The 57,671-nt window shown below is 43.5% G+C and carries 59 protein-coding genes and 2 tRNA genes (1 of these 61 running past the window's edge); 27 read left to right on the top strand and 34 right to left on the bottom strand.

Annotation, left to right across the window (positions count from 1 at the left end):
• Positions 1-843: the 5' portion of a chemotaxis protein gene (locus L4D76_RS10350; protein WP_428440826.1), read on the bottom strand. Its footprint begins 81 nt before the window's first position; the window shows 843 of its 924 coding nt (coding positions 1-843); the start codon lies at positions 841-843; its stop codon lies off the left edge, out of view.
• 130 nt (positions 844-973) lie between these two features.
• On the opposite strand from L4D76_RS10350, the gene flgA reads away from it, so the two are divergent.
• From flgA to L4D76_RS10335, 3 genes are all read left to right on the top strand, one after another.
• The gene (gene flgA / locus L4D76_RS10345) at positions 974-1,681 is read left to right on the top strand and encodes a flagellar basal body P-ring formation chaperone FlgA (protein WP_428440825.1); all 708 of its coding nucleotides are present in this window, start codon (positions 974-976) and stop codon (positions 1,679-1,681) included.
• A gap of 74 nt (positions 1,682-1,755) precedes the next feature.
• Positions 1,756-2,076 carry a flagellar biosynthesis anti-sigma factor FlgM gene (gene flgM, locus L4D76_RS10340; RefSeq protein ID WP_428440824.1) on the top strand — a complete coding sequence of 107 codons (321 nt, stop codon included), beginning with the start codon at positions 1,756-1,758 and terminating at the stop codon, positions 2,074-2,076.
• 56 nt (positions 2,077-2,132) lie between these two features.
• On the top strand, positions 2,133-2,561 hold the full coding sequence (locus L4D76_RS10335) for a flagella synthesis protein FlgN (protein ID WP_428440823.1): 429 nt from the start codon (positions 2,133-2,135) through the stop codon (positions 2,559-2,561).
• Positions 2,562-2,695: 134 nt separating this feature from the next.
• Here L4D76_RS10335 and L4D76_RS10330 read toward each other — a convergent pair whose 3' ends face one another.
• Positions 2,696-3,121: an LPP20 family lipoprotein gene (locus L4D76_RS10330; protein ID WP_428440822.1), complete on the bottom strand. Its 426-nt coding sequence runs from the start codon at positions 3,119-3,121 to the stop codon at positions 2,696-2,698.
• An 8-nt stretch (positions 3,122-3,129) separates the two neighbouring features.
• Positions 3,130-3,765, bottom strand: a complete 636-nt coding sequence (locus tag L4D76_RS10325; RefSeq protein WP_428440821.1) for a FlgO family outer membrane protein — start codon at positions 3,763-3,765, stop codon at positions 3,130-3,132.
• A 266-nt stretch (positions 3,766-4,031) separates the two neighbouring features.
• Between L4D76_RS10325 and L4D76_RS10320 the strand changes: the two genes are divergently transcribed.
• On the top strand, positions 4,032-5,168 hold the full coding sequence (locus L4D76_RS10320; protein WP_428440820.1) for a flagellar assembly protein FlgT: 1,137 nt from the start codon (positions 4,032-4,034) through the stop codon (positions 5,166-5,168).
• Positions 5,169-5,476: 308 nt separating this feature from the next.
• The gene (locus L4D76_RS10315) at positions 5,477-7,072 is read left to right on the top strand and encodes a tyrosine-type recombinase/integrase (RefSeq protein WP_428440819.1); all 1,596 of its coding nucleotides are present in this window, start codon (positions 5,477-5,479) and stop codon (positions 7,070-7,072) included.
• A 38-nt stretch (positions 7,073-7,110) separates the two neighbouring features.
• Here L4D76_RS10315 and L4D76_RS10310 read toward each other — a convergent pair whose 3' ends face one another.
• From L4D76_RS10310 to L4D76_RS10300, 3 genes are all read right to left on the bottom strand, one after another.
• On the bottom strand, positions 7,111-8,043 hold the full coding sequence (locus L4D76_RS10310) for a reverse transcriptase family protein (protein WP_428440818.1): 933 nt from the start codon (positions 8,041-8,043) through the stop codon (positions 7,111-7,113).
• A 215-nt stretch (positions 8,044-8,258) separates the two neighbouring features.
• Positions 8,259-8,555 (bottom strand): hypothetical protein, encoded by a 297-nt coding sequence (locus tag L4D76_RS10305; RefSeq protein WP_428440817.1) that lies wholly within the window; start codon positions 8,553-8,555, stop codon positions 8,259-8,261.
• Positions 8,556-9,419, bottom strand: coding sequence for a phosphoribosyltransferase-like protein (locus tag L4D76_RS10300; protein ID WP_428440816.1), 864 nt, complete (start codon positions 9,417-9,419; stop codon positions 8,556-8,558).
• A 91-nt stretch (positions 9,420-9,510) separates the two neighbouring features.
• On the opposite strand from L4D76_RS10300, the gene L4D76_RS10295 reads away from it, so the two are divergent.
• The gene (locus tag L4D76_RS10295; RefSeq protein ID WP_428440815.1) at positions 9,511-9,918 is read left to right on the top strand and encodes a hypothetical protein; all 408 of its coding nucleotides are present in this window, start codon (positions 9,511-9,513) and stop codon (positions 9,916-9,918) included.
• Between the two features lie 121 nt (positions 9,919-10,039).
• On the opposite strand, the gene L4D76_RS10290 is transcribed toward L4D76_RS10295, so the two are convergent.
• The 3 genes from L4D76_RS10290 to L4D76_RS10280 all read right to left on the bottom strand — a co-directional run bounded on the left by L4D76_RS10290 (position 10,040) and on the right by L4D76_RS10280 (position 11,888).
• Positions 10,040-10,411 carry a hypothetical protein gene (locus L4D76_RS10290; RefSeq protein WP_428440814.1) on the bottom strand — a complete coding sequence of 124 codons (372 nt, stop codon included), beginning with the start codon at positions 10,409-10,411 and terminating at the stop codon, positions 10,040-10,042.
• 192 nt (positions 10,412-10,603) lie between these two features.
• Positions 10,604-10,861, bottom strand: coding sequence for a hypothetical protein (locus L4D76_RS10285; RefSeq protein ID WP_428440813.1), 258 nt, complete (start codon positions 10,859-10,861; stop codon positions 10,604-10,606).
• The gene (locus tag L4D76_RS10280) at positions 10,815-11,888 is read right to left on the bottom strand and encodes a plasmid recombination protein (protein ID WP_428440812.1); all 1,074 of its coding nucleotides are present in this window, start codon (positions 11,886-11,888) and stop codon (positions 10,815-10,817) included. Before L4D76_RS10280 ends, L4D76_RS10285 begins: the two co-directional genes overlap by 47 nt.
• A gap of 699 nt (positions 11,889-12,587) precedes the next feature.
• On the opposite strand from L4D76_RS10280, the gene L4D76_RS10275 reads away from it, so the two are divergent.
• Complete coding sequence (locus L4D76_RS10275) at positions 12,588-13,013, top strand: hypothetical protein (RefSeq protein WP_428440811.1); 426 nt, start codon at positions 12,588-12,590, stop codon at positions 13,011-13,013.
• A 159-nt stretch (positions 13,014-13,172) separates the two neighbouring features.
• On the opposite strand, the gene L4D76_RS10270 is transcribed toward L4D76_RS10275, so the two are convergent.
• Positions 13,173-13,248 (bottom strand) — tRNA-Arg (locus L4D76_RS10270).
• 506 nt (positions 13,249-13,754) lie between these two features.
• Positions 13,755-13,830: transfer RNA gene (locus L4D76_RS10265), tRNA-Ala, on the bottom strand.
• Positions 13,831-14,151: 321 nt separating this feature from the next.
• On the opposite strand from L4D76_RS10265, the gene L4D76_RS10260 reads away from it, so the two are divergent.
• On the top strand, positions 14,152-14,337 hold the full coding sequence (locus tag L4D76_RS10260) for a hypothetical protein (protein WP_428440810.1): 186 nt from the start codon (positions 14,152-14,154) through the stop codon (positions 14,335-14,337).
• 51 nt (positions 14,338-14,388) lie between these two features.
• Here the strand turns inward: L4D76_RS10260 and gltX are convergent, their stop codons facing one another.
• The 4 genes from gltX to L4D76_RS10240 form a co-directional block, all read right to left on the bottom strand.
• The gene (gltX, locus tag L4D76_RS10255; RefSeq protein ID WP_428440809.1) at positions 14,389-15,813 is read right to left on the bottom strand and encodes a glutamate--tRNA ligase; all 1,425 of its coding nucleotides are present in this window, start codon (positions 15,811-15,813) and stop codon (positions 14,389-14,391) included.
• 116 nt (positions 15,814-15,929) lie between these two features.
• Positions 15,930-16,373, bottom strand: coding sequence for a DUF2799 domain-containing protein (locus L4D76_RS10250; RefSeq protein WP_428440808.1), 444 nt, complete (start codon positions 16,371-16,373; stop codon positions 15,930-15,932).
• A gap of 166 nt (positions 16,374-16,539) precedes the next feature.
• Positions 16,540-16,728 (bottom strand): hypothetical protein, encoded by a 189-nt coding sequence (locus L4D76_RS10245; protein WP_428440807.1) that lies wholly within the window; start codon positions 16,726-16,728, stop codon positions 16,540-16,542.
• Between the two features lie 178 nt (positions 16,729-16,906).
• Positions 16,907-18,283: a multidrug transporter gene (locus L4D76_RS10240; RefSeq protein WP_428440806.1), complete on the bottom strand. Its 1,377-nt coding sequence runs from the start codon at positions 18,281-18,283 to the stop codon at positions 16,907-16,909.
• Positions 18,284-19,013: 730 nt separating this feature from the next.
• On the opposite strand from L4D76_RS10240, the gene L4D76_RS10235 reads away from it, so the two are divergent.
• Positions 19,014-19,715 (top strand): YccT family protein, encoded by a 702-nt coding sequence (locus L4D76_RS10235; RefSeq protein ID WP_428440805.1) that lies wholly within the window; start codon positions 19,014-19,016, stop codon positions 19,713-19,715.
• Positions 19,716-19,885: 170 nt separating this feature from the next.
• Here L4D76_RS10235 and L4D76_RS10230 read toward each other — a convergent pair whose 3' ends face one another.
• The 3 genes from L4D76_RS10230 to zipA form a co-directional block, all read right to left on the bottom strand.
• Positions 19,886-20,923: a porin gene (locus L4D76_RS10230; protein WP_428440804.1), complete on the bottom strand. Its 1,038-nt coding sequence runs from the start codon at positions 20,921-20,923 to the stop codon at positions 19,886-19,888.
• 539 nt (positions 20,924-21,462) lie between these two features.
• Positions 21,463-23,478: an NAD-dependent DNA ligase LigA gene (gene ligA / locus L4D76_RS10225; protein ID WP_428440803.1), complete on the bottom strand. Its 2,016-nt coding sequence runs from the start codon at positions 23,476-23,478 to the stop codon at positions 21,463-21,465.
• A 76-nt stretch (positions 23,479-23,554) separates the two neighbouring features.
• On the bottom strand, positions 23,555-24,628 hold the full coding sequence (gene zipA / locus L4D76_RS10220) for a cell division protein ZipA (RefSeq protein ID WP_428440802.1): 1,074 nt from the start codon (positions 24,626-24,628) through the stop codon (positions 23,555-23,557).
• Between the two features lie 364 nt (positions 24,629-24,992).
• Between zipA and cysZ the strand changes: the two genes are divergently transcribed.
• The 5 genes from cysZ (at position 24,993) to crr (ending at position 30,150) form a co-directional block, all read left to right on the top strand.
• On the top strand, positions 24,993-25,760 hold the full coding sequence (cysZ, locus tag L4D76_RS10215; RefSeq protein ID WP_428440801.1) for a sulfate transporter CysZ: 768 nt from the start codon (positions 24,993-24,995) through the stop codon (positions 25,758-25,760).
• A 515-nt stretch (positions 25,761-26,275) separates the two neighbouring features.
• Entirely contained in the window at positions 26,276-27,244 is a 969-nt protein-coding gene (gene cysK / locus L4D76_RS10210) for a cysteine synthase A (protein ID WP_428440800.1), read from the top strand.
• A 316-nt stretch (positions 27,245-27,560) separates the two neighbouring features.
• Positions 27,561-27,818 carry an HPr family phosphocarrier protein gene (locus L4D76_RS10205; protein ID WP_107281790.1) on the top strand — a complete coding sequence of 86 codons (258 nt, stop codon included), beginning with the start codon at positions 27,561-27,563 and terminating at the stop codon, positions 27,816-27,818.
• A gap of 54 nt (positions 27,819-27,872) precedes the next feature.
• Complete coding sequence (gene ptsI, locus L4D76_RS10200) at positions 27,873-29,600, top strand: phosphoenolpyruvate-protein phosphotransferase PtsI (protein ID WP_428440799.1); 1,728 nt, start codon at positions 27,873-27,875, stop codon at positions 29,598-29,600.
• A 40-nt stretch (positions 29,601-29,640) separates the two neighbouring features.
• Entirely contained in the window at positions 29,641-30,150 is a 510-nt protein-coding gene (gene crr / locus L4D76_RS10195) for a PTS glucose transporter subunit IIA (protein WP_107281792.1), read from the top strand.
• A gap of 382 nt (positions 30,151-30,532) precedes the next feature.
• On the opposite strand, the gene L4D76_RS10190 is transcribed toward crr, so the two are convergent.
• Positions 30,533-31,429 (bottom strand): Dyp-type peroxidase, encoded by an 897-nt coding sequence (locus L4D76_RS10190; RefSeq protein ID WP_428440798.1) that lies wholly within the window; start codon positions 31,427-31,429, stop codon positions 30,533-30,535.
• A gap of 176 nt (positions 31,430-31,605) precedes the next feature.
• Here L4D76_RS10190 and L4D76_RS10185 point away from each other — a divergent pair, with 176 nt between their 5' ends.
• Complete coding sequence (locus L4D76_RS10185) at positions 31,606-33,195, top strand: ABC transporter substrate-binding protein (protein ID WP_428440797.1); 1,590 nt, start codon at positions 31,606-31,608, stop codon at positions 33,193-33,195.
• Between the two features lie 59 nt (positions 33,196-33,254).
• Here the strand turns inward: L4D76_RS10185 and L4D76_RS10180 are convergent, their stop codons facing one another.
• Together L4D76_RS10180 and L4D76_RS10175 are read right to left on the bottom strand one after the other, a co-directional pair.
• Positions 33,255-33,659, bottom strand: coding sequence for a hypothetical protein (locus L4D76_RS10180; protein WP_428440796.1), 405 nt, complete (start codon positions 33,657-33,659; stop codon positions 33,255-33,257).
• 5 nt (positions 33,660-33,664) lie between these two features.
• Entirely contained in the window at positions 33,665-34,126 is a 462-nt protein-coding gene (locus L4D76_RS10175) for a DUF2919 domain-containing protein (RefSeq protein WP_428440795.1), read from the bottom strand.
• A 469-nt stretch (positions 34,127-34,595) separates the two neighbouring features.
• On the opposite strand from L4D76_RS10175, the gene L4D76_RS10170 reads away from it, so the two are divergent.
• Positions 34,596-34,937, top strand: coding sequence for a DUF2956 domain-containing protein (locus tag L4D76_RS10170; protein WP_428440794.1), 342 nt, complete (start codon positions 34,596-34,598; stop codon positions 34,935-34,937).
• A gap of 53 nt (positions 34,938-34,990) precedes the next feature.
• Positions 34,991-35,452, top strand: a complete 462-nt coding sequence (locus tag L4D76_RS10165; RefSeq protein WP_428440793.1) for a DUF1499 domain-containing protein — start codon at positions 34,991-34,993, stop codon at positions 35,450-35,452.
• Positions 35,453-35,571: 119 nt separating this feature from the next.
• On the opposite strand, the gene L4D76_RS10160 is transcribed toward L4D76_RS10165, so the two are convergent.
• The 6 genes from L4D76_RS10160 to napF form a co-directional block, all read right to left on the bottom strand.
• Entirely contained in the window at positions 35,572-35,706 is a 135-nt protein-coding gene (locus tag L4D76_RS10160) for a TIGR02808 family protein (RefSeq protein ID WP_428440792.1), read from the bottom strand.
• 21 nt (positions 35,707-35,727) lie between these two features.
• The gene (locus tag L4D76_RS10155) at positions 35,728-36,300 is read right to left on the bottom strand and encodes a NapC/NirT family cytochrome c (protein ID WP_428440791.1); all 573 of its coding nucleotides are present in this window, start codon (positions 36,298-36,300) and stop codon (positions 35,728-35,730) included.
• Between the two features lie 30 nt (positions 36,301-36,330).
• A complete protein-coding gene (locus L4D76_RS10150; protein WP_428440790.1) occupies positions 36,331-36,810 on the bottom strand; it encodes a nitrate reductase cytochrome c-type subunit in 480 nt (159 codons plus the stop codon).
• Between the two features lie 107 nt (positions 36,811-36,917).
• Complete coding sequence (gene napA / locus L4D76_RS10145) at positions 36,918-39,404, bottom strand: periplasmic nitrate reductase subunit alpha (protein ID WP_428440789.1); 2,487 nt, start codon at positions 39,402-39,404, stop codon at positions 36,918-36,920.
• The gene (locus L4D76_RS10140) at positions 39,401-39,673 is read right to left on the bottom strand and encodes a chaperone NapD (RefSeq protein WP_428440788.1); all 273 of its coding nucleotides are present in this window, start codon (positions 39,671-39,673) and stop codon (positions 39,401-39,403) included. Before L4D76_RS10140 ends, napA begins: the two co-directional genes overlap by 4 nt.
• 3 nt (positions 39,674-39,676) lie before the next feature.
• On the bottom strand, positions 39,677-40,168 hold the full coding sequence (gene napF / locus L4D76_RS10135) for a ferredoxin-type protein NapF (protein WP_428440787.1): 492 nt from the start codon (positions 40,166-40,168) through the stop codon (positions 39,677-39,679).
• 288 nt (positions 40,169-40,456) lie between these two features.
• On the opposite strand from napF, the gene narQ reads away from it, so the two are divergent.
• The 3 genes from narQ to L4D76_RS10120 are packed head-to-tail and all read left to right on the top strand — an operon-like array spanning position 40,457 to position 43,120.
• A complete protein-coding gene (gene narQ, locus L4D76_RS10130; protein ID WP_428440786.1) occupies positions 40,457-42,148 on the top strand; it encodes a nitrate/nitrite two-component system sensor histidine kinase NarQ in 1,692 nt (563 codons plus the stop codon).
• Positions 42,149-42,158: 10 nt separating this feature from the next.
• Positions 42,159-42,785: a response regulator gene (locus tag L4D76_RS10125; RefSeq protein ID WP_428440785.1), complete on the top strand. Its 627-nt coding sequence runs from the start codon at positions 42,159-42,161 to the stop codon at positions 42,783-42,785.
• The gene (locus tag L4D76_RS10120; RefSeq protein ID WP_428440784.1) at positions 42,785-43,120 is read left to right on the top strand and encodes a DUF4156 domain-containing protein; all 336 of its coding nucleotides are present in this window, start codon (positions 42,785-42,787) and stop codon (positions 43,118-43,120) included. The genes L4D76_RS10125 and L4D76_RS10120 overlap by 1 nt, the downstream gene beginning before the upstream one ends.
• A gap of 87 nt (positions 43,121-43,207) precedes the next feature.
• Here L4D76_RS10120 and L4D76_RS10115 read toward each other — a convergent pair whose 3' ends face one another.
• The gene (locus L4D76_RS10115) at positions 43,208-43,489 is read right to left on the bottom strand and encodes a winged helix-turn-helix domain-containing protein (RefSeq protein WP_107281808.1); all 282 of its coding nucleotides are present in this window, start codon (positions 43,487-43,489) and stop codon (positions 43,208-43,210) included.
• An 816-nt stretch (positions 43,490-44,305) separates the two neighbouring features.
• On the opposite strand from L4D76_RS10115, the gene L4D76_RS10110 reads away from it, so the two are divergent.
• The 6 genes from L4D76_RS10110 to L4D76_RS10085 all read left to right on the top strand — a co-directional run bounded on the left by L4D76_RS10110 (position 44,306) and on the right by L4D76_RS10085 (position 48,103).
• Entirely contained in the window at positions 44,306-44,596 is a 291-nt protein-coding gene (locus tag L4D76_RS10110) for a type II toxin-antitoxin system TacA family antitoxin (protein ID WP_428440783.1), read from the top strand.
• Positions 44,572-45,120 (top strand): GNAT family N-acetyltransferase, encoded by a 549-nt coding sequence (locus tag L4D76_RS10105; RefSeq protein ID WP_428440782.1) that lies wholly within the window; start codon positions 44,572-44,574, stop codon positions 45,118-45,120. Before L4D76_RS10110 ends, L4D76_RS10105 begins: the two co-directional genes overlap by 25 nt.
• A 594-nt stretch (positions 45,121-45,714) precedes the next feature.
• Positions 45,715-46,080 (top strand): ArsC family reductase, encoded by a 366-nt coding sequence (locus tag L4D76_RS10100; RefSeq protein ID WP_428440781.1) that lies wholly within the window; start codon positions 45,715-45,717, stop codon positions 46,078-46,080.
• Positions 46,081-46,094: 14 nt separating this feature from the next.
• Complete coding sequence (gene dapE, locus L4D76_RS10095) at positions 46,095-47,228, top strand: succinyl-diaminopimelate desuccinylase (RefSeq protein WP_428440780.1); 1,134 nt, start codon at positions 46,095-46,097, stop codon at positions 47,226-47,228.
• The gene (locus L4D76_RS10090; protein ID WP_428440779.1) at positions 47,225-47,920 is read left to right on the top strand and encodes a M15 family metallopeptidase; all 696 of its coding nucleotides are present in this window, start codon (positions 47,225-47,227) and stop codon (positions 47,918-47,920) included. Before dapE ends, L4D76_RS10090 begins: the two co-directional genes overlap by 4 nt.
• Positions 47,921-48,103 carry a DUF2897 family protein gene (locus tag L4D76_RS10085; RefSeq protein ID WP_107281811.1) on the top strand — a complete coding sequence of 61 codons (183 nt, stop codon included), beginning with the start codon at positions 47,921-47,923 and terminating at the stop codon, positions 48,101-48,103.
• A gap of 31 nt (positions 48,104-48,134) precedes the next feature.
• Here the strand turns inward: L4D76_RS10085 and L4D76_RS10080 are convergent, their stop codons facing one another.
• The 6 genes from L4D76_RS10080 to L4D76_RS10055 form a co-directional block, all read right to left on the bottom strand.
• Positions 48,135-49,391 carry a glutamate-5-semialdehyde dehydrogenase gene (locus tag L4D76_RS10080; RefSeq protein ID WP_428440778.1) on the bottom strand — a complete coding sequence of 419 codons (1,257 nt, stop codon included), beginning with the start codon at positions 49,389-49,391 and terminating at the stop codon, positions 48,135-48,137.
• A gap of 41 nt (positions 49,392-49,432) precedes the next feature.
• Positions 49,433-50,632, bottom strand: a complete 1,200-nt coding sequence (gene proB, locus L4D76_RS10075) for a glutamate 5-kinase (RefSeq protein ID WP_428440777.1) — start codon at positions 50,630-50,632, stop codon at positions 49,433-49,435.
• A 143-nt stretch (positions 50,633-50,775) separates the two neighbouring features.
• Positions 50,776-51,180 (bottom strand): sigma factor-binding protein Crl, encoded by a 405-nt coding sequence (gene crl / locus L4D76_RS10070; protein WP_428440776.1) that lies wholly within the window; start codon positions 51,178-51,180, stop codon positions 50,776-50,778.
• A 234-nt stretch (positions 51,181-51,414) separates the two neighbouring features.
• On the bottom strand, positions 51,415-52,674 hold the full coding sequence (gene frsA / locus L4D76_RS10065; protein WP_428440775.1) for an esterase FrsA: 1,260 nt from the start codon (positions 52,672-52,674) through the stop codon (positions 51,415-51,417).
• A gap of 334 nt (positions 52,675-53,008) precedes the next feature.
• Positions 53,009-53,467 carry a xanthine phosphoribosyltransferase gene (gene gpt / locus L4D76_RS10060; protein ID WP_107281815.1) on the bottom strand — a complete coding sequence of 153 codons (459 nt, stop codon included), beginning with the start codon at positions 53,465-53,467 and terminating at the stop codon, positions 53,009-53,011.
• A gap of 54 nt (positions 53,468-53,521) precedes the next feature.
• Positions 53,522-54,811, bottom strand: coding sequence for an NCS2 family permease (locus L4D76_RS10055; protein ID WP_428440774.1), 1,290 nt, complete (start codon positions 54,809-54,811; stop codon positions 53,522-53,524).
• 1,275 nt (positions 54,812-56,086) lie between these two features.
• On the opposite strand from L4D76_RS10055, the gene L4D76_RS10050 reads away from it, so the two are divergent.
• Positions 56,087-57,547, top strand: coding sequence for an aminoacyl-histidine dipeptidase (locus tag L4D76_RS10050; RefSeq protein ID WP_428440773.1), 1,461 nt, complete (start codon positions 56,087-56,089; stop codon positions 57,545-57,547).
• The last annotated feature ends 124 nt before the right edge of the window (positions 57,548-57,671 follow it).

The raw sequence follows: 57,671 nt of genomic DNA, 5'->3' as shown, positions 1-57,671 counted from the left end.
GACACGCTCAACCATTGCCTGGTTAAATACTCCACTCAAGGATGTGTGCAGGATAACATGTAAATCTTTTAAGTTGGCACTGTTACGTATTTCAGCCGTCAGTGTATAACCGTCCATTTCCGGCATCTCAATATCTGAAATCACCAGAGCAAGCTGATCATAGATACTGCCTTCCTTCGCCATCTCCCTCAGTTTGTCGATAGCTTCTCTACCATCTTTCACTAAGACACACTCACAGCCAATTGCTTCAATCGCTCGCTGCACCTGCTTACGGGCCACACTGGAATCATCGGCAACCAAGACACGGCGGACCTCGGGTAAATCATTGACTAACTCTTCAAGCACAGTACCGGTAATATCGGTATTTACTGGTGAGATTTCATCAAGAATTTTTTCTACATCCAGAATTTCAACCAGTTCGTCATCAATCTCGGTTACCGCTGTCAGGTAGTTTGCTTTACCAGCCCCTTTGGGTGGCGGTAAAATCGACTCCCAGTTCATGTTGACAATACGCTCAACAGAAGAGACTAAGAAGCCCTGAATAGAACGGTTGAACTCAGAAATAATAACAAAACAGTTATCAAGATCCTCAATCGGGCGACCACCTGTCGCCAGACTCATATCAATCACAGAGATCGTCTGACCACGAATGTGCGCAATCCCTTTCACCAATGGATGCAAATTTGGTATGGATGTCAATTTCGGGCACGGGAGTACCTCTTTCACCTTGAATACGTTTATTCCATAGCGCTGACGTCTGTTAAGCTTGAATGTCAGAAGTTCCAGACGATTTTGACCAACAAGTTGGGTGCGCTGATTCACCGAATCAAGTATCCCCGTCATAAGGTGACTCCATTTTATGTATTTTTTATATTTGGGAAAGTGAAGACAAGAAATCTCATCTGTAATCACATACTATGAGCATTAAGACTAACAATTGTAGCCCCATAGACTGTTAATAAAGAGTAAAATCGTGACCCAAAGAACACATTTAAAACTCTTCACACTGATCTTCGGCCTGTTACCGATTTTCTTTAGCGCTATTATTTTCGCAGCACCGCAAACTGTACTTGATACGGTACGAAGTGCTGCAAAAGAGCATGTCGCACAAATCATTCAAGTACCGGCAAAGGGACAGCTCAACATTAACGCTTCGCCATTAGACTCCCGGCTAAGACTATCACAATGCTCTGCCCCACTGGAAAGCTCTATTCCAGGTAAGCAATCGCTCTCTGGTAATGTCACGGTATTAATCCGTTGCTCTCCGGAAGGCTGGCAAGTTTATGTCCCTGTTAAAGTACAACTATTACTGCCACGGGTTGTTGCCGCCAAACCGCTTGCACGCGGTACTTTACTCACCGCCTCACATTTGAGCATTAAGCTGGTTGAAAGCCGCTTTCAGCGCGGGATCGTGTTTGAGCATCCATCTGAAATTATTGGTTCAACAGTAAAACGTACCGTTAACATGGGCGAAGCGGTGCAAGGAGGAGATATCTGTCTGGTTTGCCGAAACGACTCTGTGATGATTAAAGCAAGTGGTGGCGGGTTAAATATAGTGACCAAGGGTACCGCTTTAACGGATGGATCGCTGGGTGAACAAGTCAGGGTACAAAATAGCCAATCGAAACGTATCATTGATGGTATTATTACCGGCGTTGGTGAAGTAACCGTAAATTTTTAAAAAAATGCTAAAGTTATTATACCAGCCAGCCGATAGCATGGCTGTCTCTAGTTTATTGTTCAAAGGCTAAATTTATGGCAAGTATTGATCAACTACGCTCCGGTCAGCCAATGACAACGGCACGCAGTAATCAGAACAATGTGTCAAACTCATCATCAGGAGCTTCAGGGGCTAAACCTTCTGTGGCACCGCGAGGGCAGCATGACGCCGTGTCGTTAAGTTCGCAAGGTAAAGCGGTTGGGCAGATCCACCAGCAGCTTGCTGCTGAGCCAAGTTTCGACAGTGCAAAAGTCTCGGCAATTAAAGAAGCGATTGCTAGCGGTGCTTATGTTGTTGATGCTGACAAACTGGCATCTAACATGATGAAATTTGAAGATGAGCTGCGTGGGCTGTAAATCCGCCCATCGCTCTCTTTTTCATTTGTTTGCCGACTGTAATCAGCGAGAACGTAATGTCCCAGAGCATAGAGCAATTACTAGAACTTCAGTACGCGACTTTAATCTCGCTCTCACGTCTGCTCGAACAAGAGAAAGGTGCCATTGTTAACCGCCAGTCAGTTGAAATTGATCGTCTGGCCAAAGACAAACTCGCACTGATTAATCAGATCCAACAGCAAGATCACCTCATTGCCAGCCACACTCATCGTCAACAATTAGTTGATAATCCAGAGCTTGTACAAAAAGTCGATCAAATAAAAGTGATTGTGACACGCTGCAAAGAATGTAATACCGTCAATGGTGAGGCGCTGCAGCGCGCGCAACTCAGCTTCCACAAACTCAATAACTTATTTCAGCAAAGCCGTGGCAAGCAGCAGATGACCTACAACAGTGAAGGGGTTGCACAGAATATCCGCTCTTTAGGGACGAATATAAAAGCATAGGTGCTAGGTACTAGGTACTAGGTACTCGATACTAGGTACTAGGTAGCACAAGACATCACTTCTTAGTCAAAATAATGCCTTTTCTTTTCCTAGTTCCTCGAAGACTCGACTCTTTCTCTACTCTATTCTATAACTTAAAACATCGTCTCTTGATTAGACGGCACATGGAACACTTCGCCATGCTGCTGCATCTTCTCCATTTTACGCAAATCTAATTGCATTTCAGTCACATAGCTATCCCCTACCGGATAACTGCTAATGACCTCTGCGCCACGAATAATACCATCAACGGCACCATCCGTACTTTCAATGCCCAGCTGCTGATCATCCATTTCCGCACGTGCACTGATCCGCATGCCATAAACCTGTTCAGTCAGTTCACGGTAGGCATCGATTTTAGACGCACGCATCGCACGAATACGCTTTTCTTCATTAGTACGTCCTCGCTGCTCACTGATCGTTGCATATCCAACAGCGGTGATTTTTTCATCACTGCGCATTTCGGTTAAAGGCTGACAACCCGCTAACAGTAAAAAAATCACCATCATCCAGCAACGCATAACAACTCCTAAGGCTTCAGAACTACAGTATTACGATCAAATTGTGCGGTTTCAGAACGGATAATAACACCATTTTGGATTCGCATTTTATTCAAGGAGTCGAGATCACGTCCAATACGATCTGCTGGCAGAAAACCCTGTGCAGAAGCAATCACTACACGAGAACGCATACCTATAATACGGGCATTGACCAGAACACCAGCGCCCTGGCGCAACATGGTGCCGGTTAAGACATAGTCAACAGGCTGCTGAGCGGCAAGCTCTTTCCAGTTACGACTAATAGAAAAATCACCATCCGGCGTCACTTTTATCGCCCCTGTCGCTTTATAATCAACAACCGTGTATCCACGTTGCTGCATCTGAAACATAAAGCTTTCCGTCACCGAATTACCCAGCCAGTTTGTTTCCGTCATCTCTTGCAGATCAACAAATGAAGTCACGGCCAGCGGTGTTTTTGCTGTCAGGTACTGGTTCGAATTGATCAGCTGTTCGGTTAACCCTTCAACAAAGAAGTCCATCGTGTGGCGAGGGGTTTCCGTTAACAAAAAAGCACTCCCCGTATACGGTTCTTTACCATTGTAAATCGGAGAGTAGGTACATGATACCGTCATCAGTGACAGCAGCAAGGCTATCCATTTTTTCATTCTAACTGGCTCCGGATGAAAAAAGACTTGTAGCCTGTTATCGTTCGTTGAAAGAAAAACTTTATCCATAATTTCACTATTACCATAGAAAATGCTTTTAGGAACACTCTTTGCATACGCTCTTTGCACACTAGCAGTGTTGTCATGTTCAACAATTCACTTAAAATAGTCAGGCAAGCATGAACACTAACTTGATATAGGAAACGGCAAGTTTTATCTTCTGCTAATCGCTTTACAAGCAAATTCCATACCTAAGTTGAGACAATATGAAAAGAAACATAATAAGATGCTTAAGTAGCTTGTGTTTAATCGCATCGTTCTGCGTGAATGCTGCTTGGCTTGAGGTCACCGGTCAAGCCGCTATGCTTGAAAGTGAGAGTACGGCCCGAACCAACGCCCTTGAAGACGCCGTCTATCAGGCCATGTTGTATTCCGGCGCTGATATATCAAGCTTCTCTCATATCAAACCATATCTGGCGTCAGAGCGTGAAGAATATCAGTTCAGTGGTAATGAAGTTCGTCATGTCATGGTGTTAAAAACCCGGAAAAAAAGCGGCAATTTTTACATGACCGCGCGTATTGATATCTACCCATCGGCAAATACTTGCCACAAAATCCAATATAAAAAAGGACTGCTGCTCGGTCAGTTCGACATTGTTTCACCTCAACATGCCGCTATGGGGGGGATTTACCAGCTGGGTGACAACTTCACCGCAATGCTTAAACGTCAGATTGAAAGAAAATCGCAGAGCTTTGTTGTCTCTGGTATCACTCGAGTGCCGATTCGGCCTGAGCAGCCTGGCGCGATGACCATGCTCGCTGAAGACAATGATGCCCAGTACATTGTCAATGGCCAAATTACCGATCTCACCTCAACATTAGATCAGAAGCTAATAAGAAGTGATCAGGTAAACCGACAATTTGCGCTAACAGTACAAGTGATGGACGGCAAAACCGGAGAACAACTCTTTCAGAATAATTATCGGGAAGTTGCCGAGTGGCCTTTTTCACGAGTAAGCCAGGTTGATACCAAAAGTGCGCGATTCTGGCAATCCAGTTACGGCCAGGCTGTACAGCGAATTAGCCGTAACGTAATGCTAGATTTAGAATCATCGCTGTCTTGCCGTACCAGCTTACCGGAAGTGGTGAATGTTCATGGTAATACCGTACAAATAAATGTGGGCCGTATTCATGGGGTAACCCGAGGGGATCAGTTACAGCTTTGGCATAGCGCGGGCTTTATTGATCAAATGGGGATCCCGCGTAACCGTATGGTTCAGACAGAAATCACCTTGACCGTAGAACGTGTCTACGAGAAATCAACAGAGTTGTCAGTTAACCAGGCCGATCTGGCCAGCAGTATTCAACCTGGTGATTTACTGACCAAGCAAATACTCCGTTAGCAGTAATTACTTAAAATCAGAGAGAATTTAGGTATAATGGCCTTCAAGCACTTAGCTTGAAGGCTCCCTTAGCTCAGCTGGATAGAGCGTCCCCCTCCTAAGGGGCTGCTTTTTGATTAAATTACAATCGCAATATTTATCGCTAATTATAATTATTATCTAAAACCCCTTATAATCAACCAATTAAGGTCAATAATCACTACAGCCTACCTTGCATTATTCATTCACGTTAATAATGTAACACCCTTAAAAAATGCTATGGTAAATGCTATAGTGCTACACAAAGTGCTATAGGGAAAGTAGGATTGATGAGTCGTAACGGTGTAAATAAAGCGGATTTTGAGCTAAAAAGGTATGTGAAAGATAGCCATCTATTGCATCCTAAAAAACAGACTTCGTTCCACTTTAAAGATGGGCTTATCAAGAAGCTGCCATTAATCAAAGACGGCAGTAAAGATCTGTACGACCTCACCAACAACGTCAAAAAATTTAGTCTTGTACTTAGAGTCAGTAAGACTGCAAAAACTTTCTACATTAAGCCAGCACAGCGCACTATGATAAAACTTGGTCGTTGGCAAGAACCCAATGCTAACACTCATATCAAACCCGATGCTGGTTACATGACTGTTTCAGGTGCTCGTGCCGCTTTTAAGAAACAAGTAAAAGAATTACTAGCTGAAGAACAGTTAACACCTGAGACGTTAGGTATCAGGGAGTGGTCGATTGAAGATTACTTAGGTAAGCAATACACCAAAGACAGAACCAAATACAAAATCAAAAATGGCTCTATCCGCCCTATCTCGCCTAAATCACTCAATGCCATCAAACGTGATATCAAACCACTACTCAGTCAAAAACTAAAAGATGCTAATAAAAGTTGGTTAGAAACCTTGGCGGAACACTGGATGAAGGAAGTGGTGAACCCCACTAATGATGTTATAACTGTTAGATGCCTCGACACCAATCGCAAAGCCTACACACAAATTAATGCAATGTTGAATATTTGGGTGGGCGCTGGTTATATAAGAAAAAATCCGATTGATGGTGAAATTGCTCGCTTTAAAGATGAGCATGCCGACCAACGCGAAGTAATCACATTCGATAGCCTTGCTATCGAAAATACTTTGCGCTATCTATGGCAAGATGACGTACTTGGATCAAAGGCGGCAAAGCTTGTCCTTGCCACCATGATAGTGGCTGGCGTTCGTAACTCAGAAGCTTATCGAAACATTAAAGATAACTTTCGTATAACTGATCGTGTCATCTTCATTCCATCGCGGATTAGCGGCAAAACACGTAAAAGCCGAACGATTCCAATTGAATCTGATTACTACTGGCAGATGATAAGTGAATACCTTGTATCTGATGAATATTTCGAAAATGATCATAGCCATATGTTTCCATCTCGAAAAGGCTCAAAGACAGGCCATATAACCGAGGGAGCCACACGCAAACCTTGGCATGATCTTAAGGATTATTTTAAGCTCCCCGCAGAATCTCGCCCTTACGATTTTCGCCATACCTTTGCATCTAACATTGCTAAGACAGAGGGAATTGAAGTCACATCAAAGCTACTAGGTGACAACCCAGATACGGTAATGAGGTACTACATAAAGCACGATACTGAAAGTGTGCGCCCTGCCCTACGAAAGATGCAGAACAATAATAGCCACAGGCGAAATGAACAGAGCAACAACCAAGAGCATGATCCGATAGTGGCTGTATCTGAAAATGATATGCCAAATGAAGTGAAGCGGTACTTCAAGGCCTTTATAAATGGGTTAGAGATACCTGAGCAAGGAAAAATTTACCATAGCCAATGGAAGAAATTTGTTGATGCCGTTAGGAGGTTGAACAAATATAAGAAAATGGAAGATATTAATAATTGGTTATGGTTTCAATAGAATTGAAGCACCTAATAATTTCATTAAAAACACCATGCTTATGAAATATTAACAAACTCTTTATAATTTGAAATTAGCATATTCTTTTTATTTATCGCATAATTATTTTCTGGCTCAACTTGCAATAGATAATTTAGTTTCCCGAGCAATTTTTCATAAATCATAGGTTCAAAATTTGGCATTTCAATCAGGTTATCTTTATTTTTTTCCAGCTCAAATATTTCAGCTCTAAGGCTTCTTTTGAATGCTTTAGGTGCTTTCACCTCTCCACTCGAAATAGAAACACCTGTTATTATTTTTTTACTTCCTTTTTTCTTTAACTTTGTCTTTCTCTTATTGAGAGTGAATCCATAATCAAGTAATATTTCACAAACTATTTTACCTACAACGTTAGGGACATAATCACCTGAAAAAGCCAAATCATCTGCATACCTTGAGTATTTCAACCCAAAAGATAATGCTAACTTATTCAATCTATTATCAATATCGCTAAAGACTATATTACTTATAGATGGGCTTGTGCATGCTCCCTGAGGTAAAGAATCATTAAGAGTACATAAATAAGAGAGATAATTTGATTGTATTTCTGACAAACCTTGACGTGAAAAAGCCTTAAAAACATTCTGTCTAGAAATGTTAGGGAAGAAATCTTTTATATCTAAAGTTAGTAATTCATTGCACCCACAGTGACACTTTGCATGTTCAATATAGCTTCTATTTTTCACATAAGCAAATGCATTAACACTGACGCGAGCATCATCTAATATCAATGTTTTTATCTTACTCTGTAATAAATGAAGTGTTGGATACGGAGCATGTATATTTCTAAAACCGCCTTTTCGTTTAGGTATATTAAACGACCTATAAAAGCAATCTGTAGAATTTATAATACTACTTACGATAAGAATGTTTTTTTCAGTTGTTGGGATGGAAATAATTTCTAGTAATTCTGTAATGCTACTTTCTTTCATAAGTGTTGAATCCCAGCTCTACTTTCTATTACTTTCTGATTCACAGAATCTTTCACGTAGTGAAAGTTATGTGTACTTATACTCGAACAAAGCTCCACCGTTCGAGTATAAGTTGACGTACCTTTCAGGTTAAAGTTAACCTGAACGAAAAAGGCGAATACACCTTATATTGCTAGAGCTGGAACTCAACTAAAGCAATATAATTCAATTTACATTTATATGTCAAGCATTGTGTCAATTAAAACACTAGGTTTTGATGTTTTAGATAACCTATTAATAATAGACAACTTTTGGTTATCAATCTGCTCTGCAATCATGATACTTTCTTTTCGCTTAATTATTAGATCATTATCAAGAAGAAAAGTAACCGCATTATATATCGTTCCGATACTAAAACGATATTTAACATGAAAATCATACAGATCGTGATATTTCATATCTAATAAATCATTAAATATTAATTTAACTGCAATCTTGTGCTCATTGCTAGTAGAATGCTCACATTTATTCATCTACTTTACCCTAGTAAATACTGTGTCGTGCTTACTACCATTTTTTAAATTTGGCCACCAAAAAATGGGGAAAACATTGTTCGGACAACTTAAATTATCCCAATAATATAAAGACTCACTTTTACAATAACCTAATGAATATTTTGACAGCACTCTATTGTGATGATATTGTGACAGCTTACTTTCAATTTTCAGCATCAATTTTATTTTCTTGTATCTTTCGGTTATTGAATTATTTTCGGAAATCCCTTTCTTAAATTCATTTGCACAGAAGACGTTCACATCTATTTTACTTTTTATATTTTTAATGCCAAATTTCATAGCAGAAAAAGAAATGATATAAACATCAATGCTTGAAATATCCACATCGTCTTTCTCTACTGTATTAGCCAACCATTCATACTTTTTAACTATTTTATTACCACTGCCAATGAAATCATCAAACATTATAATTGATGTACAATTTGACAACTTACCTTCTAATTCGGAAATATGGCTAACGTAACAATTTTCCCACTGTTCTACAGGTATTATTTTTTGTTCTAATAATTGAAGACCAACCAACGAACCATCCAGTTTACCTACATCAGAGACTGAAACAATAATTGTATGAGTTGGATTTAGATTTTTTTCATGGACATAATTATTAATCTTGTCACATGACGATCTTTCTTTTTTCTTATCTAAAACAAAAAAATCATTCAGTAGCTCTTTAAGTAAAGACCTTTCATCAGCATCAACACAAAGCTCCCATAAGTTAAGCAGCTCTTCACGCAGTTCTTTCGCCCAATCATGAGTATCACTAATTTCATAAACATCACGAAATGCTTCTCTATCCAGCACTGGATTTGCAATAGAACTCATAGTGAAAACCTAACACTCTATGGTAGAATCAAAAAGTCATATTAAACTATCAACTTTTACGGTATTAATCAAATATATAGGCATGGTTTACATGGATCTTAATGTCATAGGTACATCAGTTCTTGCTGGCGGAATTGTAGGTCAAATTTTGACTCTTTTCGGTTCAAACTATCTAACAAACAAACGAGAATACAAAAAATGGCGTCTTGCTGAACGCCATAAAGCAAGTACCGAATTACTCGATATTGTTACCTCAAATCCACAAAATTTAGATGAATTATCTCAATGGACTCATAAAATACGTAATTCGTCTATGAAAGTTCACATTCTGTATAAAAATGGAACAGCACCAAAAAAACTGGATGATGCCTTAGAAGCTGTTTTCAAACGCGCACAAAGCAAAAAAGATGGAAGCGATGATGATACCTGGTCTTCTAGTTTTAGAACTGAAGTGTCAGAGCTAAGAAAGCAGCTATCAAACAGCATTAATCATGACTAATTACTAATTGTTGAAGTGCTTTCGCACTTCAACATGAGTCTCTTGCATTGCTAAGTTATTAAACGATTACATTTGAATGAAAGCACCAACTAAACCGCCATTGGCGAAATATCGATTCATGTTAAAACTCAAACTCTTGCTGCATCTCATCTGTTACCAATTTGCTTTCGAACTGTTTCTCAAAATCAGCTAAGTTCAATAATTCCATTTCATCTCTACCACCAGTTAAATATACATCCAAAATATCCCAACCACCCCGCTGCTTCTGACATTTCAGATGCTTTACTTTTTCCTTGCTTTTATTTTTTTCAGCAACAACAACCTGTAGACCATATTGATCTTTACGATATAGAACATCGTCAAGGCGTGATTGAAGATCATTCAGTTGATGGAGTGCACTCTCCATACTGAATTTATTGTTTAACTGTTGGATGCCTGTCTGAAGTAAATACTCATTAATTTCATTAAGATTTATTTTTTTATTATTTATCATTATAATATTCTTTAATTATATAAACTCCACTTCTCAAAAGAACAAGTGGTTAATTCAAATATATTAGTCCACTTGTAATTAAACTGTCAAATAGCAGTAATAGATATTCGTAAAAAAAGCCGCATTAAAATGCGACCTCTAGTTTATTATTAAATATAATAACCACCCAGAATTAAATTATCAATTATAATATTATCTTCGTTCTGGAATTAAATAACTATCATAGCCAATATTTTCATCAGACCCAATTGGGTACTTCTCATTTAGCAACTCTATAAACTGACGAAGATCAGTCATCACTTCAATCTCTTGCTCTTTTCCATTTGCTGAATGGATCGCTATATGGTTGGTAATCGACCAGATTAAGCGAATGTACTCACGTTCACGCGTTGGCGCGATCTGTTTAAGGCTGGTAAGTATATTGTTCACTTCTAGTATGTTTTTTTTCATGTTTATTATCTCTTTTTAATTTTAGTTGTTGGATAAATTGATCTTTTAATTCAATCTTGTAGCTCATTGCATCGAACTTATTTTGGTAAGCTTCATTGTCTTGTTTAAGTGCTTTTAGCTCTCGAAACAGCTTAGCAATGCCCTGCTGTTTCTCATCCAGCTCTATCACTGCATCGCTACTTTTCAGTTGTGATCGCTGCAATCGCTCTCTTAAGTATTTATTCTTCTTCTCATGCTTGTTACTAAAAAATGAAGTGCCGCTGATAGTAGTAAGTTCAGTTTCACGTAACTCAATATCCTGCCGCTCACCATCTAGAAGCAACTTATCTTTTAATAGTTGTCGCTGCTGTTTATTAAGCTCTCTACGCTGCTGTAGCAACACTTGAGCTTGCTTCTGTTGTGCTTTCCACACTTTTCTTGTTAGCCGTTGTACTCGCGGCCCTAGGCGCGTTAAACCAAGTTTTGTGCCAACCTCGTTATGATACGAATCTTGAAATTCACGCATCACTTGTTTGTAAGCATTGGATTTTTGGGAGTAACCGCCCTTACATTCATTTCTCGCCCTGATCCCGTCATGGATCTCTGCCATATTGAACACCCCATCTTTAACGTTAGGAACCGCATAAAAGTGCAAGTGAGGATGAGATTCATCGAGATGAAGAACGGCCGACATTAGATTTGCGCCATATTTTTTACGCAAGAAAGCAATTGATCGTTTTAGGAAATCACGGAAATTAACATCAGATTCAGCACCAAGGCTAATAACGCCAGCAAGCAGTAATGGCGCATCTTTTCGGATCTTACGCCCTTGTTTGTCCTTAGCTTTCTTTACGCGATCTAAAGCGATTTGAGGGAGCTTACGAGGATCTAAACCTAATAAAATTTGTGGAGGCTGAGGTTGATAAACATGAGGGCAATAACCATCCTCTCGCATTGCTTCATTAACAATGCTTTCCATAGCTGGTTTACCTTTTTTAGTAGAAACTTTTGCATAAGTTTCTACATGTATAAACTGGAATCCTGACATACTTCATCTATTCTCTTTTATTAACTATAACACTATGAATAATAAGAAAATAGCTGACAAATTAATTACTTTTTAGTATACAAGTAAACTTTTTAGATAAAGCATTGAAAATGCGCATAAGAAAAAGTTATCAGGGGTTTTAGGGGATGAAGTCCCCAACCGACGCTTATCATCGCTTGAGGTACGAGAGCAATATGATAAGCATAGTCGGTTACTATGCTTATTAAATTGGAAAGCAAATTAACGCATGATAATAAAACCTGACAAATGTTTATTATTATTTATATTAATTAAAACAAGCAATTAAGCACGAAAATAGCTTGACACAAAACTTAGAAATGGTTACTTTATTTAAATACCTTATATCCCATCTTACTTGATATCTAACTAAATCCTCTCTTCTAGTTACTTCAAAAAACTCAACACAGCAACAATAACAACCAGTCGATTAACTTCAGCGCGAAGCGCTGGGAGACATTTTAAAAAAAGTATTACTTAGTAAATAAGTAATAAGCTGCCTCTTTTAAATCCTGCTTGTTACGTAAGTAGGGTGATCAAAAATTTAATATTTAACCATTAAAGGTTAACTTCAAGTTTAAACGTCGATTTATACATATTATCCATTAGTCCTAATTGACTGTTTTTAATGTTCATGTTTTTATAGTTAGCAAGTCAATAATAAAAACAAGAGACAAATTCATGAACATTTATAACGAAACAGATATCTCAACTTACAATCAAGCAGCAAGTGAGCAGCTTCAACCTTTGTTACTGACGGCCAATCGGTGGCTTACCAAGCATAATCGTTATCCACGGCCTCATGAAAGCGGCTTAATAAAGCGAAAAAGAGCTTACTTCACCCGCGAGCAAACTGTACCAGTCTATAGCGAAGCAAAAGTTCATCCTCACCCAGATGTTAGTCCTGTACCCGACTTAAAAGACGGTAAACGCTTTTATTATGACGGCGAATGCCAAGTTAAATTTAGCAAGAAAGGTTGGAAGATTAAGGGCAGAAAACTAAAATACGGTGATGATACCGTTCCGTGTGAAATCAGAAACGGATTTGATCATGTAGCCAAGCAGGTTATTTTCGAAAAGTTTTATCTCTACAACGATACGCTCTAAGTATATACGAACTACATTGATTACTTTTTTTGCCTCCATTTATGGGGGCTTTTTTGTACTTAAAATTTAATTATATAGGGATGAATTTTAACCAAAAAGAAGAGTGGCTATTATCTTGAGATGAAAAAAACCAGCAGATAAAGCTGGCTTTCTTGAATGTGGTGTCCCCTACAGGATTCGAACCTGTGTCTAAAACTTAGGAGGTTCTTGTTCTATCCAGCTGAACTAAGGGGACATAGAGTCATAGTATCAGAGCCTTAGCATTTTAAAAACACTATCCTATTTAAATTTACCCACTTGCTCAATTTTACAGCATATGTATCTATCGGCATTAATAAAATCAACCACCCCAAAGTGCTATATAAAAATGCTACATTTTAATACACACAAGTAAACCCTTGAATTTTAATGTTAAAAATTATTTATAATGACAAATACACAGCCCCTCCTAAGGGGAAGGCCGCAGGTTCGACTCCTGCAGGGAGCGCCATTTTCAACCTAGTCTGATTTCCTCTATTCTCTTTCCAACTTTACTATCTTTCAGCATCAGTCTGTTTTCCTTCATCTATTGATAATACCACCCAGCACAAACTTGCCATGCGCAAAAAGATAAAATAAAAACTAAGCAGAAATCGAACCATAACGAACTGACAGGCATAAAAAAACCTCACCTGAGGCGAAGTTTTATCGATCTAGCAACTATCGCATTCTCATAATTAAGACAAAACGATAATAAAAATTTGGTGGAGCTAAGCGGGATCGAACCGCTGACCTCTTGCATGCCATGCAAGCGCTCTCCCAGCTGAGCTATAGCCCCAAAAGACAAGTCGATAATAAAAACATAATGAATTCATGTCAATACCTTCAATATCCTGACATTCACACTTTCCACAATTCTGTTAACTTGATCAAATTTATGCTGTTTTTGAAATTTTGAAAATTTTATAAGGTCTGTATTTAAGCATAAGGAAGCCGGTGCTTATTAAGATTTGAAAAATATGTTCCTGTTCTATGATCTCAAATGAATGAGCTATAAACGTTCATTTTTATGCGATAAATGCGGAATTTTGTAGGTTCAATTATGTTACCTATAAAATAATAAGGAATTGAAACTTCAACGGTACATGGGAGATTGCGTATGAAAAAGTTAATGATTTTTGTTACAGCAGCGTTACTGTCAGTCAGTTTTAACTCAATGGCATTTACTCTTGCGGGTACTCCACTTGTTCTAGACCAAGATGCTTTCAGATACTGCGCAGGTGCAACCAACATCAACGTTTGCATGGAACGCTATTTGTTAATCCATAAATCAAATAAGAAGTAACTTAAGTACAAGCAATAACGAGCGGAATGAAAAATCATTCCGCTCGTTCATTTATGCGTTTGCTTCGCGCTCGGCAATGAATGCCAAAGCCATGTTAATACGAGCAATCACGCGCTCTTTACCCACCATCATCATCACCGCATCAACAGACGGTGATTGACCCTGGCCAGTAACAGCAACACGCAGTGGCATACCCACTTTGCCCATACCGACTTCAAGCTCTTCGCAAGTTTCAGCAATCACTTTATGCAAGTTTTCCGTATTCCACTCAGCTAATGCTTCTACTTTCGCCAGTGCCAATGCCAGTGCATCTTTCGCTACTGGACGCAGGTGTTTTTTCGCCGCCCCGGCTTCAAACTCACTGAAGTCTTGGTAGAAGTAGCGAGACTGCTCTGCAAGTTCGATCAGCGTATTGCAACGCTCACCCACCAGCGCAATCACATCTGTGATAGCTGGGCCATTCGCGGTATCAATTCCCTTCTGATCTAAATGCCACTGCAGGTATTTGGCTACGTACTCAGGTTCAGCAGTCTTGATGTAGTGGTTGTTCAACCACAATAACTTATCGGTATTAAATGCAGATGCTGACTTACTGATTGAACCCAGGTTAAACAACTTAATCATCTCTTCCATAGAGAAGATTTCCTGATCGCCATGAGACCAACCCAGACGCACCAGGTAGTTCAATAGTGCTTGTGGCAGATAACCTTCATCACGATATTGCATAACGCTTACCGCACCGTGACGCTTAGATAATTTTGCGCCGTCATCACCTAAGATCATTGCACAATGTGCAAACTCAGGTACAGGTGCACCTAAGGCTTCATAAATGTTGATCTGACGAGGTGTGTTGTTAATGTGGTCTTCACCACGCACAACTTGGGTAATGCCCATATCCCAGTCATCAACAACGACACAGAAATTGTACGTCGGGCTACCGTCAGTACGGCGAATGATCAGATCATCGAGTTCGCTGTTAGCAATTTCGATATGGCCGCGAACTTTATCTTCAAAAATTACCGTCCCTTCTTTCGGGTTACGGAAACGGATAACAAACGGTGAGTCTTCTGTTGCGGCAGCATTCGCGGCAACAACCTTCGGGTGATTTGCATCATAACGCGGCTTAAGGCCGGCAGCCATTTGCTCTTCACGAAGTTCGTCAAGCAGCAGCTTCGGGCAGTAACACTTATAGGCTTTGTCTTCAGCCAGTAGCTGATCGATTAGCTGGTTATAACGATCAAAACGTTTAGTCTGATAGTAAGGACCTTCATCCCAATCCAGACCCAGCCATTCCATACCTTCAAGGATGGCATCGATCGCTTCTTGTGTAGAGCGCTCAAGATCAGTATCTTCGATTCGAAGAACAAATTCGCCATCCATATGTTTAGCAAATAACCAAGAATAAAGAGCTGTACGAGCACCACCTACGTGCAAAAAGCCTGTTGGGCTCGGTGCGAAGCGAGTTTTAACCGTCATTTAAAATTACCTTAGTAATGAAGGAGCATGCAGTGAGGGCCACTGCGATATGATTATTGCGGGGTATTTTAACACTGTGATGTAAATCTACAATAATCTATGCCCAAGAGACTTCATTAACCAGGCGGTCCTTTCGGGAACATCGCTTGCTCGAAGCCTCTTTCCCATTCATATTTAAAATGAGGTTCGTTACGTCGACCTTCACATTGTCCGTGATAACGGTGCCCTTTAGCGCCGAAAACAAATGCATTTTTGACATTGCAAAACTCATCCAGCCCCTTTGCGTAACCGTCAGAATATTGCTGATAATCAATTGGAAAAATGGAGTCTAGCTTCATTTCATTTGATAGATTCTGGCTGCTGAGAATAACATCGCCTTGAATTGCAGAAGATTGCCCTACCTTGAACCAATTAGTTATTGAACTAGCTTCATAGCTTGAAGCACACCCTATTAATGCACTGATAAAAAACAGAATACTAAATACTTTCACTCTTACCTCTCTATATACTATCTGAATAGAACCACTATTCACTAAAATGGCGCCATGACTAACAGCCAATGAATTCTCATTGAACTCTGCACCTGAGGTGGTTTGGGTAGTTAGATAATAAAGAAAGATACGTTTCTACCATTTGGGTAGCTTCAACATAAAAGAGCCATGTATAAAAATAGGATAAATAACCATTAGGAGGCAGATTGCCCCCAAATAGTTAATTCAAGCCATTTTAAAAAATGGTTTTACCGCCCTTCGATGCACAAACAGTTTGCGGAACCCAGCTTTCTGCGCTCTTGCCATTCTCATCGGTAACAACACAACGATAAATTGGCATCGCACTCGCACCACCTGACTGTGCGGCAAAAGCAGGAAAAGAAGACACCACGCACAAAGTTACAACTACTAATAAGTTTTTCATAAGCCATCTCTTTATGATCTTCATCACAAAAACTGTAGCTTAAATTTTATAAAAAGCCATTTGATGACTAGCGATTCTTAGTAATTGAGGTTTGGCATACAACTAAGACGATCTTTCGTACCTTTCAAGAAAAAGCTGAGCATTTTCATACTCAGCTTTTGTCGCTAACATTTGCTATTTATTTAATCGCAAATGGAATGGTTAACGTAACTTTCAAGTCAGTCTCGTCCTGGAAGCCATTAGAGTAACCAGCCCAGTTTCCAGCATTTGAGTCGTTAACATAGTATGTATAGTACATACCGAAGTTTGCACCTTTCAGCGCACCGCCTTGAATCGCGTAGTTCAAGAATGCACTGCCTGAGTATTCAACAAGCTCATCATAACCATCGGCTTTAGCACCAAATGCATAAACGCCATTCACACCAGCGCTGAAGCCTTGTGCGCCCATATCAGAGAAATCACGCGCAACAGAACCGAAGAAGCCTAGCTCACCATCGTGGTTGAAATCTGAACGGTTATTCCACCAGATATCATAAGCACCATTGGAACCGCCGTATGCCTCAGTCAAACGATAAGACAGATTACCCACATGACCGCGCGTATCCGTAGAATCTGCCGCAGTGTATGTCGCTTCAGCACGGACAGAGTACTGGCCGTAAGACTTAGCCGAAATGAATGCTAACTGGTAAGCCGTTGAGTCATATTGGTTATCATCATCAACAACATATAGTTGCGGAGAAAGATACCAACCATCAGCGGTTGTGTACTTCACTTTCACGTGAGCATTTGTACGATCGCCATCTGTTAATGCTGCATAAGCTGCATCCAACAGCAGTCCATTATCAAACGTATAACGACCACCTAAAGAGTACGCAGTGCCTGCATCTTCAGCACTTGAACCTGTTCCGGTACGGAACTCATAGCTATCTTTGAACCAAGGTGCACGATATTCGTCAGCAACAACCAGACCTAATGCCAGATTGCCAAGGTTTGCACCAATTTCACCACCGGTATAAGTACCAGCAGCAAAGGACCAGTTAACCCCCATGGCGCTCGGAACCGATGGCTGGAAATAACCTAATTTAGCCGTTACTGCATCACCAAACTTAAATTTGAATGCAGCAGTCTGGAATGCTCCGCCATTGTCGTTACAGTCTGATTCCCATGCACCAGAACAACCACTAGAAGTCGTTGGGCTCATATCATATGGATTATCAACACCCCAGAAGTTCATTTCATGGTCAGGAGAAGCGTTTTGCCACAAATCAAACGTTGAATAAACGTTAAGATCTAAACCAACAGTATCAGCCACATAGCCCGAATTAAAATCAACCGACATATACAGTGAACCGTGATCTAAATTCGGCGTTTTTGATGTGTCGTTGCCATTCGCATCGACATCACCACGGGTACGGTCACGCATCCAAACATTAATAGCACCATTGATGGTTGAGTCATCAAAAAAACCGGACGTCGCACTTTCACTTGCCAAAACTGGTGCCGATAAAACGGCAGATGCTACTGCTAATCCTAATAATGTTCTTTTCAATTTCATGGAAAACTCCTAATAAATAGCTGTTTTATGTGTACTTTCCTCAGTTGGCCGCCGAAGGTCAGCACACAAATTTATTGTTAAGTTGTTTTGAACACGAGCAAGACTACAAGCTTTTTTCGACCCGTGAAGATAGTACCCAAGAAACTATGACAACCTTCAAACCAGCAAAATCTAAAAAAATATAAACCCAACAAAACCAACAAGATAAGTCAAACACACAAGAAAACATAAACCGCAACACACATGCATTATTGTGCACTCAATCGCAATACCGAGCGTGAAACGGACAAAATTCAACCACTTAATGAGGTTTCCTGTGCTTACTAAATATTAATTTATCTTTCTTTTGACCAAAAAGGTGATCTTCCTCCCGTTTGGTTAACTGACAAGTGAACTTACTTTCGATTCTCAGCTTGTTTTTCATGGCAATAAATACTATCGAGAAAATATTGATTAATCACTTCCTCTGAAATCAAAAAGCCAAACAATACAGCCAGTGAATATTCTAAATATCTGATAAACAATTTAAAAAATCACAAATAGAATCAACTTGCCTGAAGCCATGCCCAATCTGGTAATTAATATCATGGTTGCGACTGAGCTCTGATTACTACTATAGAGAGGCTAAATAAGCTTTTTCACACCCGACCAACCAAGTAAAATCGTTGTGCGAAATAACTTTTAACGGGATAGCCGCTCACAGGTTCAGCGGCCCCTTCAAGGAGTCTTTATGAAGGTAAAACAACTTGCTCTAGCAACGATGTTGCTACCGTTTGCACCGACAGCAGCGGCGCAGGTAACAATGGAAATACCGAAGGGAATTCAACTTCTGGTGATTAATGGCCAAGATGCCGGTTATTCCATGTTTGGCTTTGATCATAAGCCAGAGATTGAGTTGCCAGATGGTACCAATCAGGTCGTTTTCCGTATTGCTAAAGTCGTCAGAGAATCGGGCAGTAAAACAACAAAATTTAAATCCGTTCCTATCGTTATCCGTTTTGATGGCGATAATACTCAGCTAACACTCGACGTTCCGAACATCCAGACACTAGATGAAGGACGCGACTTCAACAACGAGCTTTCGTTTACGATCAAGGAATCAGGGAATGATTATCCATTCGTATACGATACGCTGCATGTAGGGTTTAACCTTGCACCTGATTACACTCGTGAAGTTGAGAAGTATAATATGAGTGGATCTATTGCCAGTATCACCGCTGGCGTTTCAACCGCGAACGTAATAACCGCTTCAGTTGCTCAGCCACAGAAAGTTACATCTAAAGCCGTTGTTCAATCAACAGCCAATACCGCTGCGTCAACACAACTTACTGAATCCAATAAAGCTGAAATGATGCTGCAACACTGGTTCAACCAGGCTGACGATAAAACAAAGAAGAAGTTTTTAAGCTGGGCTGTCACCAATATCCATTAACTCTTTAATACCAACCGGGATAACAACAAAAAGGCTCATTCATTAATCATGAATGAGCCTTTTTTATGCATTGACACAGTTTTCACTCTTTATAGAAAGTAAAAAGCCGACTGATATACAGTCGGCTTTAACATCATATTACGTTATATTTCTGTTAGGCAAAATACCCGTTAGAAATTGTACGAAATACCCACACCTGCTCCAAACATACTTTCGCCACCGCGAGTGATCTGGTAAGGACGTACAAACACTGACGCATTTGGGTCAATAAAGTATGTCGCATCAAACGTGACGATATCTTCGGATGTTGGCGTTGATTTGACACCGCCTGTTTCCAGATCTTCCTGAGCGGCATAACCTAAGCTGAATTTCCAGTCTTCCATTGTATAATTGACAGCTACCGAGTAAGCATTCTGATCCTGGTCTGGCGCACCGTTATCATATTCGGCACCCGTGATTTTATAAGCTACGTGAGCACCAAATGCACCAAACTTTGCCTCGACACCAGCAATGATCAACTGAGTGTCAGAACGTACATTGTTCTCTTCATCTTCAGTGTCTACTTGGCGGTCAGTACCAAGTTCATAACCAAGACTGAATACCGCTGGGCCTGCTTTTACTTGTGCAGAAGCGCCATACCAATTATTTCCATCTTCAGTAACGTTACCTTTACCGGCCGCTAATGAGAAGTTTACCGCACCAAACTGGGCGGTATCAAAACGAACGCTGTCTGAAACACGATCGTAGTTTGTACCGCCTTCAACAGCACCCGTCCAGTCAAACACTTCACCAAGTTTGTTACCTGAGAATGGCCAGTCAACAATTTGATATGCTGGTGTTAACAGACGACCAACGCGAACTTTACCGGCATCAAATTCAAAACCGATAAAGGAATCACGGAAACCCATGCGAGAAATACCCGCATCATCACCATCGCCTACGTCACCGGCTTCCATCTGCCAGAACATCTTAGGACCTTTTTCCAGATCGAGGGTACCACGTAAACCGAAGCGTGATTCATTCAGAACATTTAAAGTACCTTCACCACTACCGTCATTACCTTCAGCCTCACCACCCCATACAGAGACAGCAGCCAGACCATACAAATCAATAGTTGATGTTGCTGGTGCTGCTTGAACCGCAACTGAAGCCATTGCAGCCGCTGCAACTGCCACACCTAAAACTGAACGCTTAAACATGTTTTCCATGGAATAACTCCTAAAAAATATTAGCTGTTTACTTGAGCCTTAAAGGTTGGCCGCCGAAGACATCAAGTAACTCTCCCGATATGTCAGCCGAAATCTAAATTCGGCTAAATCATATTTTTTTAGTTCTTTATGAACCCCTGTGAAACTTCAGGTACAAGACTACTTTCGCAGCGCAAAACATCAACTAGAACTTATTTTCTTCTTCAAAAAATATGACCCAGTGCAAAGTTTCTGCGCTACAGTGATCAAGATCAAATCCCGCCCAAAGATCTTGTAAATAAACCTAAAAATCACTATATAACAACGAGATACAAAATATGAAGAAACATAAAATGCGAGGTATCACTAAAAAATATCACGCCTTTTTCATAATTACATATTGAAGGTCGTCATATTTGTAAAAATATAATTGAACTATTTTAGACGCGCGAAATAACTGGAGGGGATAATTAAAACTGGAAATAAAGAGAGAGGGTATAAGTGGGTATGTTCATTTTTATGGCAAATTTGAACATACCCAGAGAAGGAGAGAAGGGAAATTAACGATTCATGAAATTAACAAGCGTTTGTTCGTCCCAAATTTCGATATCAAGCTCTTGTGCTTTGGCTAACTTCGAGCCGGCCGCTTCACCGGCAACCAGTAAATCAGTCTTCTTTGAGACACTGCCCGTGACTTTGGCACCTAGCCCCTGCAAAGCCGCCTTGGCATCAGATCGGGTCAGTTGCGATAGGGAACCGGTTAAGACCACAACTTTGCCATCGAGGGGCAGCTCAACGCCCGCATCCGGCTTTTCTATCGCAGGCCAATGGATACCGACGGCCTGTAAGTCAGCGATCACTTCCATATTATGGGGTTCACGGAAGAAGTTGAACAGATGCTCAGCAACAATATCACCGACGTCCGGAACCGTAACTAACTGCTCTTTCGTCGCCTTCGCAATGGCTTCTAAGGTTTCAAAATGGTTAGCCAGATTTGCAGCAGTGGCTTCCCCGACCTCGCGAATACCAAGTGAATACAAAAAACGCGACAGCGTGGTCAACTTTGATTGATTGAGGGAATCGATCAGTTTTTGGGCAGATTTAGGCCCCATACGTTCCAGCACGGTCACGATACCCGCCGACAGCTTAAACAGATCCGCCGGAGTCGATACCATTTCCCGATCTACCAGCTGCTCGATAACCTTTTCGCCGCAGCCATCGACATCCAGCGCCTTACGTGAAACGAAATGCTTAAGGGCTTCTTTACGTTGCGCCTGACAGAACAAGCCGCCAGAACAACGCGCCACCACTTCGCCTTCAACGCGTTCCACTTTCGACTGACACACCGGGCATTCTGTTGGGAATACAATTGCCTTGGCGTCTTCAGGACGACGTGACTCAACAACAGAAACAACCTGAGGGATCACGTCACCCGCCCGGCGGATAATCACGGTATCGCCAACCATCACGCCTAAGCGGGCTACTTCATCGGCATTATGCAGTGACGCGTTACTGACGGTAACACCACCGACAAAAACCGGCTCTAACTTCGCCACCGGGGTTATCGCCCCCGTTCGCCCGACCTGAAACTCAACATTGTTAAGTATCGTCATCTCTTCTTGGGCCGGAAATTTATAGGCAATCGCCCAGCGAGGTGCTCGCGCTACGAATCCAAGTTGCTCTTGTGTCTCAACATCATCAACTTTAATTACGACACCATCGATTTCGTAAGCCAGATCCTGGCGACGCTGGCCGATATCCTGATAGTAGGCAATCACATCGTTCAGGGTATCAAGCTGCCTGATCTCAGGGCACATCGGTATACCCCAGCCTTTCAGTTGTACCAGGCGATCATACTGGCTTGGTGCCAGCTCCAGACCTTCGACAACGCCGACAGAATAGGCATAGAAACTTAATGGGCGGGTCGCGGTGATTTTTGAGTCTAGCTGGCGCAGGCTGCCTGCTGCTGCATTTCGCGGATTGGCAAAGGGCTTATCACCTTTTTTTTGAGCTCGTGCGTTCAGCGCATCAAAGCCTTTTTTAGGCATGAAGACTTCACCGCGAACTTCCAGCCGAGCCGGCCAGCCTTCTCCTCGCAGTTTCAGCGGAATGGAACGGATGGTACGTACGTTGGTGGTAATGTTTTCACCTGTACTGCCGTCGCCCCGCGTTGCCGCCTGAACCAGAACACCATTCTCGTACATCAGGCTGACCGCCAAGCCATCGAGCTTAGGTTCACAGCAGTAACTTAATTTTCCTGCAGAGATCAGGCGATCCTGCATCCGTTTTTCGAAAGCCTGCAGCTCTTCGTCGTTAAACGCATTATCCAGCGATAACATAGGGAGTTCATGTTTTACTTGGGTAAACCCATCAAGTGGAGTACCGCCAACTCGCTGGCTAGGAGAGTCAACCGTCATCAGTTGCGGATGTTCAGCTTCTAACACCAGTAGCTGTTGCATCATGCGATCATATTCAGCATCAGGGATTTCTGGATTATCTTCTACATAATAACGGTGGCCATGATATGCGAGTTGTTCACGCAACGCGGCAAGTTGTTGCTGAATGTCGGTACTCATTACTTTTCCTACCTAAAAAAATAAGGCTCCTCTGCAGGAGCCTAATAGAAATGATATCTCTTAACCAAGGGGGGGGTTAGATCTGGCTGTACAATTTAGCTTTTTCGCGATATTCGTCGATTCGGTTCGGTGTGATCATGGTTCGCTCATGATCAAGCACATCGGCATTTAATTCATCGGCAATCTGCTGAACCGTTTGTAACATCAAATTGAAGTTCTGATCCGCGCGACCGTAACAAGGCAGCATCAAATAGAAAGAAACACCCGGCGTTTCAAAGTTGTCTGCGCCCCCTTCAGGGAAGTTGCCCGGATGGATCATATTGGCGGCAGAAAACAGTACCGGTTCAATGCCAGCCAGATCAGCGTGGCGGTGGTACACCGCGTTGTCGCCAAAAATCAGATTGTGCTGCTCGAGACAACCAAATAATTTTGCCCCCTGCAACATCTCCCCATTACGGGCATGAACACTCAACGCCAGATAACTCGGTTCCAGTACCGGCTCGGGTTCAATCATAGGGACAGGAGAAGGAGCTGGTTCTTCAGGTTCAATAACATCGGCAACCACTGGTGAATTATCAGCAACAACCGGTTTGGCTTCTTCAATATTACTTGGTTGAGCATTCGGTGTTTCAGAAAAGGCGGTATCAACAGTTGCCGTCTCAGCTTTAACGACCTGAACAGGTTCAGCCTGCCCTTGCGGTCCAACGGGCATGATTAGCGCAGATGGTTCAGTGACAGGCACCGTCTCTGGCTCTGATTGGTCTGTATTGATACTCGCCCGCGGTTCAATTTTTTCAGCGGTTGCTGACATTTTTGGCAAATCCGCCACATCATCGACAAAAGATGTGTCACTGGCTACATCAAGCAGCGGATCAGCTTGCAGCTTTTCGCCAAAATGTAATTCAGGCTCTGTGCGTTTATGGGCTTTTTTCTCTGCTTCTTCAGGTGCAGTATTGACCACCCGAACGGAACCGACGCCATCTTGATCAAAACCATCGGTATCAACATTGTTAGTCTCTCCTAACTTACCCAGCGGTTTCTCGCCAAATTTCGCGGGCTTTTCTTTTCTGCTGGTCCAAAGACCGTGTAAAAGAAGCGCAGAGATAGCCAGCGCACCAACAATAATAAGAACCAGACGCAATTCCTGCATTATGAATACTCTGAATTAACTCGTTATCCCTTACGGGGTAAATGATAGTAAAAGTGTCACAGGGCTTACAAAAGCACCTGAGCTGATTAAAAGCTAACGGGTTTAAAGCCTACTATTAACTTAATGTACCAAAACTCAATTAATAATGAGAAGATGAATATTGGTATTCGTGCAAGATAGTGCTGCTGAGCACAAAATTGCACAAAATTCAGACAAAATAACCGCCAAACTTCCCTCTTATTACCTACGACAGCAAGTTTGGGATTTGATTCTACACCGTTCTCCCCGTTAACATACACTCTGTATCCCATCAAGAGGAGAATAATTACCTCTCTGGATGAGAACTTTGTGTAAGGAGTATTCAATGTCGAAACCGCAAATCATCCATGCCCCGATCAGTGGCGCAGGGTACTTTTTTAAAGGCATGTCTTTAGCCATGCAACCGGGGACCCGACGATTTGTCATTCTGCCTCTATTAATCAACATACTGTTGTTTGGCAGTGCATTTGGTTTTGTATTAAGTCAACTTAGTGACTGGATTAACAGCTGGTTAGCGTCATTACCGTCATGGTTAGATTGGCTGTCGTATTTGCTGTGGCCACTGCTTGCGATAGCAACGCTGGTAATATTTTCATATCTCTTCAGTACCATCGCCAATTGGATTGCTGCGCCGTTTAATGGCTTACTGGCAGAACACCTAGAAGCCAAACTGACCAACAAACCGGCGCCTGATGCGGGATTAAAGGAGATCATGAAAGATCTACCGCGGATCATGGGTCGAGAATGGATTAAACTTAAATATTACCTGCCAAAAGCCATTGGTTTGCTCATCCTGCTTTGGATTCCGGCTATCGGCCAAACCGTTGGGCCGGTATTGTGGTTCTTATTCAGCGCATGGATGATGACCATTCAATATGTCGACTACCCATTTGATAATCATAAAATTCCGTTCGAATCAATGCGTGATGCCTTGAAACTCAAACGAGGAAAATCACTCAGCTTTGGCAGTTTAGTCATGCTGTTTACCATGACACCAATACTGAACTTATTTGTCATGCCAATCGCCGTTTGCGGCGCAACGGCAATGTGGGTCGATCATTACCGAGAGCAGATGATAGGCGCTAGATACTAGGTGCTAGATACTAGGTGCTAGATACTAGATACTCGATACTAGGTGCTAGGTGCTAGGTACTAAATACTAGGTACTAAATACTAGGTACTAGATACTAGGCGCTAGGTGCTAGATACTCGATACTCGATACTCGATACTAGCCACTAGCCACTAGGTACTAGGTACTAGGTACTAGGTACTAGATACTCGGCAAAAGGAGAGAATAAGCTCTCCTTTTTTTTATTTCAAATGCTATGAGCAGAATGCGCCTTGCGTACTCTAAATTAAACCTTCAAAAAAATAATCTGCTTATTATCAAGCAGCTGCTGCATATAAAGTCCAAGAGCCTTTCTCATCGGCCATAGACCATGGATCCGTTCTTTTCACGACTGCACTTCCCTCTGGAGCCTCGAGCCTAGAATTTAGGGTCTTCTTTTATAACAATAAGATATAACAATAAATTACTTTCCAAATACCGATGACGGTTTATGCTTACTTTATCTGAAATTAGAACGTGTCACGAAGGAACGAAAAGCATGAGCAAGATTTACGAAGATAACTCGCTAACGATTGGTAATACTCCGCTAGTACGTCTGAACCGCGTCAGTAAAGGTAATGTACTGGCTAAAGTTGAAGCCCGTAATCCAAGCTTCAGCGTTAAATGCCGGATCGGTGCAAATATGATTTGGGATGCCGAGAAAAAAGGCCTCTTAAAAGAAGGCATTGAACTGGTTGAGCCGACCAGTGGTAACACCGGTATTTCCCTGGCTTTCGTTGCTGCTGCACGCGGTTATAAGCTGACACTGACCATGCCTGAAAGCATGAGCCTTGAGCGCCGTAAACTGCTTAAAGCATTGGGCGCAAATTTGGTACTGACAGAAGCGCCAAAAGGCATGAAAGGCGCCATTGATAAAGCAGAAGAAATTGTAGCATCAGACCCAGCTAAATATCTGTTACTGCAGCAATTTAATAACCCTGCCAACCCTGAAATTCACGAAAAGACGACTGGGCCGGAAATTTGGGATGCGACAGATGGTGACGTTGATGTCTTCGTTTCTGGTGTCGGAACAGGCGGTACGCTGACAGGTGTTAGCCGTTTCATCAAACAGCAAAAAGGCAAAGCCATTACAACGGTTGCCGTAGAACCTTCTGAGTCACCGGTTATAACCCAGACCCTGAACGGCGAAGATGTGAAACCGGCACCTCACAAAATTCAGGGGATCGGTGCAGGCTTCATTCCTGGCAACCTTGATCTGAATCTGATTGATGAAGTTGAACGCGTCAGCTCTGAAGACTCTATTATAATGGCACGTCGCCTAATGGAAGAAGAAGGCATTCTGGCAGGTATCTCTTCCGGTGCCGCAGTGGTGGCTGCAAACCGCATTGCTGAACGCCCAGAATTTGCCGGTAAAAATATTGTCGTTGTGCTACCGAGTTCAAGTGAGCGTTACCTGTCCACGGCTCTGTTTACGGGTATCTTTACAGACAAAGAAACCCAACAGTGATCACACTTTTAAGTAATCGATAACCAATTTTTGCCTTATAAAGCCCCTGCGGGGGCTTTTTTGTTGCATTTTCCCTTTACGTTTAATATAAATTCGCAATGTTTTAATTTAAGCATCGAAATAAAGGGTTAAACTTTGACCTTGAAGATGCAGCCAAGACAAACAATCTCATGAAAATTTGACTTGGATTAAGCTAAAACGGCGAACTGTTGGGTAGTTTATACTAAGGATTAGCAAGCTAAGACTACACACGTTAAGCTTTCTTTCAGTTACGCAATTAAATCAAAAAATATTATATCGATAATCGGGGTGAAAAATGTATCAGAAACAAGTTGAGATTACTGCAGAAAACGGTCTACACACTCGTCCAGCGGCTCAGTTCGTAAAAGAAGCTAAAGGGTTCGACGCAGACATTACTGTTACTTCTAACGGTAAGAGCGCAAGTGCAAAAAGTCTGTTCAAACTACAAACACTAGGTTTAGTTAAAGGTACTCACGTAACTATCTCTGCTGAAGGTGCTCAGGCACAAGCTGCAGTAGACCACCTGGTTGCTCTAATGGACACGCTGCACTAATCCGCCGTCTGTTTATTACGTTCCCTAGTTTTTTAGTTAATTTAAGGTAAGGCTATGATTTCAGGTATCCTGGCATCTCCTGGTATTGCTTTTGGTAAAGCACTGCTACTGCAAGAAGACGAGATTGTTATTAACAAGACTCCAATCTCTGCAGACCAGATCGATAACGAAATTCAATGTTTCTTCGACGCTCGAAAAAAATCTTCTGAGCAACTAGAAGTAATCAAAGAAAAAGCACGTATCACCTTCGGTGAAGAGAAGGAAGCGATCTTTGAAGGTCACATCATGTTGCTGGAGGATGAAGAGCTTGAAGAAGAAATCATAGCCTCCATTAAAGACAACAAAGCGTCTGCAGCCCTTGCTATTCACTCTATTATCGAAGAGCAGGCAATAACGCTAGAATCTTTAGATGACGAATACCTGAAAGAGCGTGCAACGGATATCCGTGATATCGGTAGCCGTTTCGTTAAAAACGCATTAGGTATCAGCATCGTTAATCTAAGTGCAATTAACGAAGAAGTAATTCTGGTTGCAAACGACCTGACGCCTTCTGAGACGGCACAAATCAACCTGGATTACGTACTTGGCTTCATTACTGATATCGGTGGCCGTACTTCGCACACCTCTATCATGGCGCGTTCTCTGGAGCTACCTGCAATTGTAGGTACAAACGATATTACAACTCGTGTTCAAAATGGTGACATGCTGGTTGTTGATGCAATCAACAACCAAATCGTTATCAACCCGACACAAGCCGAGCTAACCAAATTCAAAGCGATCCGTGACGAGTACCAGGCTGAGAAAGACGAGCTTGCGAAGCTGAAGGATCTTCCTGCTATTACCCTTGATGGTAAGCAAGTAGAAGTTTGCGGTAATATCGGTACCGTTAAAGACTGTGACGGTATTAACCGTAACGGCGGTGAAGGTGTAGGCCTGTACCGTACCGAATTCCTGTTCATGGACCGTGATTCTCTTCCAACCGAAGATGAGCAGTACCAGGCTTATAAAGACGTTGCTGAAGCCATGCACGGCGAAACCGTAATTATCCGTACTATGGATATCGGTGGTGATAAAGATCTCCCATACCTAGATCTTCCTAAAGAGATGAATCCATTCCTGGGCTGGCGTGCCATTCGCATCAGCCTGGACCGTCGTGAGATCCTTCGTGATCAGCTACGCGGTATTCTACGTGCATCTGCACACGGTAAGATCCGCATCATGTTCCCGATGATTATCTCTGTTGAAGAGATCCGTGAACTGAAAGCGGCAATTGAAGAATACAAAGCTGAACTACGCACTGAAGGCCTTGCTTTCGACGAGCAAATCGAAATCGGCGTAATGGTGGAAACACCTGCTGCTGCGGCTATCGCCCACCACCTTGCAAAAGAAGTTGCCTTCTTTAGCATTGGTACAAACGACTTAACCCAGTATACTCTTGCAGTTGACCGCGGAAATGAGCTTATTTCTCATCTATATAACCCGCTATCACCTGCAGTACTGATTGTGATCAAGCAAGTTATCGATGCTTCTCACAAAGAAGGTAAGTGGACTGGCATGTGTGGCGAGCTAGCTGGTGACGAACGTGCTACCCTATTGCTATTAGGCATGGGTCTGGACGAGTTCAGCATGAGCGGGATTTCAATTCCACGCATTAAGAAAGTTATCCGTAACGCTAACTTTGCTGATGTTAAAGCTATGGCAGAGCAAGCACTTGCCCTACCAACGGCTGCTGAAATCGAAGCACACGTAGAAAAATTCATCGTAGAGAAGACCATCTGCTAATATAGCTGCAGATAGAATAACAACGCTTAGGAGCAACGATATGGGTCTGTTTGACAAATTGAAGAAGCTGGTTTCTGACGACAGCAACGAAGCTGGTGCCATCGAAATTATCGCACCACTTTCTGGCGAAATCGTAAATATCGAAGATGTGCCAGATGTTGTTTTTGCAGAGAAGATTGTTGGTGACGGCATCGCTATCAAGCCTGCTGGAAACAAAATGGTTGCACCCGTAAACGGTACAATCGGCAAGATCTTCGAAACAAACCACGCTTTCTCTATTGAGTCTGACGATGGTATTGAGCTTTTCGTTCACTTTGGTATCGATACTGTTGAACTGAAAGGTGAAGGCTTCACTCGCATTGCAGAGGAAGGCCAAACTGTTAAAGTCGGTGACACTGTTATCGAATTCGATCTTGCGCTACTAGAAGAGAAAGCAAAGTCAACTCTGACTCCTGTTGTTATCTCTAACATGGACGAGATCAAAGAACTGAACAAACTTTCTGGCGCTGTAACTGTGGGTGAAACTCCAGTTCTACGCATCAAGAAGTAAGATTGTCTCAGTCTTAACGAAACGCCGCCTTCGGGTGGCGTTTTTTGTTTATGGGAGCAAAAAATAGATACGAGTATCTAGTGTCGAGATATAAGAATCTATGGTCTTATGGTCCTATGGTCCTATGGTCCTATGGTCCTATGGTCCTATGGTCCTATGGTCCTATGGTCCTATGGTCCTATGGTCCTATGGTCCTGCAAGCAGATTTCAAAAACCTAAGTGAAGTGTCAAGTTCTTGCTCTTCCTTGAACCTGTTTTTCCTAGGCCCTTAAAGCGTCTTATCCTCGCCACTCTAAACTCGTACCTAGTTACTCGAAACAGTTTATCCATAGGTCCTTAGGGCCATAGAGCCGCTTTAAAACCGCTCTTCCCGTTTTTTATCTTATATACTTTCCAGCATCTCAACCGACGGTGCAAAGAAGTATGCGCCTGTGATTGCTTTGGTGAAACGCAGCATCTGATCCGATTGACCATCCGTCTCGCCGTACATGCTATTTAGCATCGCATTGAAATTATGCTGAGTATGACAATAGGCAATGAACAACAAGCCGTGATCGCCCGTTACCGTACCGTACGGTAAGCTGTGGCGTACAATCTTCAGGCCTTTACCTTCTTCTTTAAGGTCAACACGACCAACGTGAGAAGCTGCGGGAACATCTTCCAGTTCAACAGAGTCAGGTTTTGTTCGACCAATCACTTTTTCTTGCGCCTGAATATTCAGACGATTCCAAGCTGGCAGGTTATGCACGAATCGCTGAACCATCACGAAACTACCACCAGCAAACTCGCCATCTTTGATCAAAGCAACATCACTGCGGGCTTCTGTGGTTTTCGGATTTTCCGTTCCGTCAACAAAATCAATCATGTCACGAGAATCAAGGTACTTAAAACCATAAGTCTCGTCTAACACTTCAATATTTTCTGAAACTGGTTCGAGGAAGCAACGTAAGGTGTAGAAATTCAGATCATGACGGCTTGAGTTTATATGAAGCAGAATATCCCCTCCCGTTGCCGGCGCTGTAATATCACCACTACCAAGCGGATTAAAATCATCAAATTCTACAGGACAGCCTTTATCTAAAGACTGCCAAAAGGCTTTACCAAAGGCCAGACTCGCACGAAGGTTAGCATCAGGCTGCTGCTCGTTCAGTGTTGCCAATGTTTGATGCAGCGATTGACATTGAGCAATAACAGCGTCCTTGCCTCCAATAACCTTCATTACCACATAAAGGGCAAAAGGGCCTGCTTCTGGCAATATTGCGGGTTGTGCGATAGCCATATGATTCTCCTGAATATTCTTTAACTGAAACCTAGATAATTAATTATAACGTTTCCGGCATTATTAACCGACCAAATCATTGCCAGCTATCGCATTTAACAACAGAAAACCTTTACAACACTGCCTATGTTTATCAATATTAGCTCTGAAAAACAAACAGGGGTTAGTTGCATATTGTGGGTCGCACTTTTTGTTTTGCTCTATCCGTCATTCTGATAACCATAAGCTCTAGCGTTGCTGCGCTTGAGACAGTTACGCTGCAGCTTCGCTGGTTACATCAGGCGCAATCGGCGGGTTTTTACATGGCAAAAGCAAAAGGCCTTTATCAACAAGCCGGTCTTAATGTTGTTATCAAACCCGGTGGCAATAATCAGGTTCCATTAAAAGAGGTACTCGCTAAACGTGCCGACTTTGGTGTGGGTAACACTGAGGTACTCGTTGCCTACGGTCATGGGTTCCCTTTAGTCGCTCTCGCAACAGTATTTCAGCAATCCCCTTCTATTCTGATCACCACTGATAATAGTAACATCCAGACCCTCGATGATTTAGTGGGAAAAAAAGTGATGATGTTTTCTGGCACCGAAGACGCTGAACTCATTACGTTATTAGCTAAAAATAATATCGAGCGTACAGAATTAGAGCAAGTCACCACCTCTGCCAATATTGAAGATTTGATTAGTGGAAAGATCGATGCTTTCAACGGCTATCTGACCAATGAACCCTATTACCTGAAAGAGCGCGGTCTTAATGCTCTGATTTTTAACCCGGCAGATCACGGTATTAATTTCTATAGCGATATCATCTTCGCCCATCAGGATCTGGCACGAAACAACCCAGAGCTCGTCAACCGTTTCCGTCAGGCGAGCATTGAGGGTTGGTACTATGCCTTAAGCAACATTGAAGAAACCCTAGATGTTATCGAGCAGCGATACCAGACCAACAAAACGCGTGAACATCTTAGGTTTGAGCTCACGACTTCGGCACAAATGATCATGTCTGATTTAATCGAGATCGGACGTATGAATCCTAACCGCTGGCAGCAAATTGCCGATCAGCTCGCCGCATTAAATTTGATCCCAGCAACGACTATTGATGAGAGTTTTCTCTACCCCTTACGCTCAGAATTAACCTGGCAAGACATTAAAAGCTGGGTACAAATCGGCGCCATATTACTCGCCTTAACTTCCTTAGCTGCTTGTTATTTTTTATTTACAAACAATAACCTGAAAAAAGAAATCACTCGCAGAATTAAAGCTGAAGAAAAAGCGGAACGCATAGCTCGCAAAGATATGCTAACGGGCATTGCTAACCGCTATGCATTAATTGAAACTCTGCATCGAACCGTCAGCAACAGAAAAGATCGACAACCCAATCCTGCCCTGCTGTTTATTGATTTGGACAATTTCAAAGTCGTAAACGATACCTATGGCCATCAAACCGGTGATCGGGTGCTACAGCAGTTCTGCTACCGAATGAATGGCTTGTTGCCTGAAAATGCATTTTTTGCCCGGTTAGCGGGCGATGAATTTATTGTATTGCTGACAACAACAACTGAAAGCCAGGCTAATCAACTGGCGAAACAGGTCGCAGCCAGTGCAAGAAAGCCATTTATGATAGGGCCCTATCAAATTCAGATCGGTGCCAGTGTCGGCACAACGATTTACCGCTCAGGTGATACTCCCGATTACTTTTTATCGCGTGCTGATAGCAAAATGTACGGCCATAAAAAACGCTCCCGTCAGGAGCGTTATACCATTCAATCTTAAGCCAGCTTATACCAATGCCATTAATGATCTGACCATTCAAATTATTAATGAATTTGGTATCACACCGAAGTCACTTCAACCTGAAGTTTTATCTGTTCATGGGAATTGTCATCAACCGTTTCAAATAATGCAGGCGTATTCAAACCCGTTGAGAGTGTTGGTGAAATAATTGTACGCCACGCACCATCATCAAGACGCTCTTGTACCTTGAAAGCAATTACCACTTCTTCCGCTGATACTTCCAGCAACTCCGCACTACCAACCAGTTCTCGCGCACTGCTCCCCTCTTCTGATGTGCCGAAAAAAACCGTTTCTTCACCAGGTAACAGAGACAGTGACGTATTTACCGTCTGCTTGGTATCTAAACCAGTCAGCTCAAAGTTAATGTCTAATAACCAGTCAGCCATGGCCAAAGGGCTTAACAGTGCACTAAAGAGCACTAAACCTTTACTCCATTCATTCATTTGCTTTACCTCTCTATGGGCTTATCTGCAAATGTATTCCTGACTCGGGTGCTTCTCATCAGATACAAACTGAACCACAGAGTAAGCAACATCGTCGTTGCGCGAGTCCAGTTGAATGCACCATGTGTGAGCGACAGGTGATACAGTTGCAGTAAACAATCAGTTATATAGGCAGCAAGTAATAGTTTTTTTCCGTGCTGCCATAAAAAATTCATTACGTTGTGATTTTTATATCGCTGGCCGGATAACCACATCAACAGTAGTGCGGGTAGCCCTATCACCATACCGATATACAAGCTTTCTCGTAATGGATAGAAAATTGTCAGTATTTGCGATCCCTGATCGCGGCTGGCTCCAGCCGTTACAAAGACAATCCACGCTTTAGCACTGAATGCCAAAGCTAGCCACAACATCATCGAAGGCTTTAACAAGCCATGCTTGTCATAAGCATCAATTGGATAAAACAAAGTGTTTCCTCACACATTCTCTCTCTATGAGCAATGGTGGCAAATCAGACCAAATTCAACCAATTGAATATAATGTACATTGTATTTATTGTTTTCATAAGATAATTCATCTCGATGAAACAGTATCCTCGCAGTGGTTAATTCTGTGGTACACCGCACTTTTCAATTATTCATCTTGTAGCCAAGATCACGCTTTGCCTTCTAATAAACACATAAATTCTGTTTTTATTACGAAAATCACGATGTAATAACAACTTCAATTATTTTATAAAAAATGATTACATCCAATAAATATCAATAACTTAACCATTTATAGGTAGTAAGGCGAGCCGAGAAGTGTTTCGTAACAGATTGAAATATTCCTACATATGTCACAATTATATTCACTGAAACAGACTCACACCCAGATAAGGGACAAGGTATAATCACAAAAAACACCTCTATGATCAGGCCATTGAGCGGAGTTAAAATGACCATCCAGAAAAACCAAAATACCCCCTCGCCAGAAACGCAAGCTGAAGCAATGCGCATTGCAAAAGCGACACAAAAGCCAGGCCAAACCAAAGATCAGACTAAATTGGTTGCGGCAGGCATTCAAAAAGGCATCGATCTCTATAAGAAACAGCAAAAAACCAAAGCGCGTGAACGTGACAAGCTGCGTAAAAAACAGGTCAGTGGCAAACAAGAGCTACCAAAAGAAGAGGCTGCAGCCACTCCAGAACAAGTCGTCATTCACAAACAACATTGGTTGCCATGGGTGCTACTCTTGGCCTCATGGGCAGGATTTGCCGCTTTTCTGATGCAATCGTGACACAACCGTAGATCCACACGGTAATTAAGCTCACACAAAAAAACAGGACGGCAATGATGAAGCTTCAATTAGTAAAGCCACTATTTCTGCTAGCAAGCACCGTAATTTTGTTCGGTTGTTCAAATGCCGACACTGATAACGTGTCATTCCCTGATCGCTCAATGCAGCCATGCCAAGAGAAGCCAAATTGTGTCTCGACTGTTGATAAGAGAGAGGAATATCATTTAGCGGATTTTGTTCTGAACGAAGCCGGCCTCAACAACTGGCAGTTTATTACCCAGCAGGCACTTTCACTGCCTGGCGCCAGCTTAGGCTCTCAGAGCGATGATTATATTCGGGTAGAATGCCGTAGTCGCGTGTTTAAGTTTGTTGATGATTTTGAAGTACGCCGGCAAGACAAGCAGCTGATTGTACGTTCAGAGTCACGAGTGGGTTATTCAGATTTCGGCGTTAATCGTAAACGTGCAGAACTATTCCGCAGCAAGCTCTCTGAAGCCGGTTATATAAAACCTTAGCTCCCACCCAGATAATACTAATCAGGATAATTTTGGAGGCGCGCAGTAAAAAGCCACGTCTGACAGACATGGCTTTTTATTATTTTTTACTCAGCAGGCCCTAACTACAGTCGGGGGGATTAGGTATTCTTGTCTTTACCCAGCGCCAGTACCCCTATCGATATCGCAGCGACAGCAGCAAACCCAGTTAAAATGATAACAGGCATTGCGGCATAACCTAGTGTGTGCCAAATAATCGACTCTAATGTACTCATCGTATGCTCACCTTTTAGTTATTACCAACCTTCAACATCTTTCATATCAGGTAGTTTATGTGCAATACCTTTATGGCAATCTACACATGTCTTCTCACCCGATGCCAATGCCGTTGAGTGCTGTTTAACACTACGTGGGCCCTGTTCTGAAAAGTCCATATATTCAAAGTTATGACAGTTTCGACATTCTTGTGAGTCGTTATTTTTCATCCGGTGCCACTCACGGTTAGCAAGGTATGCCCGGCGCTCTTTGAATTTTTCTTCTGTACCGATAGTCCCCATCGCAAAAGCCACCAGCTCTTTTGATGCCTGCACTTTACGAACGATCTTATCTGTCCAGTTATGCGGTACGTGACAATCAGAGCAAATAGCCCGCACACCAGAGCGGTTCGAGAAGTGAACCGTCTCACGGATCTCTTTCACAATCGGCGCATGACAGCCTGAGCAAAACTCTTCTGTATTGGTTGCTTCCATTCCGGTGTTAAATGCACCCCAGAATAACAAGCCGCCCATAAATCCCATAAATAAGACGACACCAACGGCCACTTTACTTGGCGATGTCAGTCTTCTCCAAAATGCCTTTAAAATGTTCATATATAGCCTCTCTTTTTATTGCGGCTATAATTAGCGCAGAGCATCAACACGTTGGAAACTATTCTCAACCAATGGCTTTGCATCAGCCTGAGGAACGTGACACTGCTGACAGAAATAGCGACGTGGTGAAACATCTGACAATACCTGACCTTCACGGGTCTGGTAGTGAGTTACACTGATCTTCGTTGCGCCCATTTCTTTCGCATTTTTCCAACTGTGGCAAGCCAGACATTTATTGGCATTCAGTGACACTTCGTAATTACGAATGGTATGTGGGATCAGCGGTGGCTGATAGACATAATCACTGTCAATCGTACCTTGATCTCGTGGGTAGCGTTTAAAATCATCAGCCGGACGGGTGGTTTCCAGCTCACTTGCACCGCGCAATGATTCTACGCCACCAATACCACCTGGATTTGTAACAGCTTGGTTATTAAGCTCTTCTGCACTCTGAACGGTACCGGCTAATAACATGCCAACAGCCATAACCGCTAAAACTAGTCGTTTCATTGTATTCTCCGCCTTTGGGCTAAATTCGTTTCGAGAGCGTTAGCTATCCCGCCCATCCTAAGTAAATCACTAAGGGTTATGCTAGATAGCTAACTTCACACGATTAATTAAACTTTAGTGATCTTGATTGGGCACTTCTTGTAGTCTGTCTGTTTCGACAGCGGATCAGTGGCATCCAAAATCAGTTTGTTAACCAAGATGCGAGCATCAAAGAATGGTACAAAGACCAAACCGACAGGAGGACGGTTACGGCCTCGGGTTTCTACTCGACAACGAACTTCACCACGACGAGATGCCAATAACACTTCATCACCACGGCGCAGGCCACGGGCCTGAGCATCATCAGGGTGGATGAAACAAACCGCATCAGGCACTGCTTTGTACAGTTCTGGAACACGGGCAGTCATGGTACCGGTATGCCAGTGTTCTAATACACGGCCAGTACATAACCACATGTCATAATCTTTATCTGGCATTTCAGGCGCTGGCTCATACGGTGCAAAAATGATATTTGCTTTACCGTCTGGCTTACCATAGAAATTGAAGCCCGACCCTTTTGGTACATAAGGATCAGACCCTTCAGCGAAACGCCATTGTGTTTCTTTGCCATCAACAACCGGCCAGCGCAGACCGCGTACTTTATGATACGTATCATACGGTGCTAAATCGTGACCATGACCGCGACCAAATGCCGCGTACTCTTCAAACAGGCCTTTTTGCAGATAGAAGCCCTGCGCCTTTGCATCATCGTTAAGCTCTTGCGCTTCAGAAAGCGGGAACTTATCCACCTGACCATTACGGAACAGCACTTCATACATGCTCTTACCGCGGTATTCAGGCATTTTCGCTAACAGGTCATCACCCCACACTTCTTCAATCTTGAAGCGTTTAGAGAATTCCATTAGCTGCCAGAGATCTGATTTTGCATCACCCTGCGCTTCAACCTGCTGGTACCAGGCTTGAGTACGACGCTCGGCATTACCGTAAGCGCCTTCTTTTTCTACCCACATTGCAGTCGGAAGGATCAAGTCAGACGCTTGAGCGGTTACTGTTGGGTACGGATCAGAACAAACGATGAAGTTTTCCGGGTTACGGTAACCAGGCAAACGTTCTTCATTAATGTTCGGGCCAGCCTGCATGTTGTTATTACACATAACCCAGTAAGCGTTTAACTTACCGTCTTTTAGCATCCGATCCTGGACTACTGCGTGGTAACCCGGTTTTGGCGGAATTGTACCTTCAGGCAGTTTCCAGATTTTTTCTGCGATCGCACGGTGTTTAGGATTCGCGACCACCATGTCGGCCGGCAGGCGGTGAGAGAACGTACCCACTTCGCGGGCTGTACCACAGGCTGACGGCTGACCCGTCAACGAGAACGGGCTGTTACCCGGCTGCGAGATCTTACCGGTTAATAAGTGAATGTTGTAAACCAGGCTGTTCATCCACACACCGCGAGTATGTTGGTTCATACCCATGGTCCATAGCGACATCACTTTTACTTTCGGATCAGCGTACTGCTTCGCCATCTCCAGTAGTTTCTCTTGAGAAACCCCAGACATTTCAGATGCTTTTTCTAACGTATACTCTGCAACCGACGCTTTATACTCTTCAAAGCTCATCGGGTGCATTTTGCCGACGTTCGGGTTTTCAGCCTTCTGCTGCAGCGGATGCTCATCACGAAGACCGTAACCAATGTCTGTCGTCGCACGCTTGAAGTGAGTATGCTTATCAACAAAGTCCCAGTTCACGGCATCATTTTCGATGATGTAGTTAGCAATAAAGTTCGCAATTGCCAGATCCGTCTGCGGTTCGAAAATCATACCGTTATCAGCCAGTTCAAATGAACGGTGATAGTAGGTCGACAACACGTTTACTTTGACATGAGGATTACTTAAACGGCGATCAGTAATACGTGTCCATAGAACCGGGTGCATTTCAGCCATGTTTGAGCCCCAAAGCACAAACGCGTCAGCATGTTCGAAATCATCGTAGCAACCCATCGGCTCATCAATACCGAAGGTACGCATAAAGCCACCCACAGCAGAAGCCATACAGTGACGGGCATTCGGGTCGATATTGTTTGAACGGAAACCGGCCTTCATCATCTTTGATGCGGCATAACCTTCAAAGATTGTCCACTGACCAGAACCGAACATACCCACACTTGTCGGGCCTTTCTCTTTCAGTGCAGCTTTCCATTTCTCAGCCATAATATCGAAGGCTTGGTCCCAGGAAATAGGGGCAAAGTCGCCGTCTTTATCAAACTTGCCGTTTTTCATTCGCAGCATAGGCGTTTGCAGGCGGTCTTTTCCGTACATGATCTTAGAAAGGAAATAACCTTTGATACAGTTCAGGCCTTTGTTGACAGGCGATTCCGGATCACCCTGAGTGGCAACGACACGACCATTCTGCGTACCTACCAGTACCGAACAACCTGTACCACAAAAACGACACGGAGCCTTATCCCACTTAATTTTGGTTTGATCAGAACTAACAATTAAGTTAGTTGCTGACGCTGGCAAGGTAATACCAGCAACAGCTGCCGCTGATGCAGCCGCGTTTGCCTTAACAAACGCACGTCTTGTCATTTTCATGAATCATCCTCAGATTGCGGATCAAAGTGTTCAATTTGGTGGTACACTAAAAAAGTGATTAAAACATGCTCTAAGTTGTTGATTTTATCTATAGTATCAGTCACGTAACCCTGATTCGCAGTTTCCAGAACGACAATGATCTTTCCCGCTTCACTCTCACCGTGAATTTCGGTGTTTGGGAAATCAAGTATCTGAGTTTTCACTACTTCTAAATGATCAGGTTTTACATGTACAACCAGGCTAGAGATATGAACTTCCTGTTGTGCCATAAGCTATTTCTCTTCTAATTCGTTAGTCACCATCGTGATTGCTGATGTCGGACAAACCGATAAACAGGCACCACAGCCGGTGCAATCATCTGTATTCAGCTCTGGCTGGGCAACTCCGCCCGCTTGCAGCCTGAAACGTATTGCTTGTACTTCACACATATCACCGCAGCTGCGGCACTCAATCTTGTTATGTGCCAGACAACTCTGATTAATCTGAGCTTTCAGCTCCCAAGGATTGTCCGTCTGTGGATGGAATAATGACTCTGGACAAACCTCTGCGCAGCGGTAGCAAAAAGTACATTCACCATGGTTAAAGTCGATGGTTGGAAACCCTCCATCGCCTTTTACAATAATCTGGGATTCACACGCACTGATGCATTTATTGCAGCGGGTGCAGCTCTCAGTAAAAAACGCTTCATCAATAACCCATGGCAAGCGCTGCAATTCAGGAGTGCGACGACGCGTAAACATTTTACGACGTGAACGATCGAACATTTGCTAACACCTTTGGTAAACTAACGTGAAAATAAGCATTTTTACGGGCAGCACTCAATGCGGTAAGACAGTATAAAAGTTGTCATAACTCATCATCTTTTTACATGACTAGTTTAAATCCAGTAATAATTGCTTAAATACCCAGTAAGGGCTAAATATAGGTGAAATTGTCTTGGATCAATAAAATAAAATGACAACCTTCACACTATTCTACTAAGGGATACAGAAGCCAGCTTCGCTTACGCATGCCTACGATCACATAAGTCATGATTTAAATAAGGAATTACTGTGCAGAACAGGCCCCTTAAGCCAGTTACCACAACCATAGCCCGCGCCATGCTGGCTATCTTGTTATTATCAGTTGCCACCACCAGCTTTGCGCTTCTTACGCTTGCTTCCAGTTTGAATGACGCTGAAGCAATCAATGTTTCCGGCTCGCTGCGTATGCAGAGTTATCGCTTAGCCTATGATATTCAAACCGATTCACCGCAATTGTTAGATCACTTAGATCTCTTCGAAAAATCTCTGTTTTCGCCGTCAATGGCCGCACTGGAACACTGGACAGTACCCACCGACATTAAAAAGCACTATTACGGCTTAATTGGTCGCTGGGAAAATCTTCACCCTCTGCTCCATACCTCCGATCGCCAGCTGTTTTTGAATGACGTCGCTAGTTTCGTTGACCGCATTGATAGCTTTGTCTTTGAGCTGCAGGAATTTTCTGTCATAAAACTGCAGGTGTTGTCGGTAATGGGGGGGATTGGGTTAAGCCTGATCCTGCTCGTCGCCCTTTTCACGATTCATTTCACCCGACGTAAAATCGTTTCCCCTCTGAATCAATTAGTCGCAGCCAGCGAACAAGTCCAAAATGGCCACTTCGATATTAGACTGGATGTGAAAAGTGATAATGAACTAGGTATCCTGGCCGATAATTTTTGCAAGATGTCTTCTGAACTCGGTAAGTTATATCGGGGTTTAGAAAAGAACGTGAACGAGAAAACACGTCGCCTGCGTCACGCCAATGAATCACTCCAGGTACTCTATAACTGCTCACAAGAACTGTCAGTCAGCCGTTTAACCTCACAAAATTTCTCTGCCATGCTAGAAACACTGGTAGCAGTAGAAGGATTAACGGCTGCTAAACTAATTATAGAAGAAAATAGTGGCGGGCGATCTGAGCTAACTGTCGGTACTGAATCTACCCAACCATGGCATTTTCAGGACTTAGACATCGACGGACAAGTTCTTGGCCAGCTATGGTGGCAATATACCTTGCCTTGCCCTGACCAAACGTTGATCGATAATATCTCGCGTATTTTGGCCCGTGGGATCTATTACAACCAGGCTCAAAAGCAGAGCGAGCAATTGCTGTTAATGGAGGAGCGGGCGACCATCGCACGCGAGCTGCATGACTCATTGGCACAATCATTGTCTTATCTGAAAATCCAGATGACCTTGCTAAAACGCCAATTAGCCAACAATGACACCGATAACGCCAAACAGATACAGGCCGATATTGATAGCGGGTTGTCAGGCGCTTATACCCAATTAAGAGAATTGCTGAGCACCTTTCGCCTCACGATCAAAGAAGCCAATTTTGGTGAAGCCTTGGTAGAGATGCTCAAGCCATTGGAAGAGCAGACGGATGCCCTGTTGATCATTGATAACCACTTATCATCCCTCAGTCTGGATGCCCATCATCAGGTACATTTACTGCAAGTGATCCGTGAAGCAGTACTCAATGCGATAAAACATGCCCAAGCTGACGAAATTGTCGTCTCTTGTGAGCAAAAAGATGATCGAGTAGATATAAAAATTCGTGATGATGGATTAGGCTTCGATCCTAAAAACGAAAAACTAAACCATTATGGTTTAGCCATTATGACAGAGCGTGCATCGCGCCTTCATGGCGTGCTTAAAATAAATACAATGCCGGGCGCAGGCTGTGAAGTGAGCCTCACCTTTTCACTTCAGATTTAAGGACAACAAAATGACGTCTTGGAAAATAATGATTGTTGATGATCACCCGTTAATGCGACGAGGGATCGGCCAACTATTGAGTTTTGAACCCGAATTTGAATTGATTGGCGAAGCCAGCAATGGCGCTGATGCCATCGCTCTGGCCAATGAGAAAAACCCTGACTTGATCCTGCTCGATTTAAATATGAAAGGAATGTCAGGCTTAGATACCCTCAATGCGATGCGTGCAGAAGGGATCAGCGCCAGCATTGTTATCCTGACCGTCTCTGACAGCCGTGCAGATATTAAAGCGTTAGTGGCGGCGGGGGCTGATGGCTACCTGCTAAAAGATACCGAACCCGATGAACTCATCAGTCTGCTAAAACAAGCGTTATCTGGCGGCAAGGCCTACAACGATCTGGTTCGTGAACACTTAGAAGATAACACGGAACAAGATTCTCTGCTGAGTACACTTACAGACCGGGAAATGCAGATTTTACAAGAAGTTGCCAAAGGCTATCGTAATAAGCAAATTGCTGATACCTTATTTATTTCAGAAGCGACCGTAAAAGTACACATGAAGAGCCTGCTGAAAAAGCTACAGGTCAAATCACGTACCGCAGCGACAGTTCTTTATCTGGAAGCACAAGGGCAATAATGAAAAAGGATCTGATGATTGTGCTGGTATCTTTGTTCTTGTTTGGCTGTGAAACAACGCGGCTGAACAATGAAAGTAAAGAGATACAGGTTGTGTGGAATAACAGCGAAAAAATCAGCCACTGCACCCCAAAAGAAACCATCATCAGTTCTGAGGGGCATTGGTACACCTATTTATTCATTGGCAATCTGGAGTTAACCGAGGGGGCACTTAACGCACTGAAAAACCGTGCCAGCGCACTTGGTGCGAATACCATCGACTTATACGCGCCACGAACATTTGCTACATCCGTGACCTTGATGGGCAATGCTTATGTTTGTCCCTCATCTCCTTAAGTATCCTTGAGTAACCTCTCCGGCATTCATCGTTGCCAAATAAAAAAACCGCAACAAGTGCGGTTTTTTCATTTATACCAATAGATATTAGCTAGCCAGTGAAGTGATCAGATCACCCTCCCGGTCTTCAACCCATTGCAGATCGAAAGGCCCCCAGTCACTTAACTGATAGTAGCCATCATTGTGTCGCTTGCCATCCTGAATAAAGGTAAGTTCTATTCCTAAACCAGGTAACGCTTTTAATACATCCTGAATGGTACGACGTGGCCATCCCGTCTGTTCAATCAGCCTTGGGACATTTGGCCTTTCGATATGCTCGACAAGTAATGCCAGATAAAGACGACGAGCAAAAACTGGATTCAGTTCCATTGAGACCTCCATAATACTAATTTGAGTAATCATCGGGCCTGTTCCGGATTGACAGCCGAGCTCTATTTTCCTCATAGCAGATCTATGTATTCAGCATGCCAAAGTAACTTATCCACTTACTGCTATTGATGGAAATAACAATGAGATGAATAACAACATACAGATGACTATTCAAATTGGTATAAAAGAGGCTTCATTATTCAGGGTAATAAAAAAGAAATGTTGAGTTTGATCAAGATGGGAGACGGTTTAGTCGCCGATACAGAATAGAAAGCGGCCCAGATCTCATTTTTGTGATCTCGAATGTAAGAGATTCACCACTTTCACCCACTACACTTCTAGAAAGAGTGAATAATTCTGAGGACAAACTCATGATCCCAGCGTTCTGGTGCATAGTGATCGCCGTAATTCTTAATTATGGTTTCCTATCTGTTTATCATCACCCGGATACTCTACATCTTTTGTTACGCTTTTAAGTTAAGCCCGTGGCACTCCCTGATTTTCTTTAGAGGGATTAATTGAAATAATTTTGGCTCTCGAGTGACGGCCATGGTTGATTCTAGGGTTAGAGTGTAATTGGGTTCTTGATTAAGTGACAGCTTCTAATTTCCATTTTTTACATGGGATTACTGCCGTAATTTCACCGTACAATTATTGACACAGAAGGGGATAGGTACGATACTTCACATGTACGGCAAAACACCGTAATTACAAAATAATTATGAAGCATATTTATAAGGTGGCAACACCTTTATTTTTAGGTATAGAGTGAGCACGGAAGAAACAAACCTACGGAAAAGGGTTGGAGATAACAGAATGAGTGCATTAAAAAAAGAGCGTGTTGAGTTTAGAGCGAGCGAGGTTGCAAAAAATAAAATAGAAGAAGCTGCATTAATTTCAGGTACCACTGTATCGAAATTTGTACATGAGGCGGTATTATCTAAAGCGGAATCTGTTATTAGTGAGCATAAGCGATTAAGTGTTCATGCTGAACAGTGGGACTCTGTTATGAACGCCTTGGAAAATCCACCAGAAGCAACTCCGCTAATGCGTGAAATCATTGGTATGTCAATGGAGGAAACTTGGACGATAAACCTGAAAAAGTAAGGGTTGAACGTTTCAATCCAGAAAGTAATTATTGCTGGGACAATTTTGATTGCGGGGTCGAGGAGCTGAACTCCTTCCTTCACGAAAGAATGGAGAAGGAACTGAAGCGCAGAATTTCGATTCCGCATTTATGCGTTATAGATAAAGGCGCTGATGAACCGCTCAAGGTTATTGGCTATTTCACGTTATCGAGCAATAGCTTTGTAAAAAGTCATCTGTCTAACCGTGAGCGCAGGAAGTGCCACTACAGTTCAGTCCCTTGTATCCTATTAAGCAAGATAGCTGTGGATAAATCCGCCCAAGGTCAAGGGCTGGGTAAGTTCCTGTTAGGTAAGGCGATTCAAGCTGCTTATATATCCTCCCGTGACGTTGCTGTGTACGCGTTATTTTTGCAAGCAAGAGAAGGAAGAAAGCAGTTTTACCGTGACTGTGGAATGATTCAATCAGTATGTGATGAACAGTACTTCATATACCCATTGGATCAGTATGAGGCCGAAATTAAGGCCATGATGACCAAGCGGTAACAGATTAGACAACCACTATCCAAATAGGGAGAGTCATTCACTTTCTCTTTTTATTTCCTCTTGCATGCAAAACCTCTTCAGGCTCAGTCCTGCTTAATCTGTCATGGTTCTCTACAAGAAAATAAGCACCTTTGTGTATCTGGCCGTCCTGTAAAGACAATCCGTATTCCTCTGCGTACTTGCTTGCAGCTTCCATCTGGCGTCTACACCTATCACCTATCATAGGGTAGAGAATCGCAAGTAAGAATAAGCTAGTTTTTTCATGTGGTGTCTGTTCCATAAGTAAGGCCGTGGATATTACTCACGAGCCAATCCATGTCGAGCTTTTGACAACAAATCGAACTACTCAAGCCCTACTATTTGTGTAGTTAATCCATACCTCGTCGCCGTATACAGCATCGGTATAAAAAGCTCAGTAACCGCCTCATTAAATGCTTCCACGTTACCTAGATCACACTCTTGCGTCTGACCTTGGGATAAGTCAGTATTAGGAGAATAACTAGAAAGAGAAAGAAAGAGACAGCGTTTCAGCAGCCCGCTCATCGGAATTTTGCTCATAACCGACTGTCTTATCATTAGATTCAGAGGAATTACATGACAACGATTGTTTACGGCATTAAAAACTGCGACACCATCAAGAAAATGAAAAAGTGGCTGGATGCAGAAAATCAGGAATACACCTTTCACGACTACCGCGTTGATGGTTTAGATCTGGCCATGCTGGAGAAGTTTGAGTCTGAATTAGGCTGGGAAGCGATGGTCAACAAGCGCGGTACCACTTACCGCCAGCTGACTGACGAACAAAAAGCGAACCTCGATAAAGAAACGGCTATTACGCTAATGCTGGAATACCCGGCAATGATCAAGCGTCCACTGCTTGTTCACAACGATAGCTACTATTTAGGCTTTAAGCCTGCCCAGTACCAAGAAATTTTTCAGAAGTCACTTTCTACTCAGTAATAAAGGATACAAGGATGTCAGACAGCCCGGTAATCGCACTGGCGAAAGATCTTATCAGCCGCAAATCCGTTACACCGGAAGATGCAGGCTGTCAGGACGTGATGATTGCACGTCTTGAAAAACTCGGCTTCACGATTGAAACCATGGTATTTGAAGATACCACTAACTTGTGGGCTCGCCGTGGTACGAAAGCGCCACTGTTTGTTTTTGCCGGCCATACCGATGTGGTTCCAGCCGGATCATTAGAACAATGGCATACCCCACCGTTCGAACCGACGATCATCGATGGTTATCTGCACGGCCGGGGGGCCGCCGATATGAAAGGCTCATTAGCCTGCATAATCGTCGCTATTGAACGTTTTCTGGCAGAAAATCCCGATCATCCAGGCTCCGTTGCACTCCTGATCACCTCTGATGAAGAAGGGCCATTTATCAACGGTACGACCCGTGTCATTGATACCCTGGAAGCACGTAATGAAAAAATCGATATGTGTATTGTCGGTGAGCCTTCCAGTACTCATACGGTCGGCGATGTCGTCAAGAATGGCCGCCGGGGTTCACTCACCGGTGATTTGACTATAAAAGGCATTCAAGGTCATGTCGCCTACCCGCATTTAGCTGAAAATCCAGTTCATGAGGCACTTGCGGCATTGGCTGAGCTGGCGGGAACGACCTGGGATAATGGTAATGCTTACTTTCCCCCCACCAGCTTCCAAATCGCCAACCTTACCGCAGGAACAGGTGCATCGAACGTCATTCCGGGAGAGTTTCATGTTCAGTTTAATTTCCGCTTCAGTACCGAACTGACTGATATCGACATTCAGCGCCGTGTCCATTCGATGCTCGATGCCCACGGTTTAAACTATGAACTAAAATGGACACTGAACGGTTACCCGTTCTTAACCGATGAAGGTACATTGGTCGAAGCCGTCGTCGCCGCCGTTGAAGAAGTGAATCATACCAAGCCAGAACTGTTAACCACAGGTGGTACCTCTGATGGTCGCTTTATTGCCCGAACTGGCGCGCAGGTTGTCGAGCTTGGCCCGGTAAACGCCACCATCCATAAAGTCAATGAGTGTGTCAAAATCGCGGATCTTGAGAAGCTGACTGATATGTATCAGAAGGTATTGGAAAAAGCACTGAGATGATCACCTCTCGTTCTGCTCGGCAGCTTACTGCCGGGCAACTCACCGGCAGAGAGACCAGCCACTTGGTGAGTCATCAAAATTTCCAGTTGCATCATCAGATGCAACCGGCTTTCGCAGCTCTACAACAAGCCGCGCAACAGGCTGGATTTGATTTGCAGCTGGCCAGTGCGTTCCGCCCTTTTGAACGTCAGTTATTAATCTGGAACAACAAGTTCAACGGCATCAGGCCATTGCTTGATAGCCAGTGCCAGCCATTAGATACCAGCCAGCTTAGTGAACTGGATAAAATTGTTGCCATCTTGCGTTGGTCAGCATTGCCTGGTGCCAGCCGTCATCACTGGGGCACGGATGTTGATGTCTATGCAAGGAACTGTTTACCCGCCGATACCCAATTGCAATTAGAGCCATGGGAATACAAAACGGGGGGCCATCAGGCAGATTTTTATCAATGGCTTAAAGACAATATGGCGGACTATGGCTTTTATCTGCCCTATGCAGAAGATCGCGGCGGGGTTGCCATCGAGCCTTGGCATATCAGCTACCATCCCGTGAGCCGGGAGTTGTTGGCACAACTGACACCTGAGTTGCTTTACCGCACACTTAATTGCAGCCAAATAGCAGGAAAGTCGCAGATACTGGCAAACCTTGATAACCTCTATACTAGGTTCATTAAGAATATCTGTGAGGTCTAAATGGAATGGTTACTAAACCCTTGGGTGATCTCAGCCATCGTTCTCAGCGTCGTGGTCAGTAACATTATGGCCTTAAAATATACCGCCAACATGAAGTTTGGCTACCGCGACAAGGCCAAATACCTCAAAGAGAAACACGACCGTGAAAAGGCTGAGAAGGAAGAACAAGATCCGAGTGATTAAATGCGAGTACCTAGATACTCGCACCTTCAAACTACGGGCGAACTAAATAATCCGCTTGGCCTACCCACTTGTAGCTGGTCAACTCTTCCAACCCCATAGGGCCACGAGCGTGCAGCTTCTGGGTTGATACTGCAACCTCAGCACCTAAACCAAACTGCGCACCGTCAGTGAAACGCGTAGACGCATTCACGTAGACCGCGGCAGAGCCGGCAGCGTTAACAAATTGTTCTGCTGACTGAATATTATTCGTCAGAATCGCATCAGAATGGCTGGCATTGTGCTTGCGCATATGAGCAATGGCTTCTTGCACATCGTGAACCACTTTCACGCCAAGGGTGTAACTTAACCATTCAGTGTCGAAATCCCCGTCCGCAACACGGCGCAGTTCTGCCGCCTTACCTTCAAGTAACTCATAGGCGGCTTCATCGGCGACTAAAGCAACGTTACTGCTATTTAAACGCTCAGCCAAACGAGGCAAGAACGCTTCGGCTACTTGTTCACTCACCAGCAGCGTATCTAATGCGTTACAAGCCGATGGGCGTTGTACTTTGGCATTTTCGACAACGTCCAGTGAACGGGTGAGATCAGCCGAATGATCGACATAAACATGACTAATGCCAAAGCCACCAATAATGACAGGAATGGTACTGTTTTCCTTACACATCTTGTGCAAACCAGCCCCGCCCCGTGGGATGATCATATCGACGTACTGATCCAGTTTGAGCAACTGGGACACGAGTTCACGATCCGGTTTTTCAATATATTGTACCGATGCCGCCGGTAAGCCCGCCTTCTCCAGCGCCAGCTGGATCACTTTGACCAATTCCATATTCGAATGGAAGGTTTCGCGGCCACCACGCAAAATGCTGGCATTACCGGTTTTCAGGCACAGTGCTGCAATATCGATAGTTACATTCGGACGTGCTTCATAGATAACACCCACCACACCCAATGGCACACGACGGCGACTCAGACGCATCCCGTTTTCCAGTACACGGCTATCGAGTTCAGCGCCAACCGGATCACTTAGGTCGATCACATTGCGTACATCGCTTGCAATCCCGCTCAGTCTTGTTTCATTTAATAACAGGCGATCAATGAGTGCATCAGTCATTCCGGCCTCGCGCGCCGCTTCAATGTCTTTTGCATTGGCTGCCAGAATCACATCTTTATTCGCTTCCAGCTCATCAGCAATAATCGCTAACGCCTGATTCTTTTGTGCTGTGGCTGCAGTAGCCAATTCGAAAGCCGCTTGCTGCGCAGCTTTACCCATATGTTCAAGATTCACAATACTTCCTCTATTAACCAGAATGGAGCAACGGCTTAGGTTTAGATCACAACAAGATCATCACGATGAATGGCAACTGGGCCATACTCATAGCCTAAAACCGAGTGGATCTCCTGGCTGTGTTTTCCGGCAATCTTAGCCATATCCTGACTTGAATAGCGACAGATACCTCGAGCGAGCAAAACGCCGCGGGTATCAAAAATACGGGCGACTTCACCACGTTCAAAAAGCCCTTTCACTTGGGTGATACCTTTAGACAGTAAGCTACTACCACGCTGTTGCACAGCGATTGCAGCACCAGGATCAATAACAATATCCCCCGATGGTGGAGGACCCGCTAAAATCCAGCGTTTACGACTTTCCAATGGAGATTCAAGAGGCAGGAAACGTGTTCCCACAGAATGGCCATTAGCGATATCTGAAATAACATCGGGACGACTGCCAGCGGCGATAATCACTTCAATACCGGCACGACGTGCCACATCAGCAGCCTGCAGTTTCGTTGCCATACCGCCAGTACCTAAACCACCAACACTACCACCGGCTAATTTACGTAACGTTTCGTCAATCGTATGTACTTCACGAATTAATTCTGCCTCTGGATTATGCCGGGGATCCGCGGTAAACAAACCAGGTTGATCGGTCAACAACAGCAATTTATCTGCGCCGCCCAAAATACCGACCAAGGCCGATAAATTATCGTTATCACCGACTTTAATTTCGGTTGTGGCAACCGCATCATTTTCATTGACGACCGGGATGATCCCGTTGTCTAACAGGGCATTGATCATATCGCGGGCGTTAAGGTAACGCTCACGATCATCTAAATCTGCACGGGTTAGCAGCATTTGGCCAACATGCAGGTTATAGATACCAAACAAGCTCTCCCATTCCTGGATTAAGCGGCTCTGACCAACCGCAGCAAGCAACTGCTTACTGGCCATCGTTTTGGGCAATTCGGGGTAAGCCAAATGTTCTCGGCCTGCAGCAATCGCACCAGAGGTCACAATAATGATTTTATGCCCCTGACGGCGCAAATAGGCACATTGACGAACTAACTCAACCATGTGGGCGCGATCAAGTTTCAGCGTCCCGCCCGTTAGCACACTGGTGCCGAGTTTAACGACAATCGTCTGCTTTACTGCATGGCTTTGCTTTACGGATTGGGCCTGTTTCTCAACTTGAGAGTGTTCGCCCGCGAGGTTCTGCTCTGTAGCATTCAAGTGATTAGTATCTACCATTGGAATTAAACAAATAGAGTGGATAAATTTTTGTCTAATTGTTGTATCAATCCCATAGGCAGATCACAAGAAAAATGCTGCATTAGAAGGAAGAATTCATAAAAATAGGCCTGGCAGAGAAAAGACAGACCCCAATCTTGCAATTATGCCATTGAACCTAACGTAGCTTCTTTCAGATCCACCGCTGCGGTGACTTCCAGACCACACTCTTCCTGTAAAAAATTTGTCAGCTTAGTGTAGAAATCATCAATAGTCTTGGCGACCGCTTCGGCATGTTTGGCTGGCACCTTATCCTGATTCCAGTTACCTTCACTGTCATAGCGACCAAAGTAATAGCGATATTCAAATCCGGAGTCGGTCGTCGTCAGCACCAGCCACCACCCCCAGAATTCACGCTCTTCCGGTGATTTTTTCGCGCTGATACAACTGGCCAGACAATCGAAGAAAAACTCTCCTTCTTTTGAATGCTGTTGGCGTAGATAAGGCCCCAAGGCGGTTAATTTAGTCATTAAACGGCCATGAGGCGGAAAAACAGTGTTAGTAGTCATAGCGTATCCCCATCCATAGTTATACCGAACAACAGTCATTAGAGAAAAAACAGCCATCAGGCAAAAAAGCTGTTATCACACATATAACTGCTCAGTCGCAGACTAAAAGGCATATTCACAACTCGGCAATAATACTATTTAAGCCACAAAGCCCTTTGTATAGCAACATTTTATTTACATCATCAGACCACACAAGTATACCCAAGCTACCTCAAGATGCAGAGTTCGCCCACCTCAAGCGAGCTTCTCCTTCAGCCAGTCAACAACCGTTGTCATAGCGCGGTGATAACCATCGTGTAACGGTGTGTCCGGTAAGATTATCGCTTTTCCGCCCCGGCTCGACATCGCAATCAGTTGATTATCCATTTCAGCGCAAACCGGATCGTTATTGAGGCTGATCCCCAGCATCGGAATATCCACTTTTCGCCGACCAAGCAACCCTTGTTGTTTCAGTGACCAGGCTGGTAAGTGTGAGGTCAGGCTAGCTTTTGACACACCGTTTTTCCCCATTCTCGATGCAATCACATCCAAGGTCATCCGTGGCATCGCATCCAGCATTTTCGGCTGTGATAAGATCCCATGAATCGCTCCGCCTAAACTGATACAGGTTTTCAGCCTTTTAGGCTCCATAAAGCCCAGACGAATTGCGGCATTGCCACCAAAACGTAAGCCCAGCATTGCCACTTTATGGTGATCAACCCAAGGCACATCGCGGATCTGCTGAAGTAAAGCCTGATGCAACCGACTGGTATCTTCGGTTAATGCCCAATGGGAACTGTGACCGACCGAGGGCATATCCAGGGTGACCATAGCAAAACCAGCCGGACCTAAATAATCCCGGTATAATCGCCACAGATCCGATTGCAAAGAATCTAAACCACCACTGACAATCACGGTTGGCAACAACTTGTCGGTGCGAGGCAAGTGAATATACGCCTGGAATATTTTACCTTCATATTTAACATCAATGGTTTTCATTTGATGTGGCATTAATGCCATCGCTTCCCGGTAAGTTTGACTGGCCTGCACTTCCGCCTGTGCTGCCAACCCATCCCCTTTTAGGTGCGGATAAGCGGCAATACTGTAGTACATGCTGGCACTCAATAAAGTATGGGCCGCTTGATCTGTTTTACCGGCATTGGCTAATGCGCGCGCTTCTTTGAGGTAACTCGCTCCCGATTGCGCCCACTCATAAATCCAGTTACCCGGTTTATAACCAATCACGGTATCAAGTAACTCATCATTGGTTCTGGCAGCATCAGAGTTGGCCATTCTGGCAAAAATAGCTTCCATCTCAATGGGATCGATACCTTGCCATGCCCACTGAGGACGACGCAAAACTCGGTACCAGCCATTTTCACTATCGCCATCAATATCGTTATGAACAGCAGCAGAACTAATATGGGCTAACTTTACCAGGCTCGACGTTTCTTTTGAGGTTTGGCGAGGAGCAAAAAGCTTTTCAGATAAATTCGTTTTTGAAGGGTCAGACACAGTTGGCTCCAGTGATCAAAATCTTATTTCCTGCACGATTAACCGAACCAATGGGTGATTAATACCAATCGGGGCAATGATCCCGATTGGTATAAGGCCAATGATAATCAGATCGGCAATAACTGGCTCTATACAAAACAGATCGACAAAACATTGGTCTAGAAAAGCCAAGCCACTGCCTAAGAAGAATACTGGCGGCTAACGTCAGGAATACCATACTGCCTATAGTATACCCAAGGTATTAACTAATCAGTGCTTTCTTTATACAAAAAAAAGAGGCGTCATCTCAGACGCCTCTTTTTAAAATAACTTATCGACAAGGTCGAACGTGATATTACTGCTTTGAAACTGGATCGACGTAAGTCACGGCCATGTCCCATGGCTGCTCAATCCAAGTATCCTGGGCAATATCCACAACGTAATCATCAACCAGATGTTTACCTTCCGGTTTCGCACAGACCGTGACAAATTTCGCTTTAGGGTACATAGCACGGATCATTTCAGCTGTACCGCCAGTATCGACAAGATCGTCAACCACTAAGAAACCTTCACCATCTCCCTCGGCTTTCTTCACCACTTTCATTTCACGTTGGTGATCGTGGTCATAGCTTGAAATACACACTGTATCAACGTGACGAATGTTAAGCTCACGGGCAAGGATCGCTGAAGGAACCAAACCACCACGGCTAACTGCAATAATACCTTTCCACTGATCAGCCGGTAGCAATTTTTCTGCTAACTGACGCGTGTACATTTGCATGTTATCCCATGTGATAACGAACTTATTACTCATATCCGATGAACCTCTGTATTAGCGAAATCGATCGCCGATAGTATTTATAAACTGTTATAAGAAAATAATTTTAGCAAGAAACAGGGCTGAAATAACCCATACGCTGATATTAACATCTCTTCCCTTGCCACTCATTACCTTAACGGCAGCATAAGTGATAAAGCCAAGGCCGATACCCTCAGCAATAGAGTATGTTAATGGCATTAGCAGACAAACAACAACAACTGGAGCAGCTTCCGTTAAATCACGCCAATCTATGCTCACCAGACCTGACATCATCAGAATGGCAACGTAGAACAATGCACCGGCTGTGGCATAGGCTGGAACCATACCTGCCAGCGGAGCAAAGAACAATGCCAAAAAGAACAGTACGCCTACAGTGACAGCCGTCAAGCCAGTACGACCACCGACGGCAACACCGGCTACACTTTCAACAAATGATGTCGTGTTTGAGGTACCTAGTATCGCACCCACTGACGTCGCCGTACTATCTGCAAGCAGCGCACGGTTCAAGCGCGGTAGCTTACCATCTTTATCCATCAGATCTGCTTTTGTTGCAACACCCACCAGTGTCCCGGCGGTATCAAACAGGTCAACAAATAAGAAAGCAAACACCACTGAAATCAGGCCAACTTCAAGTGCACCGCTGAAATCCATCTGCATAAATGTTGGTGCCAGGCTTGGTGGCATCGACATAACACCACCGTAAGTGATATCCCCAAACAGGATACCAAGTACCGTCACTGCAAGTATCGCAATCAGTACCGCTGCTTTATAGCCGCGATGAACTAATCCAATCGTCAGGAAAAAGCCCAATGCAGCCATCATAGCAGGGAAGCTTGTCAGATCTCCAACATGTACCAGAGTTGCAGGGTGACCAACGACAATGCCTGAGCTTTGCAGCGCAATGAAAGCTAAGAACAAACCAATACCTGCCGAGATACCCGTACGTAAGGCCATTGGAATCGCATTGATGATCCACTCCCGTACTTTCAGAACGCTTAAAAGAATGAAACAAAGACCAGATAAGAACACCGCGGCCAAAGCAACTTGCCATGTATGCCCCATCCCGAACACTACACCATAAGTAAAGAACGCATTCAGCCCCATACCCGGAGCTTGGGCGACTGGGTAATTTGCGACAAAGCCCATAATGAAACAGCCGACCATCGCAGCCAGACAGGTTGCAACAAACACAGCCCCCTGATCCATACCCGTGCTTGCCAGCATTGTCGGGTTAACAAAAATGATATAAGCCATCGTCAGGAAAGTCGTCGTACCGGCTAATATTTCAGTACGAACATCCGTTTCGTGCTCTTTCAGTTTGAATAGTTTCTCAAGCATTGCTCTCAATTCCTTGGAGATAATACGCGCAGTTCAAAAATAAGGATTTAAAATAGAAAACGTTTGCGTCGCTCTATTTTTGGGGTGGGATTATATGCTGCTCAGCAAGCAATTTCCAGCAAATAACTCAATCATCAATAAAACAACGGGCCAAACGAACAAAAACCCAACCACAAACTTACACCCTATAAATATACTCATTTTAAATCAGATGTTTACCAGATATTTATTGTGTGTGTTTTTTCATCATTAAGAAATTTTCCCCTTGCCGCAAACGTTAATATGAGTGACATAATTGTTAAATTTAGTCATCACAGGCATATGTAATCGAATACATAGCAAATCGAATATACTTCTCTAAATGTGCTTGAAAGGGATCGTCATTCCTACACACATTTCGTTCGAATTGAATCCCTGAGGAAGTTCTGAATCTTGCATCTTGAGGTGGTTTGGGTATACGAAGTACAGATAAAAAAAACGCCACCTCAAGTAGAGGTGGCGGCAGAATGTGGCAAATAACCAGATCCGGTTATTTAAATATTCTTAAATATGGGGGTGAACAATACTGTTCGGCAAAGCAGTGTCAGCAAGCACTACTTCACAAAAATTAATAGCCGAAATAGCTCGGGTAAGTGAAGTTACCAGTGTAAACAGAGCTGTTATTCCAATAGCATGCAATAGAATCAAATACTTTCATTTTTATCACCTTAATCATAAGTCATTATTAAGACCATCTTTGGTCTCACTTAATCTCGGTTCCGTGGAGGCGATATATCGGGCTCATCCTGAGCAGTTCAGTGTGTTTTCTCTTCCTCACCTGAGGAGTGAGTAAACTATACCCAACACGTAATTAAATTACAATCTTTTTTTTAACTACGTCACACTTTTAAAGTAAAGGTGATGGTGGTCACTCTTTTAGTGTAATTTAATTACATAAATCGCAGTGAATTCTTGTTTGTCACGACTAAAATTTAACGTCCCGCCCCTTATTTATTTACACCTCACAAACATAACCTGACTCAACTGACGGCACTTAGCACTCTCATATGTGTACAACAAAGCTAAGCACGTTAAAGCTGCCTGTAAGTTATTGTTTGAGAGTGGTCACAGCCTTAATACTCATATTTCACATTTTAAGATTTAACTGTCGCCACCCTTTTCACAATGATATGCTGAGCCAATTCCGATAGATAATTATGCTATCATTTTGGCAAATCAGGCATTGATAATCCTGATTAATAGCCCTAGCCCAAGATTGTATAAAGGGAGACTGCTGTGTCTGAAATCAGTCAACTGTCACCACAACCCGTGTGGCAATTCTTCGATCAAATCTGTTCCATTCCTCACCCGTCAAAGCATGAAGAACAACTTGCTCAGCACATCATCAAATTTGCTGAAAGTGAAGGTTTAGCTTTGCGACGCGATGATGTTGGCAACGTATTTATTAAAAAGCCAGCAACACCGGGGATGGAAGACCGCAAAGGCGTTGTTCTGCAAGCACATATCGATATGGTGCCACAGAAAAACGAAGATACCGCCCACGACTTCGAAATTGATCCAATTCAACCGTTCATCGACGGCGAATGGGTAACCGCCAAAGGCACCACTCTTGGTGCCGACAACGGTATGGGCATGGCAGCTTGTCTTGCAGTACTGGCGGCAAAAGACATTGAACACGGCCCGCTGGAAGTCTTGCTAACGATTGATGAAGAAGCTGGCATGACGGGCGCATTCGGCCTGAAAGAAGGCTGGTTAGACGGCGACATCCTATTAAACACTGATTCTGAGCAAGAAGGTGAAGTGTATATGGGCTGTGCCGGCGGTGTTGATGGCGCTATCACGCTTGATACCCGACGTGAAGCGATCCCTGCGGGCTACCAAGCGGTGAAGCTGGTTGTTAAAGGCCTTAAAGGTGGTCACTCTGGTTGTGACATCCACACTGGTCGTGCTAACGCTAACAAACTGCTTGGCCGTTTCCTTTTCTCACACGCTGAAGAATTAGGTCTGCGTATTGCAGCACTAAGCGGTGGTAGCCTACGTAACGCGATTCCTCGTGAAGCAAATACTATCGTTGCCCTGCCCGCTGAAAATGTTGATAAGCTGAACGCACTGTTTGCTCACTACCAGGAGATCCTTGTTGCTGAGCTGAGCCGTATCGAAACAGACATTACTCTGTTTACAGAAACAGCTGAACAACCTGAAAACATTATCACGACGGCCGATCAGAAACGCCTGCTTGCTGTTCTGAATGCTTGCCCTAACGGTGTTATCCGTATGAGTGATGATATTGAAGGCGTCGTTGAAACATCTCTGAACGTGGGTGTGATCACCACCGAAGCTGATAAGATCACGATTCTGTGTCTGATCCGCTCACTAATGGACTCAGGTCGCAGTAATGTTGAAGGTATGCTAAAAGCTGTCACTGAACTTGCCGGTGCACAGTGTGAGTTCTCTGGTACATATCCAGGCTGGAAACCCGACGCTGACTCAGAAGTGATGCAGCTGTTCCGCGAAACCTATAATGATATTTACGGTAGAACACCGAGTATCATGGTTATTCACGCGGGGCTGGAATGTGGCCTGTTCAAAGAACCTTATCCGGAAATGGATATGATTTCTTTTGGCCCGACCATCAAGTTCCCTCACTCTCCTGATGAGAAGGTAAACATCGAAACTGTTGGCCTGTTCTGGGAACAAATGGTTGCGATCCTGAAGAATATTCCAGTTAAGAAATAACTAGAATATAAGTATCGAGGGGCGAGTTTCTAGATGCTAGAAGCTCGCCTTTTTTGATCCTGTGGTCCTGTGGTCCTGTGGTCCTGTGGTCCTGTGGTCCTGTGGTCCTGTGGTCCTGTGGTCC

It is taken from the genome of Photobacterium sagamiensis (genome assembly GCF_050337085.1).
In the GTDB taxonomy this organism is placed as follows: domain Bacteria; phylum Pseudomonadota; class Gammaproteobacteria; order Enterobacterales; family Vibrionaceae; genus Photobacterium; species Photobacterium sagamiensis.
This window is presented reverse-complemented; position numbering and strand designations above follow the sequence as displayed.

Coding starts and splice junctions, on each gene's coding strand:
- cysK (WP_428440800.1), top strand. CDS start 26,276: ATGAGCAAGATTTACGAAGATAACTCGCTAACGATTGGTAATACTCCG.
- L4D76_RS10090 (WP_428440779.1), top strand. CDS start 47,225: ATGATCACCTCTCGTTCTGCTCGGCAGCTTACTGCCGGGCAACTCACC.
- L4D76_RS10150 (WP_428440790.1), bottom strand. CDS start 36,810: ATGAAACGACTAGTTTTAGCGGTTATGGCTGTTGGCATGTTATTAGCC.
- zipA (WP_428440802.1), bottom strand. CDS start 24,628: ATGCAGGAATTGCGTCTGGTTCTTATTATTGTTGGTGCGCTGGCTATC.
- crr (WP_107281792.1), top strand. CDS start 29,641: ATGGGTCTGTTTGACAAATTGAAGAAGCTGGTTTCTGACGACAGCAAC.
- L4D76_RS10240 (WP_428440806.1), bottom strand. CDS start 18,283: ATGAAATTGAAAAGAACATTATTAGGATTAGCAGTAGCATCTGCCGTT.
- L4D76_RS10140 (WP_428440788.1), bottom strand. CDS start 39,673: ATGGCACAACAGGAAGTTCATATCTCTAGCCTGGTTGTACATGTAAAA.
- L4D76_RS10055 (WP_428440774.1), bottom strand. CDS start 54,811: ATGCTTGAGAAACTATTCAAACTGAAAGAGCACGAAACGGATGTTCGT.
- L4D76_RS10275 (WP_428440811.1), top strand. CDS start 12,588: ATGAACATTTATAACGAAACAGATATCTCAACTTACAATCAAGCAGCA.
- L4D76_RS10190 (WP_428440798.1), bottom strand. CDS start 31,429: ATGGCTATCGCACAACCCGCAATATTGCCAGAAGCAGGCCCTTTTGCC.
- ligA (WP_428440803.1), bottom strand. CDS start 23,478: ATGAGTACCGACATTCAGCAACAACTTGCCGCGTTGCGTGAACAACTC.
- cysZ (WP_428440801.1), top strand. CDS start 24,993: ATGTCGAAACCGCAAATCATCCATGCCCCGATCAGTGGCGCAGGGTAC.
- L4D76_RS10180 (WP_428440796.1), bottom strand. CDS start 33,659: ATGAATGAATGGAGTAAAGGTTTAGTGCTCTTTAGTGCACTGTTAAGC.
- L4D76_RS10310 (WP_428440818.1), bottom strand. CDS start 8,043: ATGAAAGAAAGTAGCATTACAGAATTACTAGAAATTATTTCCATCCCA.
- L4D76_RS10325 (WP_428440821.1), bottom strand. CDS start 3,765: ATGAAAAAATGGATAGCCTTGCTGCTGTCACTGATGACGGTATCATGT.
- napF (WP_428440787.1), bottom strand. CDS start 40,168: ATGTTCGATCGTTCACGTCGTAAAATGTTTACGCGTCGTCGCACTCCT.
- L4D76_RS10165 (WP_428440793.1), top strand. CDS start 34,991: ATGATGAAGCTTCAATTAGTAAAGCCACTATTTCTGCTAGCAAGCACC.
- L4D76_RS10125 (WP_428440785.1), top strand. CDS start 42,159: ATGACGTCTTGGAAAATAATGATTGTTGATGATCACCCGTTAATGCGA.
- L4D76_RS10320 (WP_428440820.1), top strand. CDS start 4,032: ATGAAAAGAAACATAATAAGATGCTTAAGTAGCTTGTGTTTAATCGCA.
- L4D76_RS10280 (WP_428440812.1), bottom strand. CDS start 11,888: ATGTCAGGATTCCAGTTTATACATGTAGAAACTTATGCAAAAGTTTCT.
- L4D76_RS10315 (WP_428440819.1), top strand. CDS start 5,477: ATGAGTCGTAACGGTGTAAATAAAGCGGATTTTGAGCTAAAAAGGTAT.
- L4D76_RS10230 (WP_428440804.1), bottom strand. CDS start 20,923: ATGGAAAACATGTTTAAGCGTTCAGTTTTAGGTGTGGCAGTTGCAGCG.
- gltX (WP_428440809.1), bottom strand. CDS start 15,813: ATGACGGTTAAAACTCGCTTCGCACCGAGCCCAACAGGCTTTTTGCAC.
- crl (WP_428440776.1), bottom strand. CDS start 51,180: ATGACTACTAACACTGTTTTTCCGCCTCATGGCCGTTTAATGACTAAA.
- ptsI (WP_428440799.1), top strand. CDS start 27,873: ATGATTTCAGGTATCCTGGCATCTCCTGGTATTGCTTTTGGTAAAGCA.
- dapE (WP_428440780.1), top strand. CDS start 46,095: ATGTCAGACAGCCCGGTAATCGCACTGGCGAAAGATCTTATCAGCCGC.
- L4D76_RS10290 (WP_428440814.1), bottom strand. CDS start 10,411: ATGATAAATAATAAAAAAATAAATCTTAATGAAATTAATGAGTATTTA.
- L4D76_RS10205 (WP_107281790.1), top strand. CDS start 27,561: ATGTATCAGAAACAAGTTGAGATTACTGCAGAAAACGGTCTACACACT.
- L4D76_RS10155 (WP_428440791.1), bottom strand. CDS start 36,300: ATGAACATTTTAAAGGCATTTTGGAGAAGACTGACATCGCCAAGTAAA.
- L4D76_RS10335 (WP_428440823.1), top strand. CDS start 2,133: ATGTCCCAGAGCATAGAGCAATTACTAGAACTTCAGTACGCGACTTTA.
- L4D76_RS10300 (WP_428440816.1), bottom strand. CDS start 9,419: ATGAGTTCTATTGCAAATCCAGTGCTGGATAGAGAAGCATTTCGTGAT.
- gpt (WP_107281815.1), bottom strand. CDS start 53,467: ATGAGTAATAAGTTCGTTATCACATGGGATAACATGCAAATGTACACG.
- L4D76_RS10100 (WP_428440781.1), top strand. CDS start 45,715: ATGACAACGATTGTTTACGGCATTAAAAACTGCGACACCATCAAGAAA.
- L4D76_RS10160 (WP_428440792.1), bottom strand. CDS start 35,706: ATGAGTACATTAGAGTCGATTATTTGGCACACACTAGGTTATGCCGCA.
- L4D76_RS10295 (WP_428440815.1), top strand. CDS start 9,511: ATGGATCTTAATGTCATAGGTACATCAGTTCTTGCTGGCGGAATTGTA.
- proB (WP_428440777.1), bottom strand. CDS start 50,632: ATGGTAGATACTAATCACTTGAATGCTACAGAGCAGAACCTCGCGGGC.
- L4D76_RS10260 (WP_428440810.1), top strand. CDS start 14,152: ATGAAAAAGTTAATGATTTTTGTTACAGCAGCGTTACTGTCAGTCAGT.
- L4D76_RS10305 (WP_428440817.1), bottom strand. CDS start 8,555: ATGAATAAATGTGAGCATTCTACTAGCAATGAGCACAAGATTGCAGTT.
- L4D76_RS10170 (WP_428440794.1), top strand. CDS start 34,596: ATGACCATCCAGAAAAACCAAAATACCCCCTCGCCAGAAACGCAAGCT.
- L4D76_RS10085 (WP_107281811.1), top strand. CDS start 47,921: ATGGAATGGTTACTAAACCCTTGGGTGATCTCAGCCATCGTTCTCAGC.
- L4D76_RS10110 (WP_428440783.1), top strand. CDS start 44,306: ATGAGTGCATTAAAAAAAGAGCGTGTTGAGTTTAGAGCGAGCGAGGTT.
- L4D76_RS10115 (WP_107281808.1), bottom strand. CDS start 43,489: ATGGAACTGAATCCAGTTTTTGCTCGTCGTCTTTATCTGGCATTACTT.
- L4D76_RS10245 (WP_428440807.1), bottom strand. CDS start 16,728: ATGAAAAACTTATTAGTAGTTGTAACTTTGTGCGTGGTGTCTTCTTTT.
- L4D76_RS10235 (WP_428440805.1), top strand. CDS start 19,014: ATGAAGGTAAAACAACTTGCTCTAGCAACGATGTTGCTACCGTTTGCA.
- napA (WP_428440789.1), bottom strand. CDS start 39,404: ATGAAAATGACAAGACGTGCGTTTGTTAAGGCAAACGCGGCTGCATCA.
- L4D76_RS10285 (WP_428440813.1), bottom strand. CDS start 10,861: ATGAAAAAAAACATACTAGAAGTGAACAATATACTTACCAGCCTTAAA.
- flgM (WP_428440824.1), top strand. CDS start 1,756: ATGGCAAGTATTGATCAACTACGCTCCGGTCAGCCAATGACAACGGCA.
- L4D76_RS10330 (WP_428440822.1), bottom strand. CDS start 3,121: ATGCGTTGCTGGATGATGGTGATTTTTTTACTGTTAGCGGGTTGTCAG.
- L4D76_RS10120 (WP_428440784.1), top strand. CDS start 42,785: ATGAAAAAGGATCTGATGATTGTGCTGGTATCTTTGTTCTTGTTTGGC.